The organism is Ignavibacteriales bacterium (assembly GCA_026390815.1).
Lineage (GTDB): Bacteria > Bacteroidota > Ignavibacteria > Ignavibacteriales > SURF-24 > JAPLFH01.
Window position 1 is genome coordinate 1 of the sequence record JAPLFH010000034.1, and the last position, 57,671, is coordinate 57,671.

The 57,671-nt window shown below is 34.7% G+C and carries 54 protein-coding genes and 2 tRNA genes (1 of these 56 running past the window's edge); 18 read left to right on the top strand and 38 right to left on the bottom strand.

Annotation, left to right across the window (positions count from 1 at the left end; genetic code table 11):
- Positions 1 to 358: 358 nt before the first annotated feature.
- Positions 359 to 883: a hypothetical protein gene (locus tag NTX22_11195; GenBank protein ID MCX6151083.1), complete on the bottom strand. Its 525-nt coding sequence runs from the start codon at positions 881 to 883 to the stop codon at positions 359 to 361.
- A gap of 297 nt (positions 884 to 1,180) precedes the next feature.
- Here NTX22_11195 and NTX22_11200 point away from each other — a divergent pair, with 297 nt between their 5' ends.
- Together NTX22_11200 and NTX22_11205 are read left to right on the top strand one after the other, a co-directional pair.
- The gene (locus NTX22_11200) at positions 1,181 to 2,314 is read left to right on the top strand and encodes a hypothetical protein (protein MCX6151084.1); all 1,134 of its coding nucleotides are present in this window, start codon (positions 1,181 to 1,183) and stop codon (positions 2,312 to 2,314) included.
- A 353-nt stretch (positions 2,315 to 2,667) separates the two neighbouring features.
- Positions 2,668 to 3,729, top strand: coding sequence for a class I fructose-bisphosphate aldolase (locus NTX22_11205; GenBank protein ID MCX6151085.1), 1,062 nt, complete (start codon positions 2,668 to 2,670; stop codon positions 3,727 to 3,729).
- A 222-nt stretch (positions 3,730 to 3,951) separates the two neighbouring features.
- On the opposite strand, the gene NTX22_11210 is transcribed toward NTX22_11205, so the two are convergent.
- The 3 genes from NTX22_11210 to NTX22_11220 form a co-directional block, all read right to left on the bottom strand.
- The gene (locus tag NTX22_11210) at positions 3,952 to 4,476 is read right to left on the bottom strand and encodes a hypothetical protein (GenBank protein ID MCX6151086.1); all 525 of its coding nucleotides are present in this window, start codon (positions 4,474 to 4,476) and stop codon (positions 3,952 to 3,954) included.
- A 21-nt stretch (positions 4,477 to 4,497) separates the two neighbouring features.
- Positions 4,498 to 4,917 carry a cytochrome c gene (locus NTX22_11215; protein ID MCX6151087.1) on the bottom strand — a complete coding sequence of 140 codons (420 nt, stop codon included), beginning with the start codon at positions 4,915 to 4,917 and terminating at the stop codon, positions 4,498 to 4,500.
- Positions 4,918 to 5,014: 97 nt separating this feature from the next.
- Positions 5,015 to 5,851, bottom strand: coding sequence for a 4Fe-4S ferredoxin (locus NTX22_11220; GenBank protein ID MCX6151088.1), 837 nt, complete (start codon positions 5,849 to 5,851; stop codon positions 5,015 to 5,017).
- Between the two features lie 150 nt (positions 5,852 to 6,001).
- Here NTX22_11220 and NTX22_11225 point away from each other — a divergent pair, with 150 nt between their 5' ends.
- From NTX22_11225 to NTX22_11250, 6 genes are all read left to right on the top strand, one after another.
- Positions 6,002 to 6,502, top strand: a complete 501-nt coding sequence (locus tag NTX22_11225) for a DinB family protein (GenBank protein MCX6151089.1) — start codon at positions 6,002 to 6,004, stop codon at positions 6,500 to 6,502.
- Between the two features lie 76 nt (positions 6,503 to 6,578).
- Positions 6,579 to 7,256: a sugar transferase gene (locus NTX22_11230; protein ID MCX6151090.1), complete on the top strand. Its 678-nt coding sequence runs from the start codon at positions 6,579 to 6,581 to the stop codon at positions 7,254 to 7,256.
- Between the two features lie 36 nt (positions 7,257 to 7,292).
- Positions 7,293 to 7,574, top strand: a complete 282-nt coding sequence (locus NTX22_11235) for a CD225/dispanin family protein (GenBank protein ID MCX6151091.1) — start codon at positions 7,293 to 7,295, stop codon at positions 7,572 to 7,574.
- A gap of 2 nt (positions 7,575 to 7,576) precedes the next feature.
- Positions 7,577 to 7,984, top strand: coding sequence for a DUF2752 domain-containing protein (locus tag NTX22_11240; GenBank protein MCX6151092.1), 408 nt, complete (start codon positions 7,577 to 7,579; stop codon positions 7,982 to 7,984).
- A 74-nt stretch (positions 7,985 to 8,058) separates the two neighbouring features.
- Complete coding sequence (locus NTX22_11245) at positions 8,059 to 8,451, top strand: TM2 domain-containing protein (GenBank protein ID MCX6151093.1); 393 nt, start codon at positions 8,059 to 8,061, stop codon at positions 8,449 to 8,451.
- A 30-nt stretch (positions 8,452 to 8,481) separates the two neighbouring features.
- On the top strand, positions 8,482 to 9,042 hold the full coding sequence (locus tag NTX22_11250) for a hypothetical protein (protein ID MCX6151094.1): 561 nt from the start codon (positions 8,482 to 8,484) through the stop codon (positions 9,040 to 9,042).
- A gap of 153 nt (positions 9,043 to 9,195) precedes the next feature.
- Here the strand turns inward: NTX22_11250 and NTX22_11255 are convergent, their stop codons facing one another.
- The 4 genes from NTX22_11255 to NTX22_11270 all read right to left on the bottom strand — a co-directional run bounded on the left by NTX22_11255 (position 9,196) and on the right by NTX22_11270 (position 13,176).
- Positions 9,196 to 10,761: an N-acetylmuramoyl-L-alanine amidase gene (locus tag NTX22_11255; GenBank protein MCX6151095.1), complete on the bottom strand. Its 1,566-nt coding sequence runs from the start codon at positions 10,759 to 10,761 to the stop codon at positions 9,196 to 9,198.
- Between the two features lie 14 nt (positions 10,762 to 10,775).
- The gene (locus NTX22_11260; GenBank protein MCX6151096.1) at positions 10,776 to 11,324 is read right to left on the bottom strand and encodes an isoprenylcysteine carboxylmethyltransferase family protein; all 549 of its coding nucleotides are present in this window, start codon (positions 11,322 to 11,324) and stop codon (positions 10,776 to 10,778) included.
- 201 nt (positions 11,325 to 11,525) lie between these two features.
- Positions 11,526 to 12,545, bottom strand: coding sequence for an inorganic phosphate transporter (locus tag NTX22_11265; protein ID MCX6151097.1), 1,020 nt, complete (start codon positions 12,543 to 12,545; stop codon positions 11,526 to 11,528).
- Positions 12,546 to 12,564: 19 nt separating this feature from the next.
- Positions 12,565 to 13,176, bottom strand: a complete 612-nt coding sequence (locus tag NTX22_11270; protein MCX6151098.1) for a DUF47 family protein — start codon at positions 13,174 to 13,176, stop codon at positions 12,565 to 12,567.
- Between the two features lie 268 nt (positions 13,177 to 13,444).
- On the opposite strand from NTX22_11270, the gene phoU reads away from it, so the two are divergent.
- Complete coding sequence (gene phoU / locus NTX22_11275; GenBank protein MCX6151099.1) at positions 13,445 to 14,125, top strand: phosphate signaling complex protein PhoU; 681 nt, start codon at positions 13,445 to 13,447, stop codon at positions 14,123 to 14,125.
- Positions 14,126 to 14,218: 93 nt separating this feature from the next.
- Positions 14,219 to 14,650 carry a DUF6174 domain-containing protein gene (locus NTX22_11280; protein ID MCX6151100.1) on the top strand — a complete coding sequence of 144 codons (432 nt, stop codon included), beginning with the start codon at positions 14,219 to 14,221 and terminating at the stop codon, positions 14,648 to 14,650.
- Between the two features lie 130 nt (positions 14,651 to 14,780).
- On the opposite strand, the gene NTX22_11285 is transcribed toward NTX22_11280, so the two are convergent.
- From NTX22_11285 to NTX22_11325, 9 genes are all read right to left on the bottom strand, one after another.
- Complete coding sequence (locus NTX22_11285; protein ID MCX6151101.1) at positions 14,781 to 15,515, bottom strand: hypothetical protein; 735 nt, start codon at positions 15,513 to 15,515, stop codon at positions 14,781 to 14,783.
- Complete coding sequence (locus NTX22_11290; GenBank protein MCX6151102.1) at positions 15,505 to 16,479, bottom strand: N-acetylmuramoyl-L-alanine amidase; 975 nt, start codon at positions 16,477 to 16,479, stop codon at positions 15,505 to 15,507. The genes NTX22_11285 and NTX22_11290 overlap by 11 nt, the downstream gene beginning before the upstream one ends.
- Before the next feature lie 213 nt (positions 16,480 to 16,692).
- Complete coding sequence (locus NTX22_11295) at positions 16,693 to 17,166, bottom strand: DinB family protein (GenBank protein ID MCX6151103.1); 474 nt, start codon at positions 17,164 to 17,166, stop codon at positions 16,693 to 16,695.
- Between the two features lie 186 nt (positions 17,167 to 17,352).
- Entirely contained in the window at positions 17,353 to 18,327 is a 975-nt protein-coding gene (locus NTX22_11300) for an aldo/keto reductase (GenBank protein ID MCX6151104.1), read from the bottom strand.
- Between the two features lie 63 nt (positions 18,328 to 18,390).
- Positions 18,391 to 18,774 carry a VOC family protein gene (locus NTX22_11305; GenBank protein ID MCX6151105.1) on the bottom strand — a complete coding sequence of 128 codons (384 nt, stop codon included), beginning with the start codon at positions 18,772 to 18,774 and terminating at the stop codon, positions 18,391 to 18,393.
- 27 nt (positions 18,775 to 18,801) lie between these two features.
- On the bottom strand, positions 18,802 to 19,365 hold the full coding sequence (locus NTX22_11310) for a hypothetical protein (GenBank protein ID MCX6151106.1): 564 nt from the start codon (positions 19,363 to 19,365) through the stop codon (positions 18,802 to 18,804).
- A gap of 83 nt (positions 19,366 to 19,448) precedes the next feature.
- Positions 19,449 to 21,479: a S9 family peptidase gene (locus tag NTX22_11315; GenBank protein ID MCX6151107.1), complete on the bottom strand. Its 2,031-nt coding sequence runs from the start codon at positions 21,477 to 21,479 to the stop codon at positions 19,449 to 19,451.
- Between the two features lie 122 nt (positions 21,480 to 21,601).
- Positions 21,602 to 23,290: a L,D-transpeptidase family protein gene (locus NTX22_11320; GenBank protein ID MCX6151108.1), complete on the bottom strand. Its 1,689-nt coding sequence runs from the start codon at positions 23,288 to 23,290 to the stop codon at positions 21,602 to 21,604.
- A 297-nt stretch (positions 23,291 to 23,587) separates the two neighbouring features.
- Positions 23,588 to 23,666 (bottom strand) — tRNA-OTHER (locus NTX22_11325).
- Positions 23,667 to 23,719: 53 nt separating this feature from the next.
- Here NTX22_11325 and NTX22_11330 point away from each other — a divergent pair.
- A complete protein-coding gene (locus NTX22_11330) occupies positions 23,720 to 24,112 on the top strand; it encodes a hypothetical protein (protein MCX6151109.1) in 393 nt (130 codons plus the stop codon).
- Between the two features lie 525 nt (positions 24,113 to 24,637).
- Here NTX22_11330 and NTX22_11335 read toward each other — a convergent pair.
- The 7 genes from NTX22_11335 to NTX22_11365 form a co-directional block, all read right to left on the bottom strand.
- Complete coding sequence (locus NTX22_11335; protein ID MCX6151110.1) at positions 24,638 to 25,450, bottom strand: DUF4249 domain-containing protein; 813 nt, start codon at positions 25,448 to 25,450, stop codon at positions 24,638 to 24,640.
- Between the two features lies 1 nt (position 25,451).
- Positions 25,452 to 27,776: a TonB-dependent receptor gene (locus NTX22_11340; protein MCX6151111.1), complete on the bottom strand. Its 2,325-nt coding sequence runs from the start codon at positions 27,774 to 27,776 to the stop codon at positions 25,452 to 25,454.
- A 102-nt stretch (positions 27,777 to 27,878) separates the two neighbouring features.
- Positions 27,879 to 28,580, bottom strand: coding sequence for a sugar phosphate nucleotidyltransferase (locus tag NTX22_11345; GenBank protein MCX6151112.1), 702 nt, complete (start codon positions 28,578 to 28,580; stop codon positions 27,879 to 27,881).
- Positions 28,581 to 28,710: 130 nt separating this feature from the next.
- Positions 28,711 to 29,604 (bottom strand): DUF4421 family protein, encoded by an 894-nt coding sequence (locus tag NTX22_11350; protein MCX6151113.1) that lies wholly within the window; start codon positions 29,602 to 29,604, stop codon positions 28,711 to 28,713.
- 101 nt (positions 29,605 to 29,705) lie between these two features.
- On the bottom strand, positions 29,706 to 32,822 hold the full coding sequence (locus NTX22_11355; protein MCX6151114.1) for an efflux RND transporter permease subunit: 3,117 nt from the start codon (positions 32,820 to 32,822) through the stop codon (positions 29,706 to 29,708).
- A 3-nt stretch (positions 32,823 to 32,825) separates the two neighbouring features.
- Entirely contained in the window at positions 32,826 to 33,887 is a 1,062-nt protein-coding gene (locus NTX22_11360) for an efflux RND transporter periplasmic adaptor subunit (GenBank protein MCX6151115.1), read from the bottom strand.
- Between the two features lie 17 nt (positions 33,888 to 33,904).
- Positions 33,905 to 35,299 carry a TolC family protein gene (locus tag NTX22_11365; GenBank protein MCX6151116.1) on the bottom strand — a complete coding sequence of 465 codons (1,395 nt, stop codon included), beginning with the start codon at positions 35,297 to 35,299 and terminating at the stop codon, positions 33,905 to 33,907.
- A gap of 249 nt (positions 35,300 to 35,548) precedes the next feature.
- On the opposite strand from NTX22_11365, the gene NTX22_11370 reads away from it, so the two are divergent.
- A complete protein-coding gene (locus tag NTX22_11370; GenBank protein MCX6151117.1) occupies positions 35,549 to 37,687 on the top strand; it encodes a sigma 54-interacting transcriptional regulator in 2,139 nt (712 codons plus the stop codon).
- A gap of 323 nt (positions 37,688 to 38,010) precedes the next feature.
- Here the strand turns inward: NTX22_11370 and NTX22_11375 are convergent.
- A tRNA-Lys gene (locus NTX22_11375) sits at positions 38,011 to 38,083 on the bottom strand.
- 142 nt (positions 38,084 to 38,225) lie between these two features.
- On the opposite strand from NTX22_11375, the gene NTX22_11380 reads away from it, so the two are divergent.
- A complete protein-coding gene (locus NTX22_11380; protein ID MCX6151118.1) occupies positions 38,226 to 38,597 on the top strand; it encodes a hypothetical protein in 372 nt (123 codons plus the stop codon).
- Here NTX22_11380 and NTX22_11385 read toward each other — a convergent pair.
- From NTX22_11385 to NTX22_11395, 3 genes are all read right to left on the bottom strand, one after another.
- Positions 38,594 to 39,103 carry a hypothetical protein gene (locus NTX22_11385; GenBank protein MCX6151119.1) on the bottom strand — a complete coding sequence of 170 codons (510 nt, stop codon included), beginning with the start codon at positions 39,101 to 39,103 and terminating at the stop codon, positions 38,594 to 38,596. The two genes, NTX22_11380 and NTX22_11385, sit on opposite strands and share 4 nt — an antisense overlap.
- A 225-nt stretch (positions 39,104 to 39,328) precedes the next feature.
- Positions 39,329 to 39,724: a HEAT repeat domain-containing protein gene (locus tag NTX22_11390; GenBank protein ID MCX6151120.1), complete on the bottom strand. Its 396-nt coding sequence runs from the start codon at positions 39,722 to 39,724 to the stop codon at positions 39,329 to 39,331.
- A 151-nt stretch (positions 39,725 to 39,875) separates the two neighbouring features.
- Positions 39,876 to 41,162 (bottom strand): hypothetical protein, encoded by a 1,287-nt coding sequence (locus tag NTX22_11395; GenBank protein ID MCX6151121.1) that lies wholly within the window; start codon positions 41,160 to 41,162, stop codon positions 39,876 to 39,878.
- Between the two features lie 232 nt (positions 41,163 to 41,394).
- On the opposite strand from NTX22_11395, the gene NTX22_11400 reads away from it, so the two are divergent.
- From NTX22_11400 to NTX22_11410, 3 genes are all read left to right on the top strand, one after another.
- Positions 41,395 to 42,369 (top strand): site-specific DNA-methyltransferase, encoded by a 975-nt coding sequence (locus NTX22_11400; GenBank protein ID MCX6151122.1) that lies wholly within the window; start codon positions 41,395 to 41,397, stop codon positions 42,367 to 42,369.
- 176 nt (positions 42,370 to 42,545) lie between these two features.
- Entirely contained in the window at positions 42,546 to 43,514 is a 969-nt protein-coding gene (locus NTX22_11405; protein ID MCX6151123.1) for an aldo/keto reductase, read from the top strand.
- A 66-nt stretch (positions 43,515 to 43,580) separates the two neighbouring features.
- The gene (locus NTX22_11410; protein ID MCX6151124.1) at positions 43,581 to 44,102 is read left to right on the top strand and encodes a nitroreductase family protein; all 522 of its coding nucleotides are present in this window, start codon (positions 43,581 to 43,583) and stop codon (positions 44,100 to 44,102) included.
- 75 nt (positions 44,103 to 44,177) lie between these two features.
- Here the strand turns inward: NTX22_11410 and NTX22_11415 are convergent, their stop codons facing one another.
- Positions 44,178 to 45,632, bottom strand: a complete 1,455-nt coding sequence (locus NTX22_11415) for a trimethylamine methyltransferase family protein (GenBank protein ID MCX6151125.1) — start codon at positions 45,630 to 45,632, stop codon at positions 44,178 to 44,180.
- 80 nt (positions 45,633 to 45,712) lie between these two features.
- Entirely contained in the window at positions 45,713 to 46,375 is a 663-nt protein-coding gene (locus NTX22_11420; protein ID MCX6151126.1) for a corrinoid protein, read from the bottom strand.
- Between the two features lie 222 nt (positions 46,376 to 46,597).
- Between NTX22_11420 and NTX22_11425 the strand changes: the two genes are divergently transcribed.
- A complete protein-coding gene (locus NTX22_11425) occupies positions 46,598 to 50,791 on the top strand; it encodes an alpha-amylase family glycosyl hydrolase (GenBank protein ID MCX6151127.1) in 4,194 nt (1,397 codons plus the stop codon).
- Between the two features lie 190 nt (positions 50,792 to 50,981).
- Entirely contained in the window at positions 50,982 to 52,247 is a 1,266-nt protein-coding gene (locus NTX22_11430; GenBank protein ID MCX6151128.1) for a citrate synthase, read from the top strand.
- 136 nt (positions 52,248 to 52,383) lie between these two features.
- On the opposite strand, the gene NTX22_11435 is transcribed toward NTX22_11430, so the two are convergent.
- The 8 genes from NTX22_11435 to NTX22_11470 form a co-directional block, all read right to left on the bottom strand.
- Complete coding sequence (locus tag NTX22_11435) at positions 52,384 to 52,701, bottom strand: acetyl-CoA carboxylase biotin carboxyl carrier protein subunit (GenBank protein MCX6151129.1); 318 nt, start codon at positions 52,699 to 52,701, stop codon at positions 52,384 to 52,386.
- 2 nt (positions 52,702 to 52,703) lie between these two features.
- Complete coding sequence (locus NTX22_11440; protein MCX6151130.1) at positions 52,704 to 54,248, bottom strand: acyl-CoA carboxylase subunit beta; 1,545 nt, start codon at positions 54,246 to 54,248, stop codon at positions 52,704 to 52,706.
- Between the two features lie 227 nt (positions 54,249 to 54,475).
- Entirely contained in the window at positions 54,476 to 55,276 is an 801-nt protein-coding gene (gene arsM, locus NTX22_11445) for an arsenite methyltransferase (GenBank protein MCX6151131.1), read from the bottom strand.
- A gap of 116 nt (positions 55,277 to 55,392) precedes the next feature.
- A complete protein-coding gene (locus NTX22_11450; protein ID MCX6151132.1) occupies positions 55,393 to 56,088 on the bottom strand; it encodes a cytochrome C biogenesis protein in 696 nt (231 codons plus the stop codon).
- Positions 56,089 to 56,226: 138 nt separating this feature from the next.
- Complete coding sequence (locus NTX22_11455) at positions 56,227 to 56,637, bottom strand: four helix bundle protein (protein MCX6151133.1); 411 nt, start codon at positions 56,635 to 56,637, stop codon at positions 56,227 to 56,229.
- A 100-nt stretch (positions 56,638 to 56,737) separates the two neighbouring features.
- Positions 56,738 to 57,130, bottom strand: coding sequence for a thioredoxin family protein (locus NTX22_11460; protein MCX6151134.1), 393 nt, complete (start codon positions 57,128 to 57,130; stop codon positions 56,738 to 56,740).
- A gap of 1 nt (position 57,131) precedes the next feature.
- Positions 57,132 to 57,368 carry a thioredoxin family protein gene (locus NTX22_11465; GenBank protein ID MCX6151135.1) on the bottom strand — a complete coding sequence of 79 codons (237 nt, stop codon included), beginning with the start codon at positions 57,366 to 57,368 and terminating at the stop codon, positions 57,132 to 57,134.
- 125 nt (positions 57,369 to 57,493) lie between these two features.
- A protein-coding gene (locus NTX22_11470; GenBank protein MCX6151136.1) for a permease crosses the window boundary here: on the bottom strand, positions 57,494 to 57,671 show its end. Its footprint extends 866 nt past the window's final position; the window shows 178 of its 1,044 coding nt (coding positions 867-1,044); its start codon lies beyond the right edge, outside the window — the gene reads right to left on this strand; its stop codon occupies positions 57,494 to 57,496.

Genomic DNA, 57,671 nt, shown 5'->3' on the forward strand with positions numbered 1-57,671 from the left:
AAGTAAAAAGTCAATGGTACTTGTACTAAATCTGCAGAGCGTTTTTAGTACAAGTACTAAATTTTTTGTTCCATTCTGGGGCACCATTATGAGACACTTTTTTAAAATAGCTCTAAATAGTTTGTATTTGGTTTGTAATCAGTGTTTTTGAGAGCAAAAAATATATTTTAAAATCATGGTACAAGTACTAACGTTTTAAAAATAATTTTAGCTTATAGATGTTTTATAGGTGTATTGAATGACTAAGCGGCAAAATCTTTCTACCGGAGTAAAATCATTTTTTTTGTTGAAGAATAACCTTCGGTTTTTAACTGATAAAAATATATCCCGCTTGGAAAGTGATTCAATTAAATAAAGTCTATTCTACAATAGAATCTTGATACATAAATTTAGGAAGTATTAATGCAACAATAAAAATCAGTATTGCTATTCCGAAAAAAAAGTAGCCGACTTCAATATCATAATCCAATATACCAAGTGTACTAAGAAGATAAGTCCAATCGTGATAAACTTTACTGCCGCCAAGTAAGGGCAGTTGATGAGCGCGCGCATCTGCAGAATAAACGCTGATGTTAATAAAATTCTGCCCCAGCCAAAGCAGCGCTACCTGCACTCCAGTCTTATACATACTCCTGAAAAAATAAAAAGCGATAATAGATGGAAGGATAATTTGCATCAAAGTACCACCCGCGGTGTAAATAAATTTCCCAAAGAAAATGAAAATCAAGTGTCCGCCCTCGTGGATAATCAGGTCGGCATTATCGATGAAACCATAATGTCCTCTGTTAGCAATCCAATAGATCATAATTGGAAACATTATGATTGAAGGAAGCCAATTTAGAAGTTCATCTTTCCAGGTAAATGTCCGATGTTCCAAATCCATAATTCTATAATTGTCTTTTTAAAAATAATTTCGTTCGCAAAATAAGAAAAATTTAGTTCTCATTCGAAAAGTGAAGTTTATTTTGAATCGTTAAGCTCTTTTATTGCATCAAACAAAATGAATCTCTAAATAAGAATTACAAATGAAATGTGACCTAAAACCGTTGTGGAAAGTGTGTTTTTAGCTTAAATATATCACCTATAAAATTTATTTTATATGGTGGTAGTATCTTAATTATAATTTTTTATATTATAAGAAGAAGCAATTATACAAATATTTTTCTGGTGAGGAATTTTTATGAAAAGCCCTATTCAAAATACGATTGGTAAAAATTTCTCATCTACCCTAAATGAGGAAAATGATAATTCGCAAGGCGAAGCTGGAAAGATGTTACAGGAAATTAAAAATGAGTTAAGAACTAATCCCATCTACCAGGATTTTTTTAAAAATTATAATCCACTTAGTGTAGAAGCATTTATTGAGAATTATGCCATAAAGAAAGCCCGGTACATTGGCTATGGCGAAATGATAAATAAGTGTTATGAGAACGCTTTCCTCCGCAGACAAATTGAAGCCGAAGAACGTCTTTGGGAAATCCAGAGAAAAAAACTTTTCGACCTGGAGTGCCAATGGCGGGCTGAGGTAATTAAAATTCCTGAAATAGAAGTAACAGTTGATTTTGAATACTGGGAAAAAAATATTGAAAACTGTCTTTTCATTCCTCCTATAACAGAAGATGAATTTGAAATGTACCGGGACTATTTGCTGAGTGAAGATTTTTATGATTTTAAGATGGAGTGGAAGTGGATGGGATATAAGGAGATAAAAGAAAACCATAAAGAGTATGGTACACTACCTTCCTGGTATGAATATTATGATCTAAGAAAAGGAACGGGATCTTTTCTTGTGCTGCCCGATATCCGCGGCGATAAAGAGGAATATTATATAAACATCTGGCGAAACAATAATTCTTCCAAACCAAAAACTAAAAGAGTGATCGATCCGGATCCACGTCCTTTCCTTAAAAGCTATGATTTATCAATTATAGAAGAATTTATAAAAAAATATGAGGACCATAAAACTTTAGAGTATTTTAAAATTTATGAAGGAGAACTTCATAAATCAAATGATGAAGTGGAGCAGGCATTAAGAGTATTAAGGGAAGCAGATGAAGTTGTACCAATGGAAAACAATTATGATTGGAAATTGGCAATTATCCAAACAGCAAAAAAGTTTGAACAGAAAAAACTTTCCGAAGCATTAGAAGCAGTATTTAAAAAATACAGTTACCGCCTTAAAATAGGAATAGCCCAGGAAACTTTATCAAGCGAAAGCAATATCATGTGGATAAAAAATTGGTCCAATGAGATTAAGCAAAAAATAATTAAAGCAAGAGTTTTAAATAACGAACCTGCCGATTTGAATTTTTAATTTATAGGACAAATTTTTTGAGGCTGGAAGAATTGGCAGTTTTATTAAATGCATTGTTAAATTGTTGAATTGATAAATTATTTAAGCAGCAAAACTGTTTCCCCTTTGGTTTTCCTGAAATCCAAATTATTTCTACAAGCTATGCAAGCCCTTTGCAAAAAAACTATTGTAGTGTTAAACGTGAGCTGATAAATGTTGAATGCTTGATCCAATTTCTCCTTCTAGTTCTGACGTTTAACGTTTGACATTTGTCGTTTGACGTAAACATTATTATTTCCTTTTCAGTTAATCATTTTATTTGTTTATATTTTAAGCGAAATGAAACCTATTCTTATTTTTTTGAAGGAGGAAATATGATAGAGAAAATTAAACAATTCCTTGGTGCAGATGCAGATGCTTTACTAAGTTACAAAGCAAAATTCTCCAATGATCAATTACATCTTCCAGGTCCCGATTTTGTTGACCGGATATTTTATCATTCAGATAGAAACATTAATGTGTTGAAAAATCTTCAGTGGATATTTTCTACCGGGCGGCTGGCTGGAACCGGGTATTTGTCAATTCTTCCGGTAGACCAGGGAATTGAACATTCCGCTGGTGCATCATTTGCAAAAAATCCGATTTACTTTGATCCTGAAAACATTATTAAACTTGCAATTGAAGGAAGCTGCAATGCAGTGGCTTCTACACTTGGAGTTCTGGGAATTTGTTCGCGGAAGTATGCTCATAAAATTCCATTCATTGTAAAAATAAACCATAATGAACTTTTAACATATCCCAACAAGTTTGATCAAATTCTTTTTGCAGGAGTTGAACAAGCTTATGAAATGGGAGCCGCGGCAGTTGGCGCTACAATTTATTTCGGTTCCGAAGAAAGCGCAAGACAAATAATTGAAGTAAGCGAAGCATTCAAGCATGCACATCAGCTTGGATTGGTTACAATCCTCTGGTGCTATTTAAGAAACCCGGAATTTAAAAAGGATAAGGATTATCATGTATCTGCAGATTTAACTGGTCAGGCTAATCATCTTGGTGTAACTATCGAAGCAGATATTATCAAACAAAAACTTCCGGAAAATAATGGCGGTTATACAGCGCTGAACATGGGAAATTCGTCTTATGGAAAAATTGATAAAAGAGTTTATACTGAATTAACCACTGACAATCCAATTGATCTTACGCGCTACCAGGTAATTAATAATTATATGGGAAGAGCCGGCTTAATAAATAGCGGTGGTGCTTCCGGGGCAAACGATTTTGCCGACGCAGCAAAGACTGCTGTAATTAATAAACGCGCAGGTGGTATGGGTATGATTTGCGGAAGAAAAGCTTTTCAGCGACCAATGAGTGAAGGCGTAAAGTTGGTGAATATAATTCAGGATGTTTATTTGTGTAAAGAAGTAACTGTAGCGTAATTTGTAAAGGAGCTTGATTGGAGATATCGGTTTTAAGGATGGGCTGTCATCCAAAACAGAGATACTGCATTATTAGTAAATAAACTAAATTAACCGTAGTGAAGGCAAGTTAATTAATTGGAAGAGCTATATTGAACAAGTTTGTTGAACAACGTTGATAAATACCAAAATCTAAAAACCTTAACGTGCACGAAGTGGGTGGTTTGATTGGCGGTTGATACTTTAATTATGATAAATAGTAATAATTATCACGCGCTTATCTCCAGTTTCAATACCAATACCTGCAATATACCACTCCATTATATATTTGTTCACAAATCTAACGTTGTATCCAAAACTTTGAATTTGATTTCCAAAGACATCATATTTTTTAAATCTAATAAACTTATCTCCGGACAATTCCCAGCTAAATTCTTCATAATTATAAAAATAAAATTCCATAGCGGTATTATTTAAAGTAATCGTACTATCTTTATTAAACTTTATTTCACCTTGGATAATTTTGCCAGAATCTATTTTTGTTATTTGCTTATCCGGCACATTTTCATCTGGATTGTCAGTACCATACTTAGTTACAATACTTTTAATATTCCAATTGAACTTCGTCAATATTTCATAGTTTGAAAACTCTTCATCATTTGGTGCGGTAAGATTATCATTACACCCAAACAATAATAAGGTACAAAATAATATTACATATTCCATATTCATAATAGTGTTTAAGCATATCTTATTTTTATCCCACATCAAGTTTCCAGTTTTATGTTTTTATAATCCTCGCAAGTAATCTGCAATTTTTCCAAGATCTTTTACATCAAGATTATTGAAAGGCGGCATAACCACAGAAGAATATTTTTCCTGGTAATTTTTAAATCTGTCTTTATCCATAAATGAAGAAGGATTTCTTAAATAATTAATTAAATCATCCCTGCTGGACCAAAATTGTTTTAATCCAATTAAACTTGGACCAAGAGTGCTTCCATTAAGATCGGAACCATGGCAGGATGTACAACCATTGCTTTTAATTAATGTCAGGGCGGTCTGTTCACTAGTTTGAGCGGGCTTTTCTCCACCCATATAGCTGCCCACAATTTCTTTCTTTGGTTCTTTCTTTGTTATTTGGGAAAGACCAAAAAGAAGTAAAAATAGAACTAATAAAGATGCGACCCATATTTGAGATTTTGTCATAATCCTATACCTGTTGTTAAGAAAAGCCACTTAAAATATAAGATGAACCTGCTTTTCTTACAACTTAATAAAATTGAAATTGAAGAAAAGTTAATTTTTATATTTCTTCTTCCATTAAAACTTCTCCACGAATGCTTAACATAATTACTTTAAGCGGAATTGTCTTTCCTGATAAATTGATTGCCTGCTGCGCCAACTGAAGCAATCCACGGCAGCATGGCACTTCCATTATCATAACCGTTAAAGATTTAATGTTGGCTTCTTCAACCATTGATGAAAGCTTTTTAAGATATATTTCCTTGCCGGAATCAAGTTTGGGGCAGGCAATTGCAAGTGATTTACCAGCAAGGAAATTACTATGGAAATCTCCCGCAGAAAATGCGCAACAATCTGCCGCTAACAAAACATCTGCGCCTTGATAATGAATTGCGAGAGGATTAATCAAATGAAGTTGTATTGGCCAATGCTTTAACATAGAAGTCCGGTTTTCTTTATTTCCAATGGATGCATTTCCGACTTCTATTTCGGTAGCTTTGTTTCCGGGGCAGCCGCTTTCAATTTTCTTTTCTGATTTATATAACTCCATTGGTACTTCAATTTTTAATGCTTCAAGATATTCTATCGCTTGCTGCAAATAAGCAAGTTCTTTATGAGCGTAAAGATGATTTAAATGGGCAGCTATAACATTCCTGCCACCTTTAATTATATAATCCATAACTTTTCTTTCATCATACGGTTCAGATTCACGTTCTTCAATTGTAATCGCATCCTGTGGGCAGTATCCTAAACAGGCACCGAGTCCATCGCAAAACAAATCACTTATCAATCTTGCTTTTCCATCAATTATTTGTAATGCACCTTCTGCACAGTTTGGAATGCAAAGACCGCAGCCATCGCATCTGGATTCATTTATGTTAACAATATTTCTTTTCATTTGGCTCTTTTTATATTCGGAATTTTTGCTCCGAATATAATGACGGTGGAACCTGAAAACAAGCGAAAAATTTATCTGGACTAATAGAATTAGAATCAAAAATGAGTTAGATTAACTCAGCAAATTTTGAAATTAATTCTAGGAATTATTATGTACTACAAAGTTTCTGATTTTGAGAAGGATTGGAAGTTTGAAAGCGACTCAACACTAAAGATTTTTTCTACGTTGACAGATGAATCACTTGCTCAATCGGTTTTACCAGAAGGAAGATCTATTGGACGGCTTGCCTGGCACATTACAACTTCCGTTGGAGAAATGATGACAAGAGTGGGTTTGAACACAGATTCTCCAAGCGAAGATACACCGGTTCCTGGTACTGCAGAAGAAATTCTTTCGGCTTATGACAAAGCAGCAAAATCTGTTTTGTCTGAAATTACAAAAAAGTGGAATGACGGTTCTCTCTTAAATGAAGCGGACATGTATGGTGAGATGTGGCAAAATGGTCAAACACTTAAAGTGTTGGTAAACCATCAAATTCATCATCGTGCACAAATTACTGTGCTAATGCGGCAGGCTGGATTAAAAGTACTGGGGATTTACGGTCCATCCAAAGAAGAATGGGAAGCAATGGGAATGCCTTCTATGAAATAATTTAATTCGGATTAATTTTATAATTATAGTATTTTCACGCATCATTTTTTTTATTATTGATTAAATGCTGAAGTTTATGATGTCAAATAAAAAAGAAATAGTTTTCTACAATGTTATCAAGAGGATTTTTGATCTGATATTTGCCTTGGTTCTTTTATTTTATTCTTTCCCATTCTTATTGCTGTTCGCTTGTATACTGTGGTTGGAAACTGCGCAATCACCGATTTATTCTCAAACACGCGGCTTAGTTTTAGAAAAGAATTTATTTAAGCTTTATAAACTAAGAACACTTAAAAACTCAAATTCACAACAACTTAACTCAATAGATATTTTTCTAAAAGATGATCTGGAAAAATATGTTTCAAGTTTTGGAAAGTGGCTAAGAAAGACCGGATTAGATGAACTTCCACAGCTTATAAACGTACTTAAAGGGGAAATGAGTATAGTTGGTCCCCGACCTTTTTCTGTTAGCGATTTAGAAAAAATGAAGATAGAGCAACCTTCATATTATGCCCTGCGCAGTAAATTAATATCTAGACCTGGAATTACAGGTTTATGGCAAATAAGCGGTGATAGAACTAAGGGAATTGAAAATCTTATAAACCTTGAAAAGTATTATGATGTAAACAAGAATTTTTTGCTTGATATTAAAATATTGTGGATTACAGTACCGATAGTTTTTTTTGCTTCTAACAGTGATGCAATTTTGAACTCGAAAAGAATTTTAGGAAAGGATTTTCAAAAGATTTTGTGATTATTAATCCGATAGTTAAAACATTCAGAGGTTAAGATGGAATTAAAATCGTATGTTCCAACTTACTTAGCCCAGGCAATATTAGTTACTATTTTTTGTTGTCTTCCGCTTGGAATTCCCGCAATAATATTTGCTGCTCGGGTAAATTCCAGGTTAATTCTCGGTGATGTTCCTGGTGCACAATATTTTTCGCAAAAAGCAAAAACCTGGTGCTGGATTGCTTTTGGAGTTGCGTTAACAATAATAATAATTTGGTTAGTGTTCTACTTGTTGCTTGGAATAACAATTCTCTTTCCGGGATTTGATCAAGCGGTGTAAATATGTTTACCAAATATTCAATTGCTAAACCTTTCATCGTGTTGATTTGTGTAGTTGGTTTTTGCGGAATTCTTTTTTTTGCCTCACCAAATGATCTAAAATATTTTGTACGTTGTCCTTTTCATTCTATTACTGGTTTATACTGCCCGGGCTGTGGAAGCCTGCGTGGATGTTATGCAATAATTCATGGTGATGTTCTAAAAGCTTTGGATTATAATTTCTTTATGGTTTTATCTATTCCATTTTTGGCTTATAGTTTAGCTCTCTTCTTTATCAGGGAAATAACAAAGAAACCGTCCAAAGGAAAATATATAAAACCAGTTTACCTTTGGTCTCTGTTAATTTCCATTTTGGTATTTTGGATTTTAAGAAATATACCGGTTTATCCATTTAATATTCTTGCTCCATAATTATTTTTTGTTTATGAACTTAGAAGTGTTAAATTCCGTCTAAAAGTTTGAATAATAAATTAAAAGAGGTGTTTATGTTTTGCAGAAATTGCGGCAAAGAAGTTAATCCACAAGCAGTTATTTGTGTAAGTTGTGGTGTTCATCCATTAAAAGGAATAAAAAACTGCCAGTATTGTGGTGCAGAAACAAATCCACACGCAGAGATTTGTGTTAAATGTGGTGTTCGATTAGCTAAAGTTTCCCCACCGAATGCAAAATCCAAAATAGTTGCTGGCATCCTCGGTATTTTCCTTGGCGGATTTGGTATCCACCGCTTTTATCTTGGTTATACCGGAATAGGAATTATCCAGATTGTAGTTACAATCATTACTTGTGGAATAGGTTACCTTTGGGGATTTGTTGAAGGCATATTAATTCTGGTTGGCAATATTAACAAAGATGCACAAGGGAATGATTTGGTGGATTGATTAAACATCTTATTTTTTTTGAGAATCCAGGTGGATAAGAAATTTATAATTGGATTTATTTTATTTGTACTTTTCTGTAAAGCAGAATTAGCACAAGATAATCATATTCTTAAAAATGATTCAACTGACTTTGCAATTCCGTTGAATAACATACACTTGGATTTAATTCCGTTCTTTGTCGTAAACAATGCGAGTTTGTTTGCAGATTTTGAATTATTAAAATTTAGGAACAGCTTCCTCCAATATCGTGCAGGAGTTAGTGTTTCTCATTTTTTTCATTTTGCATTTGCAGACGGTGGTGGAGAAGTCGAGGGTTCTCCATTTTCCGATCTTGATGCATTAATAGTTTTTGGTAATGGACGCAAAGGGATCTTCATATTTGAATATTATGCTGGATACTCTTACAGAATTAATTTAACTAGTGGTACGGAAGATTATCCCTCCCATTTATTAAAATATGGATTTGAAATAAGCTGGATGTTTTGGAAACCTTATATAGGTATGCAGCTTAAAGTATGTCTTACAAAAAGTAAAAATGGCGGCGAGCATGATATTTTTGGACTTGGTTTTACAATTGGCTGGTCAAAATAATTTTCATTCGTAATTCATAAGACGGACGAACCGGAAACAAGCAATTGAGAATCGAGGATCTCCGGTTCTCCGTTTCCCCCCTTCTCCGATTCCGTAATTTTACGCATAATATTTTTACTGACTACATAATTCATAACTCGTCATTCGTAATTCTTAGTTTACTGCTTTCATCTCATTGTCATATTCTTCTTTAAACTTTTTAACTGAATTGAAAATTGATTCAGCAATTTCTTCCTGTCCGCTTTTGCTGTTCAAGTAAGTCTCATCTTTCTTGTTGGAAAGGTACCCGCTTTCAATTAAAACACTTGGCATAGAAGCTCCTACCAGCACATAAAAACCCGCTTGCTTTATTCCGTTTGAAGGAAGGTTGACCTTTTCAGAAAAATCTTTGTTCAGAATATCAGAGAATTTTTCGGAGTATTTCATAAAAGAAGAATGAGCCATTGTTACAAGAATAAAATTTTCATCAGTTAATTCCTGGTAACGTTTTGGATTATCCTCGTACTTAATTACACTGTTTTCCATTTGTGCAATATCAATCGCTTCTCTTGTTCTTCCGGGTCTAAGAAGATAAACTTCAAATCCGCTTATGTGGGTTGGCTTTTGCGGTGTTGAGTTGCAGTGAATAGAAATAAAAAGTTTTCCATTCTTTTCGTTGGCAATTTTTCCGCGCTTATATAACTCAATAAACTTATCAGATGAGCGGGTGTAAATTACTTTTACTTCATTTAAATGATGTTCTATCAACTCACCAAGTTTAAGTGCAATGGCAAGATTTATTTTTTTTTCCTCAACTCCATTTAATCCAATTGCACCGGGATCTTTACCACCGTGCCCGGCATCTATAACCACAGCGTCAAACTTCCATCGCTCTTTGTTTTTTTCTGCTGTTGGATTCGAAAATAATTTATTGTGAATTGTAATTAACAAATCGTTACTCTTTTCAACACGGATTGCTTCTGAAACTGAATAACCTTCTCCAAGTTCAAATTCAATTTGGGAATTGTTCTGAGTGTTTTTAGCTGCAATTTTTTTTACTAATCCGGATGGTTCAGTTGAATTGATTTTTTCTTCATCTAAATTAATTCCAATGATATTAAGGAACAAAACTCCATCAATAATTGATTGACTAAATTTTCCAATTTTCTTGTTGGATTTTATCCTAACCAGTGTTCCGTTCGTTTTTACATTAAGAGAAATTCCGGAAACATTGTATGATGGTTTTTCTATTTCCGTGGATTCAGTTTTATCTTCCTTTTTTTCTTCTTCAACTTTTTCATTTTTATTTTCAGCAATTGCATCACCAACACTTTGTTTTGCAATTTTAATTTCTTTGCCACAGGCTATTGAAAGGAAAGTTGTAGAATACTGGATTGGAATAAGAATATCATCCGCTGAAAGCAAAGCAGCAACCGGCATTTGGTAGCTTTGTTGTTTGTTATCAGCTTCTGAGGTTAGAATAACAAATTGATTTCTTGCAGTAAATTTAATAATGTAATCCGGAAATCTGATTTCCATTTTCTTTACGGCTGGATTAAATAAGCTGGGAGCGGATAAAGCTTCCGAAAGATTTTTAACGGAAATGAAATCTATCCCTTTTTTATTTACAGATGGAAATAAATAGGCATCGCCGGAAATACTTAATTCTACAGACGACTTTTGTGCAAAGACTGAAATGAGCGAACAAAAAAAGATTAATAGAATTGCTTTGAAATTCATATCTGTTAAATATTTTATCCGATGAATGGAATTAGGAAGCCAGATTTTTTCTTGTACGCTGTAAATTCATCCTTAAAATGCTTTGCCATTAATCGTTCTTCAAAAATAGCACGCATTATAAGAAGGGGAATTTCTATAATAACCAATGGAAAAACTGTATAACTTAACAACGCAACAGCACCACCCAAATCTGTTAATATTTGTCCTAGATAATAAGGATGACGAACAATTTTAAATGGACCGGATTTAACCAGTTTATGAATTTTCATAATAATAATTTCGTTTGAATAATTTTCTCCCATCGACTTGTAAGCCCAAATTTGGAACCAGGAGAAGATGAGATAAACGATCAATCCAACCAATCTAAAATTAAAAAAAGATTGGTATTTGGAATAATCAAGTGTACCCAACTGAAAAATTGAAGCAATTACTAAAACTAAAATTACAACCGAAAGATTTGGCGGCAGTTTTTGAAGAAAAGTTTTAGGTCGTTCTTTAACATTTGTAAGAGAAGTTTTAATTCCTTTGGCGGCACCGGAAAAATTTGCTCCGAAAGTTGCCAACAGATTTATCCCCAAAATTATGTTGATTGGATCCATAGTTTGAAAGTTTTATTTCAAATATAAACAGCATCTGTTTCAAATACTAAATCTTAATTTCAATAAGAAGATCATTTGAGAAAAAATCGGAATACTCAATTGCTTTATACTTTAGCTTATAATATTGTTAAGAATTATGCAACGGGTAAAGAGATTAATTGCTGGTTAGATATTTAAAAATAAAAATATCTTATAAGCTATTATTCCAAAAGTTGCGGAAAGAGGAATTGTTAGAATCCAAGCCCAAATTATATTCCTGGCAAGTTTCCATCTTACCGCCCGCGTACTTCTGATTGCTCCTACTCCGGCAATCGCTCCGGAAATCGTTTGAGTTGTACTTACCGGAACACCAATAGCCGAGGCAAAAAGGATTGTTAAACCAGCAGATGTTTCTGCGCTGAATCCGCTAAATGGAGTTAGCCTGGTCATACGCATACCAAGTGTTTTTATCACTTTCCATCCGCCTAATAAAGTTCCAGTTGCAATAATTGTGTAGCTGGTAAATTCTACCCAGTAAGGTGGATGGGAAGCTGGCTGAATTACATTATTGGCAATTAAAACCATGGTAATTAAACCAATAGTTTTTTGTGCATCGTTAGAACCGTGACTAAGACTATATAAGGCGGCTGATAGTAATTGTAATTTTCTAAAATTTTTATCTACTTTTCTTGGAGCCATATTTCTTACAATCCAAATTGTAACAACAGAAAACACTCCTGCAAAAATATATCCAAGTAGTGGTGATATAAAAATAAATGCAATAACTTTTAGAAAACCGGAGGCAATCAACGCACCAAAGCCAGCTTTTATTACAGCAACCCCACCTAAACCACCAATTAAACAATGTGAGATGCTTAAAGGAATTCCAAGATGAGTAGAACCGGCAGCAACGATAATAGCCCCAATTAATCCCGACAAAATAAGTGTATTGTCCAATACAGAAGTGTCGATTAAACCTTTGCCAATAGTAGCGGCAACACTTAATCCAAAAATAAACAAAGCGGCAAAGTTAAAAAAAGCTGCCCAGGCTACAGCTTGAAAGGGTGATAAAACTTTAGTAGCCACAACTGTAGCAATTGAGTTGGCTGCGTCGTGCATCCCGTTATAAAAATCAAAAAGAAAAGCTAAAGCTATTATAATTACAGCAATGGTGGGAATGGTTATATCTATAAAGGGAATTGTCATAAAAATCTTTTGTGAGTGTTTAATTATTTTTTAAAGCAATTGTCATAACAGCGGCAGCAATATTCTGGCATCTGTCGGTAACCGTTTCCAAAGCATCAATAATAGCTTTCTTTCTCATTAAATCGATGGCGTCTTTTTCTTCCCGGAACAATAATGAAATTGCTTCCCGATAAATATTATCAGCTTCTTCTTCATAATCTTTTACATTTTTAAGTCCATCTGTTTGCTTTAACTTATGTTCAACAATAGATAAATGAATTTCTTTTAATTGAAGTCCTGCAATTTGCAATAGTTTATCAGCAACATCTAAATGCTGAGTAAAATTGTAAACTTTTACTCTGGTTACAGCAGCATAAATTGAGTCGCTAAGTTTTTCTAAGGTATGGATTAAATCATAAATATCTTCACGGTCAAAGGGAGTTAAAAAACTACGGTTCAATTTTTTTATAACCTTTTGGGAAATTTCATCACAGCGTTTTTCTAAAGCAGTAATTTTTAGAATTATTTCATCATCATAAACAGCCTTGTTAAAGAATTCCTTTGCCATGTCCGCCATTTCAGTAACAGCAGCTACCATTATATTAAAATCTTCAAAATACTTTTCTTCTTTTGGCAGTAAAAATTTAAACATTGTGTACCCACTAACTTATTTTAACTTCGTAAACTTAGAAAATTTTTATTGAATAACACAAAACCTTTTTATTTAAATGAAACAAGGAAATTTCAGCTTTTATAAAAATACCAGATGAAGCAACTTCGTTAGTTTTAAGCTATTATTTTTTCAATATGGAATTATTAATAATTATCTATTAACTTAACAGCAAATATTTTTGTTATAACAACTGATTAAATAAAATTAGAATCTGCAACCGCTTAAATAAAAAGTATAGGAAAAAATCATGCAGGAACATTTCATCAAAGAAGTTGAGGGATTAAAAACTAATTTAATTAAAATGGCATCTCTTGTGGATGAACAGGTTGAGAGAGCTATCAACGCCTTAGAAACAGGGGATATTGAACTTTGCCGCGGGATAAAAGCCAGAGACCTGGAAATAGATGCGTATGATAATTTAGTGCTTACGCAGTGCGAAAATATTCTTGCCTTATTCCAGCCGGTTGCTACCGACCTGAGATTTATTATGTCTGCACTATTGATTAACAATCAATTAGAACGATGCGGAGATATTGCGGTAAATATTGCTCAGCGTGTAAAAAAAACAGGCGAGCATCATCAACTTATAATTGAATCGCAGATTTTAGATATGGGGAAGCATGCCAAAGAAATGGTTAAGGATGCAATAGATTCTTTTGTAAATCTTAATATTGGACAAGCTGAAAAAGTTTTAAGTCGAGAGGAAATAGTTGATAAGCTGAACAAAAGTATTTTTAAGTTTCTCATTGCTAAAATGCAAGCTGAGCCAACACTAATTGAACCAGGTGCGCATCTTATTGTTTTAACCCGGCATATTGAACGTTTGGCAGACCACGCTACAAACATTGCTGAAGATTTGATTTTTCATGTGAATGCAGAAATAATTGCTCATAGAAAAAAACTTAAAAATCTTAGAGAAGGAAGTTAACAGTTAATACACCAAAGCTGGCTCTAAAGAAAATCCAAATTTCCCAGCTTGTTTTTCCAGAGTCCACATTATTCTGGCTAAATAGATTTGCTTATGAAAAGAACACTTCGTTTTGCAATTTTAATGCTCATACTATTTGGGTGTAAAGAAAAATCTACAGAACCGGTTCCCATAACACCTTTTGAACAGTGGCGTTCTTTTAACATTCACAATTACACAATTGAACAGACTCGTTCTTGTTTTTGTTTTTATGGTGGTGAAAGAATGAGAATTACTGTTCAGTCCGATACAGTTTCTTCGGTGATGAAACTCTCTGATTCAACCATCATTTTATATCCCGCATCAAAAAATTTTTTATCAATAGATTCCCTGTTTGGAATAATCCAAAATTCCAGGACCGATTCGTTAGTAGTAATTTATAATTTAAAATACGATTATCCGGAAAAGCTTGATATTAATCCTCAGCTACACCCGGTTGATGGTGGTGAATTGTACGAGAGTTTTAATTTAGAAATCACAAAATAAGTAGCGCGGGAATTTATCCAACCATAAATTTATTCTTAAGAATGTTGGATAACCAAGGGACCAATTAAAAGTCAACGATTCAAAGTTAAGATCGCATTCTTATTAATTATTCATTCAAGATCCGGTTAAATCATTTCTTTATCAGCACACCTGCCGCAACACCAGCAGCACCTGCAGCTATGATTGATGTAACTGACGGCCATTCAATCTTTGGTGGATTTTTTAATGTACCAATATATTCTTTCATCAAATCTTCGTAACGTTTAAGTCCATAATCCAATCCTTGTTTATAGGCTTCCGCTTTCTGTTCCTTTAAAGTTATGATTGAATCTTTGAGTGCAACATAATTTTTATATGTATAATTAACTTCACCTAAAGCAGCTATTTGTTTTTTAAAATTATCAACTTCTTTGTGATCAGAAATGAACGTGGCGACAAACTGAATTGGTACTTGAAATGTTCTAATCATAAAACCAGTTACAGGATGAGGAACCCGGGCAACTCCAATCGGTGCGGTTTTCAATTCGGGAAATGAACTACGCATTTCATCAACCAGCTCATCAGGCTCAAATAGATTTGCAATCTTAGTTTGCTGTTTAACGTTTTCAACTTTTAAATTGGTAACAGCCGTTTCTAAACTGTCAATCTTCTGTTTGTATACGAGCCCTTTCTCTTTCAATCCGGAAATAACCGATTCAATGCTGTCCCCCTTTTGAATAACCATTGCATATTTAGTTTTATAATCAGCCAAATCATTTTCGGCTTTTTCAATTTTCTTTTTTGAATTGCCCCAAAAAATATAATTCGAGATCAAGCTTCCTGCAAACAGGATTCCTAATACGATAGCAACCCATTTAAGCATCATGAACCTCCAAACGATTATTTTCCCAACTCTTGAATCCAAGTGACTGCGCTGCCAAGGCAATCAATTTTGGATCTCCTTGAACCAATTCATAAAAAATAATGTGTCCATCCTGAACAGCATCTTTCAAACGAATATATGTATTTCTTCCGCCATCCTGCAATTCCCATAACAATCCTTTTACCATATTTCCTGCCGAGCGATTCATTTTACTGAACTGAGCCACATTATCCTGAAATAATTTTTGTACCTGATCTGAAGTTAATCCCGCCGGAGCTTCTGCTGATGGTAAGCCGGGTGAAGTAGCTGTAACATCAACCAGTTGCAAACCGCATTCGTTAATTACTCTTTGCCAAAAAGAATTATCCGGCAGAGGATCGCTTTTATCTTCGCGAATATTTACGTGACCGATTATTCCTTTAAAATCTTTTAGCTGTTGCCCATAAAAAGCTGTGTAGTTACGCGGGATTTTCTTTTCAATATTGAATGTTTGAGTTAGCTGATTTACCAATTGGACAACTGAATCAATCTGCTTTGGTTCATATTTATCAAAATACCGGTAACCTCGATAAGCCTGACCATTATCATACACTTCAGTGCGTGCCTTTAATGTGCGTGGACTAATAGTATCGAAGCAATAGAGATTTCCACCAGATTCAAGCAATCCGCCTTCGCTTGCAAGTTCAATTCCTATAAACCGCTTCTCGAAAATAATTCTATCAGGATCCTTCCACTTTAATCCAAACTGATAAGCCCATCCAGCCGGATCAAACATCTGGTAAACTGTTCCGTCTCTATCAATAATGAATGCGGTTCCAACCATTTGTTTATCGCGTTTCCACCAATCCACGCTCGAAGCTGCCGAGCCGCCTACAGTATGATGTAGACAGATTCCCGTTTTATTATTTACGTTTGGAAAATATTGATCAGCCGGAAGTTTTAAATTACTGCTAATAGTTAAAGCCATTTTGCACCTCTATTAAGTTTAAAAATTTTTTTTGTTGTAAGAGGGTTGATATCGTTTGAACAGGATAAATTGACAAATTGTTTTATTGCTAAATTGTTTGAAAACATAGGAATAAAATAGATCTGTCAATTGATCTGGAAATATTACAAACTTATACCAAAACCCTATTTATAATTTAAAACAAAAAAGGAGGAAATCAAGAAGGAAATTGATTTAAGATGCGTGTAATGTTATTATTTTCTTTAGAAGAACAATCTGTCCAAGATGATAAGTATCGTGTTGAAGTATTCCCATAATTAATTCAAAGAATGAATATTCCACCTTGTCATATTGTTTTGCAAATGTTGAATCATTTATTTCTGTAAAAAATCCCACCCATTCTAAATTGGATTTCTCAAATCTATCAAGTGTTTGTTGCCAAGCCTGGTTTGAGTTATCAGTTACTGTTTCAAAATAATTGTTGTCCGGAAATATTTTTTGTTCCCCTTTTAATCTTTTAAGTACAGTTTCCCTCCAACTTACAACATGATTTACAATTTCCCAGATTGAATTAAGCCCGTTAACCGGTTTTGTAAAAGCTTTTTCAGAACTAATACTTTTCAGCGTCCCAAGAATGGTTACTTCAATCCAGGAGGAACCGTTATACAAATTAGAAAATATTTTAGAGATTCTTTTAAACTCTTCCATAACTAAATTTCTTTCATAAAATTATTAATTTTGTCAAATCGTAACCGGATCCGAATAGCCAACCACAAGAATTATTTCCGATTGTCAGATTAAATCATTTTTACATTGAATATTCATTCTACATTCTACACTCTAAATTCTTCGTTCTATACTCTCCATTCTACACTCTTCACTCTAAACTATAAATTACGGCAGTTCTTCTCCTCTTCCTGCAATAAACAATTTATACCAATCTTCTCTGGATAGTTCAATGGAATCCGCCTGGCAGCATGCCTTAACTCTTTCTGCTTTTGTAGATCCAACTATTGGTTGAATCTTTGCGGGATGCTTGAGAATCCAGGCAATCATTATTGCTTCCTTACTTACTTTATATTTTCCCGCTATCTCGTTTACAACTTCTGAAGCTTTTTTAACTTTCTCATCTGGAATAACATCGGCAAAAAGTTTTCCCTTACCAAGCGGCGACCAAGCCTGGATTGTTATATCATTCATCCTGCAATACTCAATCGTTCCATTATTTCTGATTCCACGAGTCGGATTTTTCTGGTTGAATGTAATTCCTTCATCCATCAGGTCTGTGTGAATTAAACTAAACTCAACTTGATTGAAAAGGATTGGTTGAAGTACCTGTTTTTTTAGCAATTCAATTTGGGAACCAGTATGGTTACTTAAACCAAAGTAACGCACTTTACCGGAAGAATTAAGATCATAGAAAGCTTTGGCTACTTCTTCTGGTTCCATAAGCGGATCTGGACGGTGGAGCAGTAGAATATCAAGGTAATCTGTTTTAAGTCTTTTGAGTATTCCTTCAACTGATTTTGTAATGTGTTCATAACTGAAATCAAATCTGTGCGGAGCGCCTTCGTAAGGATCATCAGGAAAGCGAATCCCGCATTTGGATTGAAGAATTATTTTCTCTCTAAGCGATGGTATTTCTTTCCAGATATTTGAAAATACTTCTTCTGATTTACCGCGTGTATAAATATCAGCATGGTCAAAGAAATTAATTCCCTCATCTAAAGCTGTTCTGATAACCGCAACGGCATTTTTTATTGTATCATCGGTTAACGGTTCCTGGTTCCATGTTTTGCCAAGATTCATACAGCCGAGTCCGATTCTGGAAATTTCCAGGTTAGTGTTTTTTATATGAAGATTTTGCATTAATTCCTCTTTATATAATTGAAAAATCAGAATCCAAAAATAAAAATCAACTAACTCTTTGGATTAACTTGAAGCAGGCGGCTCCCAAAGTTCAATCTTGTTTCCATCAGGATCAAGAATCCAACCGAATTTTCCAAACTCCGATTCCTCTGTTTTCTCCATCACCTGCACTCCTTCCTTGCGAAGTTCTTCCAATAGCTCTGATAAATTATCTACACGGTAGTTTATCATAAATTGTTTTTCACTTGGCTGAAAATATTTTGTGTTGTCCGGAAATGGACTCCATATTGTGGAACCTTTAATTTCCGGTTTGTCTAATTCTCTCCATTCGAAACTGTATCCCCAACTTTCGGATTGAATGCCGAGGTGTTCATTATACCAATCTCTTGTTTTTTGCGGATCTTTGCTTTTAAAAAATATACCGCCTATTCCAGTTACTCGAGTCATAATAAATTTTCTCCAATTTCACTTTTACTATTTTATTAATTTAATCTTATTTGCAGAAGCTTCAATGTATTTTGAAAAGGCTTCTGGTTTTCCTGGAGGAGCAATCTCAAATAAAATTTTTACGGTTTCATTTTTAACCTTAATGTACGATAAGCGAAAAGTTGGAGCAGATGGTTTTACTTCGCCAAGGAAAGTAATTGTATCTTTATCTCCCGAAAATGAAACCGTATAATTAATAACGTGCCCTTCATTATCAAAATAAATTGCTTTTGTTTCATCTGATTCCTGAAAAATGATCATCAAATCATCGTGTCTGAATGCAGGTCTATCTTCAGCAGCAGGATACTCAGCGAAATTTTTTCTGATCAACACTCTTCTTTGCAGATCATACGAAAATGAAAATTCTCCTCCTCCCTGTCCAGGACCTCCACCTCCTTCACCAACCCAATCACCCAATAGAAACATCCAGGAATCCCAGTTTGTATCTTTAGCTTGTTGTGCATACGTAAAATTTGCTGTTGATAAAAAATAAAATAGAATTAACCAGCATGGGGTTGTAACTTTCTTAAAAGCCGGGAATGAATTTATCATCTTGGTTGCCTTTACTAAAATATATTTGAAACAACGGCAACCTAAATAAAATATTTCATTCAATCAAATTTTCACTCAAGCGTTCAATCATTTTTCTTTAAATATTTTCCCATCCATTCCAAATATCTATGCATTCTATCAACCTGGTAACTTGGTTTGGAAATATCGTGGAATTGCCCGGGGTAAATTATTAGCTCGGTATCTCTTCCCAAACTTTTTAGAGCCTGATACATTTGTTCAGAATTTAGCAATGGAACATTAAAATCCTTTTCACCACATAAAAAAAGAGTTGGAGTAACAATCTTATCAGCGTGAAAAAATGGATAAGAAACTCTCAACCAGGTATCGAAATTTTTCCATGGTGTTCCAAGTTCCATTTCATATTCGCGAATGTACATATCCGTACCATAACCGGAAAAAATATTAGAAATACTTGCCCCGCTGATAGCAGCTTTAAATCTTGTATCTTTAGCAATGGTGTAATTTGTAAGCATTCCACCATAGCTCCAGCCTGCAATTCCAAGTTTATCCGGATCTGTAATTCCTTTTTCAATTGCATAATCAACCGCAGCTAAAATATCATCAACATCTTTGTTTCCCCAATCTGCAAAGATTGCTTTAGCAAAATCAGTTCCTCTTCCGGAACTTCCACGGGGATTAACACCGATTACAACATAACCGTTTGCAGCAAACAACTGCCACGAAATATTAAATTCATTGTCGAACTGCTGTGTTGGTCCGCCATGAATGTTGAGAATAGTCGGATACTTTTTCCCTACCTGATAATTCGGTGGTTTAACAATAAATCCATTTATGGTTGTTCCATCCTTGCTTTTAAAACTTATTTCTTGAGTTGAAGCTAATTGAAGCTGCGAAAGTAATTTTTGATTTTGAAAAGAAAGCTGTCGGTTGCTTTTTCCATCTAATGCAAAAATTTCTGCTGGTTGTAATGTTGTACCACAGAGATACGCTATTTTTCCATCCTTCTGTAAATCGAAATTACTAATGGTGTGTCTGCCTGGAACAATAAGATCAAATTTATTATCGGTTAAAGATATTTTTGCAAGATCACAATTCCTGTCATCTTCCTGCAGGAAATAGATTGAGGAATTATCTGTCGACCAAATTGGATGGGAAAGATTCCGATCAAGATTAGGTAATAAAATTTTTGGGGAACCGCCCGCAGCCGGAATTATTGCAAGTGTTTGAACTGCATAATAGATCAATTCTTTTGGTCCACCTTGAATGTACGCTATGTATTTTCCATCGGGACTCCAGGCTAGACGGCTATCGAAATCAGGATCTGCATCCGCACCATCATAAGTTGTAAGCTGACGGATTACCGCTCCGGCTTTTGCCTCAATTAAATAAATGTCAAAGTTATTGTTTCTATCAAAATCATCATTGCGTTTACTTACAAAAGCAATGGTTGATCCATCAGGAGACCAAGATGGTAGTTCTTCATTATATTTTCCGGGAGTTAGTAATGTTGCGTTACGATCAGCAAGATCAAAAAGATAAATATGTTTCCGTTTTTTCAGGAGATATCCTGTTTCATCTTCTTTGAAATAGTACCGGTTAATTTCAATTGGTTTCGGAGTTTTCTTTTCGTCTTTAATAATTCCATCGATAGAATCCGGATCCTCTACAACAAATGCAATTCTTTTACTATCAGGCGCCCAGGTGTAATCAATAATGTTGCCTTTAAAATTGGTGATCATTTCTGCTTCACCACCAACCCGATTCATTATCCAGAGTTGTTCAACTTCATCACTATCCGTTCTAAGTGAAAGAAAGGAAATATATTTATTGTCGGGGCTCCAATGCGGCAGATGTTCATTTTCTTTGCTGAAGGTTAACCTAATGGCTTCTCCTGTATCCCAATTTGACATCCAGATATCAGAGTTTGATTTGTCTTCCTTCATATTATCCGTTTTTACAGAATAAGCAACCCAATCTCCATCCGGAGAAACCTGCGGTTCAGAAACTCCACGGATTTCAGTCAGGTCTTCAACTGTCATTTTTCTTCTTTGATCTGATTGTGCCGTTATTATTGTTATCAGAAATAGAAACAGAACAAACGAGTGCCGCTTAAGTCCTTTGAAATTATTCATCACTTCCTTTCGAATTCGTTTATTTTACAAAAAAACTTACAGAAAATTAATGATGCGGGCAATGATTTGGAGTAAATTATGATGATTAAAAACAGAAAGCGTAGTGATTGAAGTTAGATAATTCAATTTGAAATTAAAATATATTTTTTTAAAATATTATCTTTGCCATAAACATCATCTCTAAAATTTACAATTCCTTCTTCGTTAACCCAGGCGGTAAAATAATCAATAAAAAGTGGAATATTTTTATCGAGTTTTACTTGGGTAGTTTTTCCAAAACTGGCATATTTTCTAAGTTCATTTCGTTTTTGTTTGTACTCTATAATTTTTGTTTTATCCGCAATAGTTGAACCAATCTCAATTTTGATATAATCAATATTCCAATCTGAATTATCTTTCAAAATATAATCAGCTAACAACAACGGTTTTTCAACTCTTACACATCCATGGCTAACTGCTCTGTTTGTATATGAAAAAGGAGCTCTTGTTGGTGTATCATGCAGGTAAATATTAAATTTATTTGTGAATATAAATTTGATTTTACCTAAAGCATTTCCAGCACCTGGATCTTGTACAAAAACAAACGGAACGTTATTCGGAGAATATTTACTTAAGTCCAACTCATTTAAACTTACCTGCTTACCTTTCAAAAAGACTTTAAAGTTTTGCTTCTGCAAATAATTTGAATCAGAAATTGATTTTCTATAAAGCTCATCTCTTATTATGCTTGGCGGAACTGTCCAGGTTGGATTAAGTATTAAATGAGAGATTTGTCCATATAATAAAGGGGTTTCCCAATCGTTCGGTTTATTTCGCCAGTTTTTGGTTTTTTCATATAATTTAAGCCGGCTTTCATAATTAAGCGGTCTCTTTTTACCAGTGCATACTTTAATTCTAAATTTTTCCTGTTTGTTTTCAACAACAGAAAGATTGAAATCAGGAATGTTTACTAAAACGTAACGAGTACTGTCAGAATAATTTGTCCACCTAAATCTTTCCAAATTTAATTTTATTTTCTCAACATACTCCAATGGAGAAGTATTAAGTTTTTCTATGGTTAACTTGTTCAAAATTCCGTTATCAGGTAAACCATTTACGCTTTGAAATTTTGCAATAGCTTTAACAAAGATAGAATCGGCAACATTGAAATCTTTTAAAACGATTTTTGAAGTATCAAGTAATCCCAATAAATATAATCTTTCTGCAATTGATTTTAAGCGTGAAATTTTTTCATCGGGATTTAATTTATTGTCATTTACAGAAAGGATTCCCCAATCCAGGTTTTTCAATTTTTGAAATTTATTTAGGGCTAATTGTAATTTTTTATAACGCTCACTTTTAGGTTGAATTTCTGCTAAATATTTAAAAGTGTTTTTTTGATTAAGCGGGGCAAATAAATCTTTTTTAGATGAATCTGCTATCGGCAAGAAATAACTTTCCGGGAATATTTTTGTGGGATCCACAATCCCATATCTCATATGATAAGCATACTTCAAAACAGCATCTGACAGTAGAAGTTCAAGATTTGCTAAATGTGCATACCTTTCTGAATTTGCAGAATAATTATTGTTTCTGATTTTTGAAAATTCATCTTTTATCAAATCATAATTGTACAAATTTGGATCTATTCCATGTTCTACTACTTTATTTAAAACTACCATTATAGAATCCAGAAATTGTTTGTCATCGAAACTTTTTATATAAAGCGGTTCAAAATTTCGGGTGGTATAAAAATATTTCAGAGTATCAAAGTATTCAAATTTTGAAGATGAAATTTGGAATGAAGAATCTTTAGAAATAAATCTATTCACTAAATATTGTTGATACTCAGAAGAAACAAATTTGAATTTGACATTAAGTCCAGTAGAACTACTTGTTAGTTTCTGCTTGCACCCCAAACCGAAGAATAATAAAACAAGTATATAAATGAAATAATATTTTTTAATCACAAAGATTCATTTTTTAATTAAACAAAGTTGGAATTATTATACATATTCAAAGCCATTTCCAATTCAAATATATAATTAACAAGTCTAAATTCTAAATGTTCATATCACAAATATTTAAAATAAAAAAGTGCGGAGGGTCTTCTTCTCGCACTAATGTGCACCCTGCGGGATTCGAACCCGCGACCTGCTGATCAAGAGTCATTGCGATTCTGCATTTTTTCCCAAAAACTAAGAGTTTGTTTGTAACTCCATACATAGTCCATACAAAAAAGGAGTTCAAAAAAGTATTTAGTGAAAAATAACAAGTCATCATTTTTCCAAATCGTTTATGCTGTTAATGGTAAAAGAACAACTCATTCAACAAAAAAGAATAACAAAAAAGAAGCCTGTAAATATCTTGAGGAATTCAAAATAACTTTAGAAAACCCCTTGAGTGCTGTTAATTCAACAACTCAAATAACTGATAATACAAATAATCCAACCCTTTCAATATTTAAAGAGGAATATTTTGGATATGAAAAACCTATCAATTCAAAAAAATACATCTATTCAATTTCCTTGTCTTTTAATCTATTTATTTTTTTTTGTGGAGATGTTCTGTTGGATAGTAATAATACCAGAACAGTTGATAAATTTATCAATTCAACTTTCACACGCACTTGGAGGGGTGCTCACCATTATTAACGTACACTTAAAGCAGCATTAAACAAAGCAGTTGAATGGGATTATATTTCAGTAGATCCATTTACTAAAGTAAAATTTCCAAAGCTTGTTAAAACATTTCCCGTTTTTATTACTGAAGATGAATTACTCATTATCCTGGCGAACACATCATACCAGCATCTGAAGAATATTTTTACTGTCGGCTTTTATACCGGTTTACATCTTGGTGAATTAGTTAATATGCAGTGGAATTGGATAGACTTCTTTCAATCCGCTTGTGGCGGACAAATCACAGTAAAGTGCACAGAGGATTTTCTTACAAAAAGCAAAAAAGAAAGAATTGTTCCTATGAGTGAGAAAGTAAGATCAATCCTATTTAGGCGTTTCAATTCTGCTTCTCATTATCCTGATGAAGTTGTTTTCTACAGTAGAAAAGGAAAGATGCTCTATCAAGAAGCAATTAGTAAGCAATTCAAAAAAATAGTTCGCAAATCAAATCTGAACGACTGTTGAGGTTCTGACTAACTAAAAGATTTCGATAATGGATTATGGGATTATAATTAATCTGGAGCGTACAGCATATGCACTGAAATATCCCAATGCTCCCCCGGTAAAATTAGAGAGCGGGTTTGCAGGAGATGGTGCCTGCGGACCTGGATCTCCACTTGCCTGTCGTATTGTTCTGAAATAATCGAAAACATTTTTATCAATACACTGAAGTAACACATATACAGAATCTCCTGAATTCAAGGTGTCTTCTTCTGCAACAAGACTACTTGTAACAGGACCTCCATCATGTAACCGGTCATCAAAAAGGAATATAAAATTTTGCGGCACACCATTTTTTACTTCTACAAAGCGGTAATAGTTCTTTACATTACCAGAATCCCTGAAGTGAACATCAACAAATTTCATCTTATTGGGTCCGAATGATTGTGTTTCTATATTCAAAGAATCAACATCAACAGGTGGAGGCATTGTTGAAACAGCGGTGTATTTATAACCGCCGGTAGTTATTGAAATCGAATAGGTTCTGCCGGGGACTCCCTGAATTACTGATGTTTTATATAATCCGGGAGAAGTCTCTATAAGTGAATCTGAATTCCCGGAATCGTCGTTAATTACAATTTTAGCCTCGCTTACAGCAGGAAAAAAATTAGTCTGATCGAAATTGACAGTCCGGGATAATTTCACATAATACGGTCCGGGCTGATCAGAGATAGATGCTTCAATAACCAATTGGGGAGCGGTTGAATTTAAATCTACACTAATTATCTTCTCGCAAGAAATGCTGAAAAGACTAATCATCAAAAAAATGATTGTTTTTATTATGCCGTGGAATAATGATCTGTTTTTCATATTAAAACCTAAAATTGTATGTAACTGAAGGAACAAACCGGAACAATGAAGTCTGAAGCGCCTGGGTTTTTGTGGGATCATTAGGATCCTGCCGGAAGGTTATAACATATGCATTCTCCCTTCCGTATGCATTGTACAAGGAAAAATTGAGACTCGATTTTTCAAACTGCCATGTTGCACCAAGATCGAGCCTGTGGTATGCTGGCATTCGGTATGCATTCCTCTCAGTATAGTAGTTAAGTATTTGTCCGCCGATTTCATATTTACCGCTTGGGAAAGTAACAGCGTTCCCGGTACTGTAAACCCATGTTGCAGAGAATGTCCATTTATCAGATAACTGGTAGATGCCAACAACTGAAATATTATGTGTAATATCCTGCCGTGCGGGATAATAATTTTTATTATTTACACCCGGAAATTTAAGTTCAACCCTTGAGATAGTATACCCAACCCATCCGCTAAATTGTCCGTATTTCTTTTTCAAAAAGACTTCTAGACCGTAAGCGCGGCCTTTTCCAAACAACAATTGCGACTCGACATTTTCATTGAAATTTAACTGGGCGCCGTTTTTATAGTCTATCTGGTGCTGCAGGTTTTTATAATAAGTTTCGGCTGAGAACTCATAGTTGTTATCTTCAAAGTTCCGGAAGTAACCAAGAGAAACCTGATCTGAGATTTCCGGCTGAACATTATTACTGCTGGGGATCCACATATCGGTAGGATTACTGCTTGTGGAATTAGAGAGAAGATGCAGATTCTGAGTGCTTCGTCCATAAGATAGCTTAACGGAACTTTCATCGTTCAGAATATAATTTAATGATATTCTTGGTTCAATATTAAAATATGTCTTTACGAATTTACCGGATGGATACCAAAGAGAGTCTATGCGGTCGCCAAGATCGTTGTAGGTATAAAAGTTTCCAGGACCAAGTACACTGAATACAGAAAAGCGGGCTCCGTATTCTAAATTTATTATAGGAGATGGTTTATATTCGTGAGAAAGGTAAAAGGAATTCTCAAGTGAATACTTGTTGTTAAGTACTAAAGAATTTGTCTGAGAATTATTTGTAGCAGTAACAGTACCGGGGATAATTGAATGATAAACAGTATTCAAGCCAAATTTAATTCCATTCTCATCGTCAATAAAGTAGTGTAAATCTTCCTTGAAATTGTAATCCTGAATTTTGGAATATATTGTTATTGTATTTCCGACAAAGTTCAGATCAATATTGTAATCATAAGTACTGTAAATAAGGGAAGTATTAGAGAACATTTTTTCACTGAATAGATGGTTCCATCTGAGAGTACCGGTAGAGTTTCCCCAATCTATTCCAACTAATTTTCCAATGCCAAGGACATCGCTTCCGAAATAACCGGAAAGGTAAAGTCTGTCATTCTCCCCGACCTGGTAATTCACTTTTGCGTTAAGATCATAGAAGTATAAGCGGGATTGTTTGGCAAGTGTATCGGATGATAATTTCAGAAACAGATCGGCATAAGTTCTTCTGCCGGAAATTGAGAAAGAAGATTTTTCGTTTATTATAGGACCCTCAACAGACAAGCGCGAAGCAATCAAACCGATTCCGCCATTAACTCCGAATTGTTTATCATTCCCTTCTTTCATTTTAATATCGATAACAGAAGAGAGGCGGCCACCGTATTCGGCTGGCATTGTTCCTTTATATACGGTAACATCATTAATGGCATCAGAATTAAAAACAGAAAAAAAGCCCAATAGGTGAGAGGCGCTATAAACAGTTGCTTCATCAAGCAGAATCAAATTCTGATCTGCTGCTCCACCACGTACGTAAATACCGCCGTTACCTTCCCCGGCAGATTTAATACCCGGAAGAAGCTGCATCGTTTTCATTATATCCTTTTCACCCAGCAGGACCGGGATATTTTGAATTTCTTTAACATTCAGCTTCTCGATACCCATTTGAGTTTTTGTAACATTGTCATTACTCTTTTCACCTGTAACAACAATTTCTTTTTGTTCAACGCTTTTTTCCGCCAGGTTAAAATTCTGCTTTATATTTTGAACAAGGTGGATTTGAAATGAGATTGCCTGGTAACCAGTAAAATGACAGGTTATGGAATATGTGCCTTTGGGGATTGTTAGGGAGTAATATCCATAACCATTTGTAACAGCACCGGTTTGTGGTAATTCACTAACGGTAATTGCCGCACCAATTAAAGTTTCCCCTGATTGAGAGTCCTTAACATATCCGCTTATAGTAAATTTGTCCGGATTATTATCAGGTGGTAATAAACCAGCGAAGGTATTTGTAACCAGGAACAGTAATAATAAGAAGTATTTGATCATATCAGTAAATTTCTTTTTCGTTTTAGGTTTTTGAGAATCTTTTTGCTGTCTTTCTTATATAAGTTTTTATCAGAGATTTTTTTACATTATTAAATCCAGGTGTTATTCAGTTCCTTTTATAAATGATTCGGCTTTGGCAATATCTGCAATATATTCAATATCAATAATCTTATTGAATGAAAATCCTTTAAGTATATAACCACGGGAAACAAGATGCCGAAGAAAATCTCTTAACCCGGATACTTTGTTCTTTAGTGCAAAATCTATCTCCTCAAATATTCCCGTAGAAAAATAATATATCCTGCCGGATACCCAGCCATATCCATCTTTCGAATCACTGAATTTTAATATTGTATCTTCTTCATCCATTGCTACATATATGGGCGTTTTATCATCAATGAATCTAGTAACCGCAATTACCCCGTTGGCATCTTGGTGCGTTTTTGAATAATCTATGAAGCTGGAGAATTCCACCTTAGAGAAAACAGCGTTAGCAGTGATTAAACAGAGCGGTTCTTTTGAAAGAAAATGAGCTAATGAAAATAAACTTTGCATAGAGCTTTGAGTATCTTGAATTAAAAGACTAATTGATGCACCGAATTTATTTGATAATAGAAAATTTTTTAATTCTGTTTCATTCGAATTCATTATACAGCATACTTTATTTACACCACATTCGTATGCTATTTTAATTATTCGTTCAATTAAATACTCACCATTAATTATTGCCAAAGGTTTGGGTATTGCCAAACCTTCCGCTTTTATATAAGTGTTTTGATCACTCCCTAAAATTACCAAATCCATTTTTTATGTTTATTGCTTTTGTTATTACTTATTTATTTTTTTTGCTTTCTTTATTGTGTGGTTTTCTTTATGCTTTCATAATCATATATCTTAAAAAATCCGGTCGCTATTTTATTATGCATTCTTGCCATTAAAAAAAACTGTTAAAACGTATTATGTTAGAAATCTGCATATCGATAGAAGTTAGATTAAGTTTATTATTATTCGAATATTGTAATGAATTACTATGGAGTAGAAAGGAAATATATATTCCCCAAAAAGAATGGTGATATCCAATGGCTCCCCGCGCAAATATCGCAGGATAGATCTTCAGTTTCCCATCTTTTAACTTTACAGTTTCGTTTCCTAAAGTTATTCCGGCAGTAGCTATACCGGCTATAAGCCAATTATCATTAAGTACCCAAGAATAATAATAACCAGCGTTTAATTCTAATAATAGATTGTTAAAACTCAGTTGTTCCGGGCTTTCGAGTCCTATTTTATAATAATATATCCCTCCACCCATAACATAACCACCTACAGATTGGAGTTGTTTTTCAATAGGCAAAAAAGCTGCCTTAGCAGAATATTTGTACCCATTAAAAAGATAGTTCCCTCCAAAGCCAATTTTTTGGACTGACGTATTAGGGAGGATTTTTATTTCTTTTTCGTCTGTATAAAATCCTTTATATCGTTGATAAAACACATCAAATAAAAGATGCCTTCCATAATAGTGAATCTGTATATCTGTAATATCAGTTTTTCCATATTTATTTTCATTCATTTTTATAACCGGGAGCTTATAGCTGACCTTAAACGATGTGTTTTTAAAGACAAGTCCTATCCCAAAATTTATAGGACTGTTTGGCTTAGTTTCTTTAGCTACTTCAATATAATCTCGGGAAAAGAATCCTATTATTGTTATCTTATCCTTATAGCTTCCTACGTATGTAGAATCAACAGTTTGGGTAGTATCCACTGTTTGGGCAAACGAACTGAATGTTAAAATGATCCACAATACTAACGAATGAAATTTAGTTTTCAATATATATCCTTCCAACTTAGATTGAGTATTCTTATTATTTCTTTTACGTTGACTCATCACTCACCATTATTCTGCTAAATATTTTTTGTAATTGTTAAACATTATAAAACAACTTCAATTACTTTAGAATTAAGTACAATTTTTTTAGCTTGGATTTTTCTTTTAATGGTTTCTGCAGTAAAATAAACACACGGAACAAGCACTAAAGTGAGCACTAAGGAACTTAACAAACCACCTATTATCACCCACGCCATACCATTTTTTAGTTCGGCGCCAGCACCGTTGGCTATTGCCAAAGGAAGCATTCCAAATACCATCGCCAAGGTAGTCATTAATATCGGGCGTAATCTTTCCCTACCCGCCTCTACCAGGGCTTCTTTGAGTTCGCTTCCGCTTTTTACGAGTTCGTTTGTAAAGTCCACTAATAAGATCGCATTCTTAGCTACAAGTCCCAGCAGTGTTATTAACCCAACAATGGAAAAGATAGACAATTCTTCCATAGTTAATGCAAGTGCAAGCAAAGCTCCAATCATTGCAACAGGAATAGAAAACAATACCACGAATGGATGAAGTAATGAGTTGTATAAGGCAACCATGATTAAGTATATAAGAATAATAGCAGAAATTAACGCGAAACCGAGACTTGAGAAAGCATCACTTTGCCGTTGTAGCGCTCCTTCTTTTTGCACTGTTACACCGCTTGGTATTTGTCCAACTAAAGCATCTTCTATCTCGGCACCGACTGTTCCGGATGCTCTTCCTAAAACATTGGAATTAATTGTTATGGAACTCATTCTGTCAAACCTCTCGAGCATACTCGGTCCCATAGTTTGATTAACATCGGCAAATTGTTTCAGCTCAACGAGCTGCCCTCGTTTATTGACAATAGTGATTCCGGCTACATCAAATATATTCTGCCTGTCGAATTTGTCGAATACAACATTGATATCATATTCATGAGCACCATCTTTGTATTTTGAATCTGTATTACCAGCTAAAGCGGTTCTTAGAGTAGCACCCACATCGGCAACAGAAAGTCCAAGCTCTTCCATTTTGCTTCTGTTTATTTGAATACTAACTTCAGGTTTAGGATCATCAATGGAAAATTTAACATCAGTTGTCCCTGGTATCTTTTTCATTATGTCTAAAACCATGGCTGCAGTCGAATCAACTTTGTTTAAATCTGATCCTTTTACCACAAATTGAATTGGGGATGAGCTTGCCGATCCTGTAAGACTTGTTGGAGATGTTCGTACCTTTACACCCGGAATATTTCTTAAAATTTCTTCTTTAATTCTTTCCGCATATTCAGAAACGCCAAATTTACGTTCATTTTTGTCAATTATTTTAACAGTTAACTGCGTAATATTATTTCTGGATGACGATGCATTTACAGAGCTCGTAAATCCCACCTTAGCCATCACTTTTAAGATTTCGGGTTTCGATAAAAGTATTGCTTCTATTTGTTTTGTAATAAGATTGTTCTCGTATACAGATATTTGCGGGCTCATTTCCAGGTCAACTACAAACTCACCTTGATCAGTATCAGGTATAAAGGTTGAACCGATAAATCCCATACCAACTAAGGAAATGGATGCAAATAATAAAACTAAAATTCCCACATAAACCTTTTTCCTGTTGTTTAATCCCCATCGTAAAATTGATTCATATCCTTCTTTAAGTGCGTTAAACAATCTTTCAAATTTTTGAGTGAACTTTCCGGCAAAACTTGTTTCATTAAAACTTTCTACTTTGCCAAATTTTGACAGCAGCAAAGGGGTTAATGAAAATGATACTAATAAGCTCGCCATCGTTGATACTATAAGCGGCATGGAAAACTCTCTTAATATACCTCCAATAATTCCACCCGTAAGCGATAAAGGAATGAATACAGAAACGATAACAAGTGTAATTGAAGTAGCTGTAAAGAATATCTGTTTACTACCTTCAAGAGCAGCTTGTACTTTTGTTTTACCCATTTCAAGGTGACGGAAAATGTTTTCCACAACTACGATTGAATCATCGACTAGAATGCCCACTGCAAGCGACAGCGCCATAAGAGACATTATATTAAGTGAATAACCGAATGCATATAAGAATATGAAAGACGGAATCATAGATAACGGCACCGCTACCATTACAATTAACGCTGTTCGCAGGCTATGAAGAAATATTAAACAAACGAACGAAACAATAATCACTGCAAGAACTAAATCTGCAACAACAGACTTTACCGCCTCTATCGTATAAATTGAGGTGTCGGTTGCAATCTCAAATTTCACATTACTCGAAGCATATTCTTTTTCAATTACCTTTAGTTCTTCATTTATTAATTTACAAACTGCAACAGCATTTGCATCCGATTGTTTTTGAACCTGAATACCAATTACATCTTTACCATTAATGCGGCTTATTTTTGTTTGTTCCGCAACACCATCAATTACTTCAGCTACATCTTTTACAAGTACTTTACTGCTGTTATTGTTTAAGAACACAGTTGTATTTTTTAATTGTTCAAGTGAAGCATATTTTGCCGCAAGTCTTACTGTATATCTTACATTGGTCTGCTCTACCTTGCCGGTTGGAAAATCCATATTTGCTTTTTGAATTGCCTGAAGTACCTGGAGTATAGATAGATTATAAGTTCTTAGTTTGTTGCGGTCAATATTAACCTGAATTTCTCTTTTGCTTCCGCCCATTAAATTAATTTGCCCCACACCTTGTAATTTGGCAAACTGCGGTTGAATTCTATCTTCCACTAATTTATAAAATTTAGTAGGCTCCATATCTGAAGAAACAGTAAACTGCATAACAGGTATATCATCAGTAGAAAACTTGCTTATTGTCGGTATTTTAGCATCTACCGGTAAATCTGTTATTATAGCATTAACTTTCCTTTGAGCATCCTGCATTGCCATATTTACGTCTGCACCGCTTTTCAGTTCAATAGTTGTAAACTCAAAACCTTCCTGCGAAACTGACTTGATAGTTTCTATATTTTCCAGAGATGAAACTGCATCTTCTATTTTTTTTGTCACCGAAGTTTCAACTTCCGATGCTGAAGCGCCGGGATAAATTGTAACTATTGTTAGTACATTAGTTGTAATCTTTGGTGTTAAATTTATATTAAGAAGTGTAAATGTAACCGCCCCCATTAAGGCTATAATAGCAAATATTACGAATACAATTAACGGTCTTTTAAGTGATAACTCTATCATTATTTACTCTTTATTTTTGATTATAGAAACGGCTGCTCCATCCGATAAATTAATTTGTCCGGTAGTAACTACCTTATCCCCTTCTTTTAATCCTTCAGTCACTTCAAGGTTGTCACTTAAATCTCGTCCAATAGTTATGTTTTTCTGAAAAGCTTTATTATTTTCTACTACGTATACTTTTGCATCTTTAATGCTTCCTATTAAAGATGTACGTGGAATAAGAAGTGATAATTGTCCGGAAGGGAAATTGAAATCTACATTTACAAATGTACCAGCCTTAAGTTGATTGGAAGTTTTATTTTCCATTATTATTTCAACAGCATAGTTATGGGAAGCATCGCCTTGCTGGCTGACGAAACTTATTTTTCCATCATATTCAACACCTTGAAAAACCGAAGATGTAATTCTGGCTCTCTGCCCTGCCTTTAATTTATAAATATCTGTTTCAGAAACATTTATCATTGTTTTAAGACGCGATATATCAACTATAGAAATAATCGGCGAACCGGTCCCTACAAATGTTCCGTTATCTACAGACTTTGATACTACAAATCCGTTTTGTGATGCAGTTATTTTTGTAAAACTTAATTGTTTTTCTGCCTGCCCAACCAGAATCTTTGCTTTCTCATAATCAAATCTTGCATCGCGTACTTTTGTTTCCGATGTAGCATTACCGGTGTAGAGATTTTTAGTTTTATTATATTCGTCTTCAAGCTTTGACAAATTAAGATTAGCGGCATCCAAATTAAGTTGGGCTAATTTATCATCTATTTCTACAAGCACTTTTCCTTTGGAAACATAATCACCAAGGTTAAAATTTATAGCAACAATTTGTCCGCCTGCTTCTGCTTTCAAAGTAACCTCTTGAACAGCCGCTGTAATGCCGGTAAGAACGAGGGAACTGTTTTGTTCCTTCTTTATCACTTCCTTAATATTCACTAAGGTTGCTAATCCTGCTTTAACATGCTTCTTCTCATCTATAGCAGATTTATTAATAATCAATTTCCCTGCTATAAGTACCAGAGCCACAATTACTGCGACGACTACTATTATTTTTTTCTTCATATTCTTTTACTCTATCTTTATTTATTCTCAATATTATTTAAATAGTCTATAAGCGTTCCTTTAGCTTTTTCCATATCAAACTTTGCTATATATAACTCCAGCAAGGAATTAATAAAGTTGGTTTGCGCTTCTCTCAATTTGGTTTCTGAATCTACTAATGAAGCAGCATTGGTAACCCCCTCTCTATATTCAAGTGTAGTTATATTATAGACTTTTTTTGCGAGCTCTATATTTAATTGATTAGACTTGATATTATCGTATGCATTATTATACTTTGTTACAGCGTTTGCCACTTGAAGGTCAATTGCATTTTCAGTTTTACTTACTTCTTCACTTAAACCTTCTATATCAAGAGAAGATTGTTGTATTTTTGCAAGTCTTTGCCCGCCTGTAAATATTGGCAAACGGATTCGTAAGCCTACCGAGGAATAGTGGTCCCAGTCTTTGTGTGAGTCAAACAGATCAAATTTTGTTCTTAACGCATTGTAGGAATAACTTCCGAATGCGCTTATGGAAGGCAAGAATTCTGCAATCAGATTTTTCCTATTAAGCTCTTGCAATTCAAGACTCGTTTGAAGTACCTTATAATCTACTCTATTCCCATAGGCATATGAGCTGTCATTAATATATGTTAAATCGTTTATTCGTTTTTCACGAAGTGAATCTTGTGAAAAGTTTGCACTGTCCGATAGAGAAATAGCAGAAGCCACCGGCATTCCCATTTGAAATTTCAAATACATATAAGATTGTTTTATGGCTTCTTTTGCTTTTTTAAGTTGATACTCAATATTGTTATAACTAACGTTTAATCGATCAACATCAACTTCTTTAGCTTTTCCGTTTTCAAAGAGTAATTTGGTATCGGCTAAAGATTTAGATATTAGTTTTTGATTTTGTTCAAGAAGCTGAATTTTAGTTTGTACAACCAGTGTCTGGTAATATGCTGTTGCTACATCATATTCAATATTTTCTGATACTAATTCTTTTTTTTGCTGATAGTATTGATTTGAATATTTGGCGGCACTCAATCCGACCCAGAATGATCCGCTGAAAATCATTTGAGTTACTTCCCCCGTAAAAGTATGGTTATATTTTGTACCTAACTTAATCGGAATTAAAGTACCCGGTTCTCCGAAGAAATCTCCGGGAATTATTTGGGTAGGCAGTTCAATATTATTTACAAGGTTCCCGGTTAAAGTAATCTGTGGTAACCCGCTTCCGATTACTTCATTTATCTTCTTCTTAGATTTTTCTTCTTCTATACCGGCTTTTTTTATATCACGGCTATTTTTTTTCGCGTAATTTATACAATCAACTAAGGAAAAAATGCGTTCTTTATTTTGTGCTATATTATTAGCCTGAAATAAAAAGGTCACGAATAAAGGAATACTTAAAATTTTATATGGTCTCAAACTATTTTCCTAATTAAATTCATCAATATTTCTCATATGATTTACTATTTATATGCCAATAAAGAATCGTTCGGATTTGCTCAATTATTGAGCTTTTATCTTCTCGACTATAATTTATTGCTTTTATACAAGCAATCGCTTGTGTTCCATCCTTTAATACAAGCAATCGTATTTATTTAGTATATTAATCAATACAAACCGTATATTTTTTCTTTAATAAAAGCAGTTGACTAGAGAGGAAACGAAAATATGTTTAAGAATGATTTTGATTTGCTGTTGTCTTTAAATGATGATATCGCGGCAATAAGCGAGTATTTTGTTCTCTTCGCAAAAATTTTCGATAAAATAAATGCTGTATTTGATACTGATCTTTGCGGTTTATCTCTGTTTAATGAAAACAGAGATAAATTGGGATGTCTCTTGGTCACTATTCCTTTTCGGCGTGACACTACAAAGTGGCATAGGCAATTCGCAATAGATTCTTTGCCCTCAGAATTGTTCGGTGAAAACTCTGTCATTACGAAAGTTGAATCTGAAATTTTTTATAACATGGGTAAATTTGAAGAGGGGCAAATTGATATTTCAGAAATATTAGAAAAGAAAAAGATTAGCAATTTATTTTTTGTCCCGATGCATACAGGGGGAAAGTCAATTGGTTACATAATATTACCGATAAGTGATTATATAACAAACAAAGAAAATGACAATTACTTGTTCCGCTTATCAAATTTGATCGCTTCTGCAATTAAAAACACAGAGTATGTAACCAGACTTAAACACAAAGAGGAAGAAAAAGATATGCTGCTCAAGCTTTTCAGCTTACTGCTTGATATTAAGGACGAGAATAATTTTTATATGCATTTAGCTGAAGCTATTAGTAATCTAATCCCGTTTGAATATATTGGAATAATTGGCAGAGGATATAATAAGAATGAAAGTGAAGGCATATATATTACAAAAGATGAAACCGGTAAATTAAAAGTAAACAAAGCTACAAGAAACGATATTCGCATTGTGGAATCGTTTAAGTTCATGCTGTTGGCTAAAGACGGGATTGTTCATACGGAGATTACAGGTGAAGAATTACTAAAAATGTGCAGTCAATTTTCACATATAAGGCAGATAAAAGAGAAGAATTCAATAGTTTCATTGCTCGTATTCAGGTATATGAAAAACAATCTTGGCGAACTCTTTCTTACCATCGGGAGAAAAGAACATGTATCACAGGCAAATGAAATCAGTATTAAATTAATGCACAATAGTAATTCTTATTTTACTGGAACTGAAATAGAGTTTTGTGAAAATCTTCTTCCCCAACTAATATCCATCTTTGCTAATTTTTATTCGTTTAAAGAGATCGAGATATTAACAAAGAAATTGGAACAAGAAAAACACTATCTGCTTGATGAGATAAACTCAGCAACAAGTTTTCAGGAAATTGTTGGAAACAGCGTCCTGCTTAATAATATATTGAATAAAATTAAACTGGTAGCACCCCTTGATGCTACAGTTTTGGTAACTGGAGAAACTGGAACAGGTAAGGAGTTGATTGCCCGTGCAATTCACAAATTATCAAAACGAAATGAGCAAGCATATATTACCATCAATTGCGCGGCACTTCCGGTTCAACTAATTGAATCGGAATTATTCGGTCATGAAAAAGGCAGCTTTACCGGGGCATTTGAAAAGAAATTTGGCAAATTTGAAATTGCAAATAAAGGAACCATTTTTTTGGATGAGATAGGTGAACTGCCTCTTGAAGTTCAATCAAAACTCTTACGCGTTTTACAAGAAAAAGAATTTGAACGTGTTGGAGGTAAAAGCACAGTTTATTCCGATGTTAGAATTATCGCCGCTACAAATCGTAATCTCGAAAAGGAAATTGAACAGGGTAAATTCAGATCAGATTTGTTTTTCCGGCTTAATGTATTTCCAATAGAAATACCTCCTTTAAGAGAAAGAGCTGACGATATTCCCTTGCTCGTAAAACATTTTATCCAAAACTATTCAAAAAAAATAGGTAAGGATATAAAGTCAATCAAGAAAAACGATTTGGAAATGTTGACACAATATAATTGGCCAGGCAACATTCGCGAACTGGAACATGTGATTGAAAGAGCAATTATAATATCGCAAGGATCTAAGCTTAGTTTTGAAAATTTCAAATTTGGCGGTGATAGTGAATCTGAAGCTAAAAAAGAATCTTTTAAATCGCTCATTGAAATAGAAAAAGACCACATTATTAATGCTCTTAAATTAGCAAATGGGAAAGTTACAGGCGCAAACAGTGCTGCACTGCTTCTTAAAATTAACGGGAAAACTCTAGGAACAAGAATGAGAAAGCTGGGGATTAAAAGAAAGGACATAATTTCAGATTCAAAATTATAGGTATAATTTTAGCCATCAATCGACTCCTAATAAAATGAATTTAGAAAAATAATTTTTTATAAATTTTTCAGGCGATTTTTTTTGCCAAAAACCAGATCCATTCCTTTCAACCCAAAGGGCTTCGCTACGGGATATGGTTCTAAAACTATTTACACTCCCTTTTTTTATCAGTAGATTCTCTAAAATTGTATTGGCTGTGTCCAAACAAAAGTCGATACAAAGTCGATACAAACTCCATACACATTTTTGAAAAGTCATCGTGATTCTTAAGGTCACATAAAATAAAAAAGCCCGAATATGGACAATATTCGAGCTTTTATTTGTGCACCCTGCGGGATTCGAACCCGCGACCTGCTGATTAAGAGTCAGATGCTCTACCAACTGAGCTAAGGATGCGGTATAAAAATAAGTAAAACCGAAAGAAATTCAAAGTTCATTTGCTTTTAGTAATTTTGGGTAAATGATAACCTGCTCTCTTACAATTGCTCTATTAACCTTTGTATTTCTTGTTCGATAATAAAAGAAAATCTTGTTTAAAATGAATACCATAAGTAAAATAAATTTTAGTAAAAGTTTTCTCCAGAGTAAACCGGAAAACTCTAAATATTTAAAGAGTAACTCTGAACAAAAAGATTCACTTGAAATTTCGAATACATCCAAAGCTTTTACCAGGATTGATAAATTTTTAAACTTGGGAAGACCTGACAGACTTGATGTTGATGACTTAAATGCAGAAGAAAAAAAAGAGTTTTTGAAAATGCTATCTTATTTATTAAAAAAAGGAATAGTAGGTTATGAAGTTCTTGAAATTAATGGGAAACCAGAAAAGCATTATATCGTAAATCAAATCGGTAACCTTCGTCTTGAGGGAGCAAAAATTTACAACAAGAATGGATACTACGATGATTAGAAAACCAAATTTACAAGAGTGCCGGGGCTTTTTACAAATCCAACCTGATATGTTTTATTTAACTTTTCTTTAAAAATATCAAATTGACTTTTTAAGTTTTTAGGTCGTTCCGCGTAATCCTGATTGAAAATACTTATAAATGAACCACCACCGATTGTTGAATTCTGTATCTCACCATTATCTGTAATATAGGAGAATTCACAAAACTCATCTTCCTCTGCATCTGATTTAATTCTCTCTGTTTCATTATAAGTTTTAACACTATTTTCTGCTTTGGCAACTGGAACATTAATATGATATCGCAGATATATATCTGAATTACTTAAACGATGATCTAACTTTTCACTTACAATAGAATTTTTTTGATCTTGATTTATAGATTTAGCAGGAGTTTGAGGATCGTTTAAGATATTGAGATTTCCATTCTTCCTAACATTACCTTGTTCGGAGATGGTTTTTATAGATTCAATTATTACGGGATTACTCCCAATTGCATTAACTGACATATTTTATACTTTCCTAACATTAGAATAATAATAACTTTGGTATTTGTCAAATACAATTTTAACCTTCAAAAGGAACTACTTTAAAACGAAAAAAATAATTCTTGAGCAAGTTAAGAAACTGGAGAGCATAATAATTGAAGTGATTAAATTTTGTAATTCATAAAGGTCAAAAACCAGCTATCATTATTTTCAGATAGCTGGTTTAAGAATTCACAATATTATTTTCTACGATTTCTGATAAGCATTGTAAAACTTGCTGCACATGTTTCTTACTCTTTCACTTTGGTCAAATTTTGCGGCTTGTTTTACCATAAAAACACCTTTGGGATTACCAATTTTAATTAATGATAATGCCGCTTGAATCCGGCAACTTTCATTTTTTTCCGAATGTAACATTTTCATTAAAGGTAAAACAGCTTTTTCGGTTTTATATTCACCCAAATAATAAGCGGCGCTAACCTTAAGTCCAAGATTTTCAGAATTAATGCCCTGGAGTAAATTCTCTTCAATTAAAGTAACATTGGTTTTTAAAGATGTGTTTTCTGGTGTACCAGCAAATGATGATGTGCCAATTAACAAAGCACAAACAATTGTCAAACAGATCATTTTATATGTTTTCATTTTATTTCCCTTTCCTTTAATAATTTTCTTTTCTAAAATGTTTGACGTAATGAAATCGTAGAAAGTTTTAAATCGTTTTATTCATATAATTTCCGCCAAATTTATACTTTAGCTATTCAGATTAAAGGAATCAGGTGGAATTAGAATAGAATTATTTCATCTCTGCATTCAGCACTTCCATGATTAATTCATCTAAATTAATTGGTTGATTTTTATCATCATTTTCAACAACAACCAGGTAACCGGTTTTTTTACCTGTAGATAAAAACGCATTCATCACACTTGCCTGATCACTGATCAGACATTTGCCATCAACCGAAGACCATATTTCTTTAGCACAGAGACATCCTAATGAAGGAGTTTGAGGATAATATGATTGCCCACTATAAAATTCCGGATCAATTGTAGTTCCATGAACAATAATCTCGCTCCGCCCAGCTTTGCCCGCGTAATATGCTTCATAAATTGGAGGATAATTCTTCCAGGATTCGGGAAGCAAATTTTTATATTGTTCAATCCAATTTGTATCGCTTACGTTATTGTGGAAATATTGTTTAACGGTTCCTTCAAATGGAAGGATCGTTTGGATGTTTGGTGTTTTACCAAGAAAGACACTTTTAGATGTATCTATTCCCTGAATTGATAGAATTCCTTGAGGTGTATTTCCGTTTGTAATATAACCGGGCAAATTGGAAATGGCTCTTGCAAGCTGCGGAACAGAAAAAATATTTCCATCATTTGTTCTAACGTATTTCCCATCCGGTTTCCTGATAATTACTAATCCGGGGTAATCACGATTCTTTCGTTGAAAACTAAAAATAATAGTTTCATCTTTTAAAAATTGAGATGACAGAATATCAATTAAAGCAGGACGTGGTTGGCTTTGCTTAATCGAAAGCCTCTTTGTGTTTAGCATAAAAAGAATTGGATTCATTTTCCATTCTGGAAATTTCTTCTCCATCAAATTAAAGTAATGCTTTTTATTGGATGAACTTGGTTTGCTTCTTACCAGATAATTAACCGCCATCGCAAAAAGTTTTGGATTTTTTGTTGATTGAGCAACCGATGAAATTTCACTCACAAATTCATTCGGATATAAACAATATGTGGCTTCAAGAACTGCCCGTTGAAAAGGATAACTTCTGTTTTTAAAAGTTATCAGTCCTTGTTTAAGTGAACTTTGAACTAAGTTAGTTTTATATAAAACAAGTTCAATATCCCAAAAGATTTCCTCCCACTTCGATTCATTTTCCGAATTTAAATTGAATGATAAATTTTTCTCAATCCCTTTTATTAAATCTGCTTTGAATTTTTCCCTTTCAACTTTAGTGGCAATTGGGGTGTTGAGTTTAGTAATATCAACAAACTGCTGTGCTACATTGGAGGATACTGTTGATAAAAAAAGTAATAATATCCAAAAATATTTTTCTGCTTTCATAAAAACCTCAATTCAATTTTAACAATTATCAAATTACTTGATTCGATATTCAAGTTCCACTGTTATATGAATCAATGATTATATGTCATTACAAATAGTGCGAGTTTATTTATTGCAAACATATTTTTATGGAGACGACCTTAGGTTTTTAAAATTAATCCCACGCTTAACAGGAATTTAAAATTTGGCTTCAAAAATTTTACAGTAGAAGTACGAATCATTATATTGCCGTATGAAAAATTTTCCGATTCCACGTTTAGATAAAAATCCTGAATTCAGAAAACATCTTTTGAAATATTGCCGATTAAAAAAAGGTGAGATCTGGAAAGACCCAGCAGGAAAACACAAAGTTGGCTGTCTTGATGCTGCAAGTAAAGCTGATATAAAAAAGTTAATGGAGGGTGAAAAAGCAACTTTAGCAATTCACGATCCACCATATAATCTAATAGGATTTGAACTAAGAGAAGTTGAGAGGTTTGTTGATTGGTCCAAACAATGGATTGAAACCACTAATCTTGCACTGGATAATAATAGCTCGTTGTACGTTTGGCTGGGAGCTGATCAAAAAGATGGATTCCAACCTTTACCGGACTTTATGATTATGATGCGCGGAACCCAATTTAAAACGCGCAGCTTTATTACTATGCGTAACCAGCGTGGCTACGGTACACAAAAAAACTGGATGGCTGTAAGGCAAGAATTACTTTTTTACACCAAAGGTAATCCAATCTTTAATATTAAAGCTGAATACACAGACATTCCCAAAATCCTGCGTGGCTATTACAAAGAAATAAATGGTAAGATTACGGAAAACCTGGAGAGAAGTAAATCCGCCAATATCCGGGCAGGCAATGTATGGGTAGATATTCAGCAGGTCTTCCATTTGATGGATGAAAATGTTAACGGATGCTATGCTCAAAAACCACTAAAGTCAGCAGAAAGAATTATTCTTGCAAGCTCAAATCCAGGTGATGTTGTTATTGATTTCTTTTGTCATTCAGCATCAACATTACTTTCGGCAGAGATGAATGGACGAAGATGCTTTACAATAGATTTGGATCCTCTTTATTGTGAAATTGCCATCAGACGAATAGAGCGTTACCGCCAGACTGGAAAATCCGGCTGGCAAAACAGCAATCCTTTTGAAAAGGAAATTTTAAAAGACAAAAAACTAAAATCTTATGTAATACTAAATAGAAACTTCTGAAATATTCAATATGTCATTCCTGCGAAGGCAGGAATCCATTGAATTTATTTTAGATTCCCACTCCCGCCTACAGCTGGCAGGTTCGTGGGAATGACATTTAACCAATTAATAATTTTTCAGAAGTTTCAAATAAATAATCGTTGTCTTCATCTTATAATTAATAACCGGGAGCAATAATGCTTTATAAAAATTTTGCAAAAACTAATATTCAGGTTTCCCAATTAGGATATGGCTGCTGGGGAATTGGAAAATCAATGTGGATTGGTGCTGAGGATTCCGAATCGAAAAAAGCGCTGCACAAAGCAATTGAAGAAGGAATAAATTTATTTGATACGGCATTAGTTTACGGAGATGGACATAGCGAAAAACTTGTTGGTGAAGTGGAAAAAGAATCTGGCAAGGATTTATTCATCGCAAGTAAAATTCCGTCAAAAAAATTTGAATGGCCCGCAAAAGATTCTTCATTATTAAAGGATTCCTTTCCAATAGATCATATCATTTCTTCAACCGAACATAGTTTGAAGAATCTTAAACGCGATTATGTGAATCTGATGCAATTCCATGTTTGGAATGATAAATGGACAACTCAAGATGAATGGAAAGAAGCAATTTACAAATTGAAAAAAGATGGCAAGGTTCAATACTTCGGAATATCCATTAACGATCATCAACCGTGGAATGGAATTGAAGCTGGGAAAACCGGGTTGATAGATTGCTTCCAGGTTATCTTCAATCTGTTCGATCAATCACCAACGGATGAATTGTTCACATTTTGTGAGGAGAATAAAATCAGCATCCTTGCCCGCGTTCCTTTTGATGAAGGAAGTCTTACCGGAACAATAAATGAAAACACAATATTTCCTAAAGGCGATTGGCGCAATGGATATTTTAAAGGTGATAGAAAAAAGGAAGTTGCAGAACGCGTTGCAAAAATTTGGGAATTTGTTAATGGAGAAACAGAATCCATTGCTGAAGCAGCTTTAAGATACATTGTTAGCTTCAGCGCAGTAACTTCTGTAATTCCAGGAATGAGAAGTGAGAAGAATCTTCTGGCAAACAAAGCCAGCGTTGAAAAAGGGGCACTTTCCAATGAACTGCTTGAGAAATTAAAATCCGCCAGATGGATAAGAAATTTTTATGAGTGATAGTTCAATGAACTGTAAATATTTTATAGGTAGTTTTTAATTAAAATAATTCTTATGGATTGAAAAATGGAATTTATCGATTTAGCCAAGAAAAGATTTTCATCACGCAGCTTCCTTCCAAAGCAAGTTGATGAAGGAAAATTATTGAAAGTTTTAGAAGCTGGAAGAATTGCTCCTTCGGCTGTTAATATTCAACCATGGCATTTTATTGTAATTAAGGATGAAGAAAATAAACAGAAAATATATTCTGTTTACAAAAGAGACTGGCTTAAACAGGCGCCAATTATTATAGTGGTTTGTGGTGATCATTCCACTTCCTGGAAAAGAGTTGATGGTAAAGATCATTGCGATATTGATATTGCAATTGCGGTTGACCACCTGATTTTGCAAGCAACTGAACTTGATTTAGGAACATGCTGGGTTTGCAACTTCGATATGAAAAAATGTGCTGAAGTTTTAAACCTGCCGGAGAACATAGAACCGATAGTTATATTACCGCTTGGTTATCCAGCAGAATTTGCCGATTCTGACAGACACACGGCAAAACGTAAACCGCTTGATATGATTGTGCATCGAGAAAAATTTTAATTTCCCAAACACTATTTTGCGTTGCGTTATTGTGTTTTGGAAATTATTTGAAATTTGGAGCTTGATATTTGGTACTTATATCTTAGGTAACTTTTCCATCCCACATTTTTTAAAAACACCTTCTACTAAATTTATTAATTCGTTTTCCTGATCAACTAGAATTTCCGGCTTCTGATATTTTTCAACCAACTCTACAACGCGAAGTTTTGCCCTTCCAAAAGTATCCAGTTTCCCTTTCTGTTCCCATTCGTGTAAAGAACTACGATCAATTATACTTGAAGGAATGTGTTGCTCTTTGTTAAATAATTGACGAGTAAATTTCTGTTTTAGAAAATCAGACTTGAAACTAAAATCTTCAAACATTTCCAGTGCAAGAGTCTCTGTCCTCAGTTGAATTCCATCAAGCATTCTTTTAGCCATTGAAATTGCTTCAGCATCAATCACTAATTTCTCTGCACTTTGGCAGGCAAGAAAATCCAGCATACCTGCACCTGAAATCATATTTATTCCAGCCAGTGCTCCAATCATTGCAGAAATACCGCTCTCCATTCCTGCTTGTGCATCAACAATTTTTGCATCACTTGCAGCAAGATAAGTGTGTGTTGGCAAGTTTAAGAATTTTCCAACCTGGGCGATGGCAGCACCAATCATTGCAGTTTCAATTGCACCCATCGGGGTAGTTCCGAACCGCATATCGAAAATTGCCGGAGCACCTCCCCAAACAATTGGTGAACCCGGTTTTGCTAATTGATGAATCGTAATTCCACTTAAACACTCTGCCGCATGTTGAACGACGGATGCAATTAAAGTAACCGGCGAAGCACTGCCTGCCAGCGGCATCGAAACCATTTCAGCAGGAATTCCTTTTCGCGCAAGATCAATCAGATTACTGCAGCTTATTTTATTCCACATAAGCGGCGGAGTTGGACACACATCAAAAACAGCTTGCGGTTTATTTTCAATTTCATTTCCGCTTTTTGAAAAGATGCTAAGCATGTCGAACATAATTTTTATAGTATCGGCAGTAAAAGCACCGGTTACAACCGGCTTCTTTGAATATAATAAAACAAGATATAGCCGGTAAAAATCACCGACTTCTTTCGGTACATCATTACAAATTACAGCCGTGGACTGTGCGCTATACTGAGGAAGTTGTTCTGCCACCTTTATTAATTTTATCAGATCAGAAGTAACGGCTGGTTTGTGTTCAAGTGTTACAGGGTCAAGTATATTAATTCCCGAAGAACCCGGATCGAAATTTACATCATCTCCACCATAGTTTACTGCAGGATTTCCAAATCTATCATACAAATAAAACTGATGCGGAACAGTTTTAAGAACTTCCTCTACCAATGATCTGGTTATACTTACGATTTCTTCACGCTCATTAATTTGTGCGCCAGCTTCTTTTAATAGTTTCCTGGCTTCTGCAGATTTTATTTTTATCCCCGGCTTTACAAGAAGTTGAAATGCTTCATCCAATATTCTAAAAATAATTTCTTTTGAAAGGATCTCGAATTTTGGTTTCATAATTACTCTGTTTTATCTATGTAAATCCGCATCATCTACGTTATCAGTGTTCTAAAAAAATTGAACACGGATAGCACTGATTAAACTGATATACGCGGATTGAGAATCAAAGACTTTGCAACATTAACAGCGCTCATTGCATCCTGCCCATAACCATCTGCTCCAATTTCAACAGCCCAGCGTTTTGTAACCGGCGCACCACCAACTAATATTTTTACTTTCCCACGAAGACCTGCTTCCTCCAAAGCTTCAATCGTTGTCTTTTGCATTGTCATTGTTGTTGTAAGCAAAGAACTCATTCCAACTATATTTGCATTATGCTTAATGACTGTATCAATAAATTTTTGCGGGGAAACATTAACACCCAGATCAATAACATCAAAACCATTTGCTGAAAGCATAATTGAAACAAGGCTCTTCCCAATTTCGTGAATATCGCCTTGAACAGTTCCCAAAACCACGGTTCCCAGAACTTCTCTTTTATTACCCAGCTTCAAAGCTTCCGGTTCAAGAATAGCCATTGCCGCTTTCATCGCTTCGCCAGCCATAACTAGATGCGGAAGAAACATTGTACCAGCAGTAAACTGTTCGCCAACGTAATTCATTCCTGCAACATAACCTTTGTTTATAATTTCCAAAGGAGGAATTCCTTTATCGACCGCCATCCGTGCTAAAGTTTTTGCTTCACCGATTTCACCATCTATTACACTCTGTGCTATCAATTGGAATAACTTATCATTCATTTTTATCTTGATTTGTTTGAATGCAAAAATAGAATTATGAATTCAAAGTTCAAAACTAAAAAGTGATTTTGAAAATTATCCTTGGTATTTTATTTCTAAGAATTTTACAACGATTTATTTTACAAACAAAAATTTCTATATTAAGCAACGACTGAATAAGTTTTTTATGATCTTTCCCCTGAAAGATTAAAATAATTTTTCCGAAAAAATTGGAGAGAAGCAATGCTATCAAAAATTTACAAATCGCTATTTATTATTATAGCTTTAACAATTACCACTACGATTATTGCACAGGTTACTCCTGGTGATCCAACCGCGATTCCGGTAGAGTTCAGATTCACGTGGGATTTAAATCCTACAGATTCCGGTATTGGAATTAACGGCAGCATGAATGGATGGATAAACGGTATTTATAAAATGAAAGAGGTTGAACCTAAATTATGGAAAGTTAAACTTGAACTTCAGCCAGGATCCTACACTTATAAAATTGTAAAATATATTGATACGGTCGGGCAAAGTGGGGTTACCGGCTACTTTACTGATCCGCTTAATTCAAATTTCGGAGGACCTTTTAATGATTCTTTTATGGATGTTACCGACCCAATGATTTATTACTTGCTTCCAAAGAATGGTTCGGTTACTTCAAACACAAAACCTGTTTTTATGGCAAACTTTGCAGTAGCAAATCAAAGCCTGCTTGATATAGATAAAATTGAATTTACACTTGATGGAGCCATAATTCCTAATGCCAAGGATTATTATGACGTGGTGAGTAAGATTTTCACATATAATCCTTCGGAAGATTTAGCAACCGGATCGCATACTGCCATCATAAAAATTTTTAATACAGTTGGTAGCGTGGCAGAAGAGACAACTACTTTTTCAATTGCAAGCGGTATAAGCACTGCTCCTTATACTTTCATCTTCGATTCCCAAAGCCCAAATTTCAACTTCCAGAGCACGGTAAAAACAGTTGGCGTTAAAGGAACCTTTAATTTTGAAGGTCTGGACGAAATGAAAGACAGTAATGGAGTTTATTCTGTTACCAGAGAATTAAATGTTGGACAGGAAGAACAATATACTTATATCGTAAATGGTGGCTCATACATTAATGATCCTGATAATCCCAATCTTTCTTCCCGCCACAGAACGATGGTGGTAAAAAAATTAAATGCACGTTCTGAATACAAATATTTTACTCCACCTTCAGGAATTAGCTACACCTCTCCTTTGCCAGGTCTTGATTTGAAAGCTTTTCTTACTCCGAGTGATTCTAATTATGCAATCAATCCAGCCGGCATTTTTCTTAAATACGATGGATCTTTAGCCAGACCAACAAAAACAAAAATCGGGAATGACTACGAAGTAAAAATAAAAATAAATAATCCTGCTGAAGGAAGGCATGTAGTTGAATGGAATGGTAAGGATGATCATGGGAACAACTCATGGACTTCAACTTACACATTCGGTGTTTATCCCGCCAATTCCGGTTTTCATTATGTTGATGGAGAAAACGATGATAAAGGAACCGGAGCATACGTCTACCCTTATGGGGTTGCAGCAAACTCCGCTGATATTCGTGAACTGAATATTAAAGCAAACACTAGTCTTGATTCTCTAATCTTCACAATTAAGATGGAGCAGATTAATAAGAATACAAGAATAGGATTTGGAATAGTAAACAATCTAAATGGAAAATTTGTAGAAGCACCGGCAGATGTTGAATTGAAAATTCCTGAATGGAATGGCAGAGGAATCTTTGCAATTTTAGCGGCTCCTGGTACAGATTATTTTGATCCTGAAAATGAAAATATTATTTATACTTCCCGCGAACCGATGGTAAAAGGATTAACAATTGCACCTGATGTAATTGGTGTTGCAAATAATGAATTCCGTTTTACAGTGCCGCTTAATTTATTGGAAACGGTACTTGGTACTTTCAAGGATAAATGGTACTTCGGCGCATATTCTTATTTGAAAGATCAGAATGGAACAATTGAAATTACAGAAGCCAATGGTGGTTCTGCTGCTGAAGAAGATCCGGATGTTTATGATGTTACTTTTTTTGCAGACACAAAATTCCAGGAAAGATTGTTAAGCAACTTCAGTTCTGCCAATCAGATTGGCGGACCACGGATTGCTGTTATTGGAAGCGACCAGCGCGGTTATGGTGCTGTAACTCCAGCCGATATTGATCCCAATTTGGGTGCTGCACCGGAAGTAAAAATCTATGCAAACGGCGGTGATTTGCTCTATCAACCAGTTAGAGTAAAGGGATTTGCCGATGTTCTTTTCGGTACAACTGTTACTTTGGATGTAAATGGAATGGCATTCAACGCTGTAACGAATGATAAGAAAGAATTTGATATTGATGTTCCTTTGGTGGAAGGCGAAAATAAAATTATTGCATCCGTTCCGTTTGGTAATAATAAAACTAGCAGCAGTGTTCCGGTAATTTATAACTATTTAATCAATCATAAACCGGTTGCAAAAATTTACAAAAACATTTCCGCCAGTTCAGTGGAATTAAATGCCGATAGTTCCTACGATCCTGATGGTTCAAATTTGGTTTATTCCTGGTATCAGGATAAAGACAATCCTGCACAAGTAAATTTGTCAAACACAACAAGTTCAACAACATCTTTTTCGTTTCCGCAGAAGCAAGGCGAGTATTATTTTACACTAAAAGCAAAGGATATTGCAAATGATACCGGCTGGGCAAGAGCAGTTGTTGTAGTTAAACAAGGATCAGCCATACAACCAGACTTAACAAAATGGCATCCAGCGTGGGCAGACAGCGCAATTTTTTATTGTGTCTTTGTAAGAACTTTTGATGCTTCCGGAACATTCAATGGAATTACAGCCCGGATGCAGGAACTTAAAAATCTTGGTGTAACCGGAATATGGCTCCTGCCAATTCATCCCTCAACCGGAAACATGGGACCCGATAATCCAGGTTATGCAATTACAGATTATATGAACATTCTTTCAGATTATGGTACCAAGCAGGATTTTAAAAATTTTGTAAATACTGCACATCAATATGGAATAAGGGTGATATTGGATCACGTAATTCAGCATACTTCCGATCTTCATCCGTTTATGAAAGATGCAAATAAATACAAAGACGCATCTCCTTACTATCCTTTTTATTATTGGGATGCAAATAAAAATTTCCAATATCTTTTCACTTGGGTAGATTTGCCTTCTATTAATTACAGCCAGGAAACTACAAGAGATTACCTTGTAAGAATGGCTAAGTACTGGGTGCAGGATTTTAATATAGATGGTTATCGTTGTGATGTTGCCTGGGCAATCGATTCACTTAGAACTGAAGGACCAGCCTACTGGCAAAGATGGAGAAGTGAAATTAAAAATCTGAAACCGGATGTTTTCCTTTTGGCAGAAGGCGATGCCTGGCAGACAAAATTATTTAACAAGAAATTTGATGCGGCGTATGACTGGAAATGGTTTGGTGCAATGAAAGGTGTAATTTCAACAACACAAAGCATAGATAACCTGGACAAATGGATTACTTCGTATGAAGGTCCGGGGTTCCCTAAACAAGCGCTTACATTTAAATTTATGGAAAACCAGGACGAGCAGCGGTTTATTGAAGCCTACGGAATTGCAAATACCAAAGTTGCCGCGGCTCATTTATTAACAGCGCCAGGTGTTCCAATGCTTTATGCGGGACAGGAAGTTGGCGAAGTAACAAACAGAGGCAACATTAATTGGAATGATCCCAATAACCTGCTGCCCTATTACAAAAAATTAATTGAAATAAGAAAAAATAATCCTGCGCTTGCGTATGGCGATTTCCAGAGGATTTCCAATACATCAACAGATAAAGTTTATTCATATCTCCGTAGATTTGGATCAAACAACGTTATTGTAAACTGCAACTTCAGTTCATCAACGGTTAACATGGCTTTTACCGTTCCGTTAGATAAAATCAGCTTCGATTCAACTTCAACTTTTTATCTTGTTGATCCTTTGAATGGAGTATCGCCAAAAGTAAAAGGAACAGACCTGAAAAGTTACTGGGTAACAATTCCACCCTCAGGAGTGCAGATTTACATTTTATCCAACGAGCCTTTGACGGAAGTTGATGACCAGAGTAAAGCTAAACCGCTTTCATTTGACTTAGCACAGAATTATCCTAATCCGTTCAACCCTTCTACTACGATAAAATATTCTTTGCCGTTTGCAAGCAAAATAAAAATCTCCGTTTATAATGTTGTTGGACAAAAAGTAGATGAGTTGATTAATAGAGAACAAAATGCCGGTTACTATGATGTTGTCTGGAATGCCGCAAACTATGCATCTGGAATATATATTTACAATATTGAAGCAACTGCGTTAAATGGAAAAGGAAATTATCGCGTGGCGAAAAAGATGGTATTGGTAAAGTGATTTTATTTTCTTATTAGAAGTGACATATCTCGGTGATATGTCATTTCTGTTTTATTTCAACTTGACATTCCGATTTTAAAAATTCATATTGGGACAAAAATTCGAACCATTTCGGATTTTTAATAGAAGGCATTAAGAATGAATCATTCTTAATTATTTTTTAATCATATCCTAAAAAAATGGAGCATTTATGAATACAGCTAAATTAATCCTTGAAGGAAAGGAGTATGAGCTTCCGGTTATAGTTGGTACCGAGGGAGAAGTTGCCATAGACATTTCTACCCTGCGAGCTAAATCAGTAGCAATAACAATGGATTCAGGTTATGGTAATACCGGTTCCTGTGAAAGTGCTATAACTTTTATTGATGGCGAAAAAGGAATTTTGCATTACCGCGGTTATCCAATAGAAGTTTTGGCGCGGCAAAGCAACTTTGTAGAAGTTAGTTATTTACTTATATACGGTCACCTTCCAACTAAGCAGGAAATGGATGATTTTAAATATGAATTAACTCATCACAGCCTTTTGCCGGAAGATATGAAAAAGTTTTACGAAGGTGTTCCTCATAACGCGCATCCGATGGGAGTGCTTTCTTCAATGGTTACTTCGCTAACCGGTTATTATTCAGCAAAAGATGATGATGATTTAAATGTAATCCGCCTTCTTGCAAAACTTAAAACTTTGGCTGCATTTACTTATAAAAATTTAATCGGGCAACCATATATTTATCCAAGAAATGAATTAGGTTACGCCGCTGATTTTCTTCATATGATGTTTGCGGTTCCATCAGAACCATATGAAATACCACAAGAACTTGAAAAGGCTTTGGACCTTCTTTTAATCCTGCATGCTGATCATGAACAAAACTGCAGTACTTCAACAGTTAGAATGGTTGGAAGCAGTGAAGCAAATCTGTTCGCTTCAATTTCGGCAGGCATAAGCGCTTTGTGGGGGAAACTACACGGTGGTGCAAACCAGGCTGTTCTTGAAATGCTGGAGATGATTAAGGCTGATGGTGGTAATTACAAAAAATTTGTTGATATGGCAAAGGATAAAAATTCCAACTTTAAGTTAATGGGCTTTGGGCACCGTGTTTATAAAAACTTCGATCCTCGCGCTACAATTCTTAAAGAAGCCGCCGATAAAGTTCTAAATCAACTTGGTAAAAATGATCCTTTGTTAGACATTGCAAAAAATCTGGAGAGAGTTGCGCTTGAAGATAATTATTTTGTTGAAAGAAAACTTTATCCAAATGTTGATTTCTACAGCGGAATAATTTATCGTGCGATGGGAATTCCTACCGATATGTTCACAGTAATGTTTGCCCTTGGAAGATTACCCGGATGGATTGCTCAATGGAAAGAAATGAGAAGTGATTCACATGCTCGGATTTATAGACCGCGCCAGATTTATGTTGGAGCCGTAAATCAAACATATGTTCCATTGGATAAAAGATAATTTTTATTATGACCCCACGATAACTCGTGGGGTTAACTTAAAAGCGAATCTTCTGAAAAAATAAATTAGTTGGCGATTGGAAAAATCGTGGTTTCAAAAATGGATTAAAGATTTCTAATTTCCGATTTTGAAAATGTTATTCAAACTCAACAAGCAATTCACCTTTGGCTACCATACTGCCAGGTTTTACATGAATTGTTTTAATAATAAAATCTTGTGGAGAGATAATTGTGTTCTTCATCTTCATTGCTTCAAATACAAGAAGTTTATCTCCACGCTTAACACTTTGCCCTTTCTTAACACACAATTCCAAAATATTACCGGGTAATATTGCATTAAGCTTCTTTGGATCAGCAGGAATGTATGGTTTTCTGCGAATAAACTTTGGAGTTAATTTAGCTTCGTAAGAAGTATCATCAATTATAACTTTGTAAAAATCGTTTATATTATCCATAATTAAAAAGGTGGAATTCCGTGCTTCTTGTTGGGTCGTAACTCAACTTTATTTGCCGATAATCTAAATGCATGTAAAAGTGTTGATCTTGTTTCTTCCGGATTAATCACTGCATCTATATGCCCCGCGGCGGCGGCAACATAAGGATTTGCAAATTTCTCGCTATACTCCTGCACTTTCTTTTTTCTCATTGCATCAGGATCTTCTGCTGTAGCAATTTCATTTTTGAAAATTATATTAGCGGCGCCTTCTGGTCCCATTACAGCAATTTCTGCTGTGGGCCAGGCATAAACAAAATCAGCACCCAGATGGCGCGAGCACATTGCTATGTATCCGCCACCGTAAGCCTTACGTAAAATAATTGTTATTTTGGGAACAGACGCTTCACTATAAGCATACAAAACTTTAGCGCCATGACGAATAACTCCGGCATGCTCCTGATCGATACCAGGAAGGTATCCGGGTAAATCTACAAGAGTTAATAAAGGAATATTAAACGCATCGCAGAACCGGATAAATCTTGCGGCTTTATCGGATGAATCAACATCAAGAACTCCCGCCAAAACCATTGGCTGATTGCCAACAATACCTACGGTATGACCATCCATCCTTGCAAAACCAATAACAATATTTGCTGCCCACATTTCCTGGATTTCAAGGAAATCGGAATCATCACAAATGGCTTTAATAACATCGCGAATGTCGTAAGGTTTGCTCGCTTCAGTTGGAATTATTTTATCAATTCTAAATTGAGGTTTGGGAAGTTTGGATGGAAATACTTCCGCTTTCTTTCTGTTGTTCCAGGGAATGAATGTGATTAGCTTCTTTATCTGTTCAAAACATTCATACTCGCTTAAAGCAAAGAAATGTGCGTTGCCGGAAATTTCCGTTTGCACTCTTGCCCCGCCAAGATCTTCCATCGATATTTCTTCACCAAGAACAGTTTTAATTACTTCCGGACCAGTGATAAACATTTTGGAAATTTTATCTACTACAAAAACAAAATCAGTTAATGCTGGCGAATAAACTGCTCCGCCGGCACATGGACCAAGTATTACAGAGATTTGCGGAATTACTCCCGAAGCTAATGTATTGCGGTAAAAAATGTCTCCATATCCTGCCAAAGAATTTACACCTTCCTGAATTCGGGCACCACCAGAATCATTTATTCCGATTAGAGGAACACCCATCTTAATTGCGTGATCCATAATCTTTGTAATTTTTTTTGCATGCATCAATCCAAGTGATCCGCCTGCGACTGTAAAATCCTGTGCAAAAATACAAATTGGATGACCGAATATGGTTCCCGAACCAGTAATTACTCCATCTGCGGGAAGAATCTTTTTATCCATATCAAAATCTTTTGCCTGATGTTCTACAAAAAGATCGGTTTCCTGGAACGAGCCTGGATCGAGAAGAATTTTAATTCTTTCCCTTGCCGGAAGTTTTCCCATTGCCATCTGTTTTTGGATAGCCTTGGCGCCACCACCCGCAGAAATTGTATCCTTCCGTTTAAATAAATCTATGATTTTACTTGCTAAAGACACTTTAGTTGCCTCAAAAATATTATTTCTAAATTCTATCTGATTGTAATCCCTTTTACATCAAACATGGGGAAGAAAGATAACAAAATTCTATGATATAAGGTAATAGAGCGAAGAGTGAAGAACGGAGAGTGAAGAACGGAGAGTGAAGAAAACGATGAACAACTATGAAAATTGGAAATTTTATTCGTCTTTAATTCATCACTCTACGTTCTTCGTTCTAAACTAATTTACTTTCCCGCAACAACTGTAATGCTTAAAATTCCAGAGCCGGAATTTTTATATTCATCAAGCTCGGTTTGTGAAAGATAGTTTAGCAATAATTTGTCCGGTAATGTAATCCGCTTTTCGGTTTTTATTTCGGTATTTTTAAAACCGGCTTTGCTAATTGCATTAAGATAATCTTCCATCTTTAATGCGCCCGCAACACAGCCGGCGTACATTGCAGCAGACTCAAGAATTTTTCCGGGCAGTTCACCTTTAATTACCAAATCGGATACACAGAAATGTGCACCGGTTTTAAGCACACGGTAAATCTCGGCAAATGCTTTTTCCTTATTTGGAACAAGATTTAAAACGCAGTTACTAATTACTACATCCGCAAAATTATTTTCTAATGGAAGGCTTTCAATCTCACCTAATTTGAATTCGACATTATTGAATCCAAGTTTAGCTTTGTTTTTTTCAGCCTTGATCACCATTTCCGGAGTCATATCTATTCCAATTACTTTTCCGGTTTTACCAACAAATGAGTGGGCAACAAAAACATCATTACCGGCACCGGAGCCAAGATCAACAACAGTATCGCCTTCTTTTATTCCAGCGTGTTCAGTTGGAAGCCCACAGCCCAAACCTAAATCAGCATCTGCAACATAACCCTGAAGGTTTGAATATTCATCTTCAAGTATTGTGTAATCGTCTTTAGAACTGCTGCTGCAACCACATCCGCAACCGGATTTAATCTCACTACGGATTGCAATTTCCGCATATTTGTCTTTTACGATTTCTTTTATTTCTTTTTCTGAGTTCATTTTTTGTCTCCTGTAAATTATTTATTAGATCGATTTGTTAATTGCTAAATTGTTGCATTGTTAAATTGTTCTTCCACTAAAAAACAATTTAGCAATTGAACAATTTTACATTTCATTTATGTGTTATAGATTAAATAAATTCCTCCAAGAATAACAAGCACGCCGCAAATTCTTTTAATCCACAAAATTGTTTTTGAATCTTCGGACCAGTTTAAGTATTTCTGCACCTTGCCGGTTAATGTACCAGCGCCAACAATAACAGAACAATGTCCAATTCCAAATGCCAAAAGAAAAGTTACAGCCAGAAGATAATTTGTTTGAGCTGTCTGAAACACAACGCCAAGCACTGGCGCCATATATGCGAATGTACAAGGACCTAAGGCTAAACCGAAAAGTAATCCAAGAATCAATGCAGCAAATAATCCTTTTGCTTTTGTCTGCCTTAAACCGGTATTCCAGTTAAATTTAATTATATCTAAAAGATAAAGACCGACTAAAAAGAAAATTCCCGCTACAAGATAATTACCAACGTTCCCAATGTCGCCCATTAACCTTCCAAACGAAGCAGTGATTAATCCGATCAATGCAATTGTAATTAAAATACCAACTGAAAACACAAGCGAAATGTTAAATGTTCTTCCGATAGATATTTTTCCTTGTGAACTTATAAAACCAACAACAAGCGGGATGCTGGATAAATGACAAGGAGAAAGAAGAATAGATAAAATTCCCCAGGCAAAAGATGCCAGTAAGGCAATCCACACAGCGCCGGACATTGCTTCATAAAGTGATAAAAAAATAGTGTCAATCATTGTTGCTTTCCAGTAATTGTGAAAGTGAGCACGAAAGGGGCAAGGGACGAGTGAATGGGAAATGGGAACAGGATAATAGAATTAAGAACCAGGCAAAGGATGTAAAAAGTGAAAAATCAATATGACGCTTGTATGGTTTCATGTTCGTTTTTTCTCCAACGTTTCTATTGATTTTGTTGTCATTGCAATTAATGCATCAAGAGTATTGCATCTTTCAATTATAATATCCGGTGTTAATAAAAATTTAGATCTTTTATACCAGCCCTTTGATTCCCGAGCGGAGCCTCGTGCAATTCTAAGAAAATGCGGATACTCTTTTCCAAATCCTCTACCGTATCCTTCTTCAATATTTGCCGAGATTGAGCCGCAGGATCGTATAAGTTGTTTCGCAATCTCCTTACCACGGAAATCTTTTTGTAATATTTCGGTATCATTCCAACACAACTCCCATAGTTCAAGAGAAGTTTTGTAGAACCGAAGATCCTCCAAACCATCATTCATATAAAAATCCTCCTTAAAAAGTGATAATATGTTGTTTCCTATTAGCATCCATTTCACCTTCCCTTGTCCCTTTCACTTTCCCTCGTCCGTTTCACTTTCCCTTGTCCCTTTCACTTTCCCTCGCCCCCTTCACTTTCCCTCGTCCCTTTCACTTTTTCACCATCACTCCTTTTCCAAGCAAAAGTTTATCAATTTCTTTTTCCGGATAAAATCCTTCGTGCCGGTGGAATTCTTTGCCGTTTTCATCCAGGAAAACTTGGGTGGGAATTAGCTTGATGCCATACTTTTCTGCGTATGGTCCTTGTTCCTTTGTCCACACATCATAAAAAATCACTTTAACTTGATTACCGTATTTCTTTTCAACTGATTTCATAATCGGCTGCATCATCTTACACGGTATACAATTCACCGAACCAAGCTCAATAAATGTAACTATTGGTTTTACATTTTTATTGACTGATTTTTTTCCCTTTAAACTTTGCGCTTCGCACGCAATTGCAAAAGTGAGCAACAACCAAATTGATAATAATATTTTATTCATTTTAGTTTTCCTTTAGCCATTTAATTATCTGATCGTCCTTTGGAATGATGCCTGTACTTTTAACAACCTCATTTATTACCAAAGCGGGAGTCATCATAATTTTGTAGTTAATCATTTCCTTAAAGTCAGTTACCTTCTGAAATGTTGCTTCAATATTATTTTCCAAAGCAAGCTGTTTAACTTTTTCTTCGAGCTTGTTGCATTTGGCGCATCCGCTGCCAAGAATTTTAATAATCATTTCCTTTCCTTTTTGTTTTAAAGATGAAATCGAAAATCTATTTTATTTGATAAGTAATTAACTGAATTCTGATTTTTAGAAATGCCCTCCAAATAATATATGAACAGCTACTTCTTACTTTCATTTCAAAAAACCATATTGAATAAATAACCAACTATAATTATTCCCACAGCTACAACTCCAACAAAAACAAATATCAATTGCAGCTTAAGAACTTTTTTTAGAATTATAGTTTCTGGAAGCGATAAACCAATTACACTCATCATAAATGCAAGCACAGTTCCAAGCGATGCACCTTTTTCC

What these genes read in the sequence shown, in the direction of transcription:
- NTX22_11195 (MCX6151083.1), bottom strand. Translation starts at nt 883, where the DNA reads ATGGATTTGGAACATCGGACATTTACCTGGAAAGATGAACTTCTAAAT.
- NTX22_11200 (MCX6151084.1), top strand. Translation starts at nt 1,181, where the DNA reads ATGAAAAGCCCTATTCAAAATACGATTGGTAAAAATTTCTCATCTACC.
- NTX22_11205 (MCX6151085.1), top strand. Translation starts at nt 2,668, where the DNA reads ATGATAGAGAAAATTAAACAATTCCTTGGTGCAGATGCAGATGCTTTA.
- NTX22_11210 (MCX6151086.1), bottom strand. Translation starts at nt 4,476, where the DNA reads ATGTGGGATAAAAATAAGATATGCTTAAACACTATTATGAATATGGAA.
- NTX22_11215 (MCX6151087.1), bottom strand. Translation starts at nt 4,917, where the DNA reads ATGACAAAATCTCAAATATGGGTCGCATCTTTATTAGTTCTATTTTTA.
- NTX22_11220 (MCX6151088.1), bottom strand. Translation starts at nt 5,851, where the DNA reads ATGAAAAGAAATATTGTTAACATAAATGAATCCAGATGCGATGGCTGC.
- NTX22_11225 (MCX6151089.1), top strand. Translation starts at nt 6,002, where the DNA reads ATGTACTACAAAGTTTCTGATTTTGAGAAGGATTGGAAGTTTGAAAGC.
- NTX22_11230 (MCX6151090.1), top strand. Translation starts at nt 6,579, where the DNA reads ATGATGTCAAATAAAAAAGAAATAGTTTTCTACAATGTTATCAAGAGG.
- NTX22_11235 (MCX6151091.1), top strand. Translation starts at nt 7,293, where the DNA reads ATGGAATTAAAATCGTATGTTCCAACTTACTTAGCCCAGGCAATATTA.
- NTX22_11240 (MCX6151092.1), top strand. Translation starts at nt 7,577, where the DNA reads ATGTTTACCAAATATTCAATTGCTAAACCTTTCATCGTGTTGATTTGT.
- NTX22_11245 (MCX6151093.1), top strand. Translation starts at nt 8,059, where the DNA reads ATGTTTTGCAGAAATTGCGGCAAAGAAGTTAATCCACAAGCAGTTATT.
- NTX22_11255 (MCX6151095.1), bottom strand. Translation starts at nt 10,761, where the DNA reads ATGAATTTCAAAGCAATTCTATTAATCTTTTTTTGTTCGCTCATTTCA.
- NTX22_11265 (MCX6151097.1), bottom strand. Translation starts at nt 12,545, where the DNA reads ATGACAATTCCCTTTATAGATATAACCATTCCCACCATTGCTGTAATT.
- NTX22_11270 (MCX6151098.1), bottom strand. Translation starts at nt 13,176, where the DNA reads ATGTTTAAATTTTTACTGCCAAAAGAAGAAAAGTATTTTGAAGATTTT.
- phoU (MCX6151099.1), top strand. Translation starts at nt 13,445, where the DNA reads ATGCAGGAACATTTCATCAAAGAAGTTGAGGGATTAAAAACTAATTTA.
- NTX22_11280 (MCX6151100.1), top strand. Translation starts at nt 14,219, where the DNA reads ATGAAAAGAACACTTCGTTTTGCAATTTTAATGCTCATACTATTTGGG.
- NTX22_11285 (MCX6151101.1), bottom strand. Translation starts at nt 15,515, where the DNA reads ATGATGCTTAAATGGGTTGCTATCGTATTAGGAATCCTGTTTGCAGGA.
- NTX22_11290 (MCX6151102.1), bottom strand. Translation starts at nt 16,479, where the DNA reads ATGGCTTTAACTATTAGCAGTAATTTAAAACTTCCGGCTGATCAATAT.
- NTX22_11295 (MCX6151103.1), bottom strand. Translation starts at nt 17,166, where the DNA reads ATGGAAGAGTTTAAAAGAATCTCTAAAATATTTTCTAATTTGTATAAC.
- NTX22_11300 (MCX6151104.1), bottom strand. Translation starts at nt 18,327, where the DNA reads ATGCAAAATCTTCATATAAAAAACACTAACCTGGAAATTTCCAGAATC.
- NTX22_11305 (MCX6151105.1), bottom strand. Translation starts at nt 18,774, where the DNA reads ATGACTCGAGTAACTGGAATAGGCGGTATATTTTTTAAAAGCAAAGAT.
- NTX22_11310 (MCX6151106.1), bottom strand. Translation starts at nt 19,365, where the DNA reads ATGATAAATTCATTCCCGGCTTTTAAGAAAGTTACAACCCCATGCTGG.
- NTX22_11315 (MCX6151107.1), bottom strand. Translation starts at nt 21,479, where the DNA reads ATGAATAATTTCAAAGGACTTAAGCGGCACTCGTTTGTTCTGTTTCTA.
- NTX22_11335 (MCX6151110.1), bottom strand. Translation starts at nt 25,450, where the DNA reads ATGAAAAACAGATCATTATTCCACGGCATAATAAAAACAATCATTTTT.
- NTX22_11340 (MCX6151111.1), bottom strand. Translation starts at nt 27,776, where the DNA reads ATGATCAAATACTTCTTATTATTACTGTTCCTGGTTACAAATACCTTC.
- NTX22_11345 (MCX6151112.1), bottom strand. Translation starts at nt 28,580, where the DNA reads ATGGATTTGGTAATTTTAGGGAGTGATCAAAACACTTATATAAAAGCG.
- NTX22_11355 (MCX6151114.1), bottom strand. Translation starts at nt 32,822, where the DNA reads ATGATAGAGTTATCACTTAAAAGACCGTTAATTGTATTCGTAATATTT.
- NTX22_11360 (MCX6151115.1), bottom strand. Translation starts at nt 33,887, where the DNA reads ATGAAGAAAAAAATAATAGTAGTCGTCGCAGTAATTGTGGCTCTGGTA.
- NTX22_11370 (MCX6151117.1), top strand. Translation starts at nt 35,549, where the DNA reads ATGTTTAAGAATGATTTTGATTTGCTGTTGTCTTTAAATGATGATATC.
- NTX22_11380 (MCX6151118.1), top strand. Translation starts at nt 38,226, where the DNA reads ATGAATACCATAAGTAAAATAAATTTTAGTAAAAGTTTTCTCCAGAGT.
- NTX22_11385 (MCX6151119.1), bottom strand. Translation starts at nt 39,103, where the DNA reads ATGTCAGTTAATGCAATTGGGAGTAATCCCGTAATAATTGAATCTATA.
- NTX22_11390 (MCX6151120.1), bottom strand. Translation starts at nt 39,724, where the DNA reads ATGAAAACATATAAAATGATCTGTTTGACAATTGTTTGTGCTTTGTTA.
- NTX22_11395 (MCX6151121.1), bottom strand. Translation starts at nt 41,162, where the DNA reads ATGAAAGCAGAAAAATATTTTTGGATATTATTACTTTTTTTATCAACA.
- NTX22_11400 (MCX6151122.1), top strand. Translation starts at nt 41,395, where the DNA reads ATGAAAAATTTTCCGATTCCACGTTTAGATAAAAATCCTGAATTCAGA.
- NTX22_11405 (MCX6151123.1), top strand. Translation starts at nt 42,546, where the DNA reads ATGCTTTATAAAAATTTTGCAAAAACTAATATTCAGGTTTCCCAATTA.
- NTX22_11410 (MCX6151124.1), top strand. Translation starts at nt 43,581, where the DNA reads ATGGAATTTATCGATTTAGCCAAGAAAAGATTTTCATCACGCAGCTTC.
- NTX22_11415 (MCX6151125.1), bottom strand. Translation starts at nt 45,632, where the DNA reads ATGAAACCAAAATTCGAGATCCTTTCAAAAGAAATTATTTTTAGAATA.
- NTX22_11420 (MCX6151126.1), bottom strand. Translation starts at nt 46,375, where the DNA reads ATGAATGATAAGTTATTCCAATTGATAGCACAGAGTGTAATAGATGGT.
- NTX22_11425 (MCX6151127.1), top strand. Translation starts at nt 46,598, where the DNA reads ATGCTATCAAAAATTTACAAATCGCTATTTATTATTATAGCTTTAACA.
- NTX22_11430 (MCX6151128.1), top strand. Translation starts at nt 50,982, where the DNA reads ATGAATACAGCTAAATTAATCCTTGAAGGAAAGGAGTATGAGCTTCCG.
- NTX22_11435 (MCX6151129.1), bottom strand. Translation starts at nt 52,701, where the DNA reads ATGGATAATATAAACGATTTTTACAAAGTTATAATTGATGATACTTCT.
- arsM (MCX6151131.1), bottom strand. Translation starts at nt 55,276, where the DNA reads ATGAACTCAGAAAAAGAAATAAAAGAAATCGTAAAAGACAAATATGCG.
- NTX22_11450 (MCX6151132.1), bottom strand. Translation starts at nt 56,088, where the DNA reads ATGATTGACACTATTTTTTTATCACTTTATGAAGCAATGTCCGGCGCT.
- NTX22_11455 (MCX6151133.1), bottom strand. Translation starts at nt 56,637, where the DNA reads ATGCTAATAGGAAACAACATATTATCACTTTTTAAGGAGGATTTTTAT.
- NTX22_11460 (MCX6151134.1), bottom strand. Translation starts at nt 57,130, where the DNA reads ATGAATAAAATATTATTATCAATTTGGTTGTTGCTCACTTTTGCAATT.
- NTX22_11465 (MCX6151135.1), bottom strand. Translation starts at nt 57,368, where the DNA reads ATGATTATTAAAATTCTTGGCAGCGGATGCGCCAAATGCAACAAGCTC.